Annotated in this window: 51 protein-coding genes and 1 pseudogene (1 of these 52 cut by a window edge); 28 read left to right on the top strand and 24 right to left on the bottom strand. The window is 31.0% G+C overall.

What is annotated here, in order from left to right:
- Window positions 1-711, bottom strand: partial view of a serine hydroxymethyltransferase gene (gene glyA, locus ACYU7A_RS09845; protein WP_460576157.1) — the 5' portion only. It extends 564 nt beyond the left edge of the window; only the first 711 of its 1,275 coding nucleotides appear in the window; the start codon lies at window positions 709-711; the stop codon falls past the left edge of the window.
- 113 nt (window positions 712-824) lie between these two features.
- On the opposite strand from glyA, the gene fahA reads away from it, so the two are divergent.
- Both fahA and ACYU7A_RS09835 read left to right on the top strand, forming a co-directional pair.
- Window positions 825-2,108, top strand: a complete 1,284-nt coding sequence (fahA, locus tag ACYU7A_RS09840; RefSeq protein WP_298305988.1) for a fumarylacetoacetase — start codon at window positions 825-827, stop codon at window positions 2,106-2,108.
- A gap of 63 nt (window positions 2,109-2,171) precedes the next feature.
- On the top strand, window positions 2,172-3,356 hold the full coding sequence (locus tag ACYU7A_RS09835) for a hypothetical protein (RefSeq protein ID WP_460576154.1): 1,185 nt from the start codon (window positions 2,172-2,174) through the stop codon (window positions 3,354-3,356).
- A gap of 60 nt (window positions 3,357-3,416) precedes the next feature.
- On the opposite strand, the gene ytxJ is transcribed toward ACYU7A_RS09835, so the two are convergent.
- The 3 genes from ytxJ to ACYU7A_RS09820 are packed head-to-tail and all read right to left on the bottom strand — an operon-like array spanning window position 3,417 to window position 5,202.
- Complete coding sequence (gene ytxJ / locus ACYU7A_RS09830; protein WP_460576152.1) at window positions 3,417-3,806, bottom strand: bacillithiol system redox-active protein YtxJ; 390 nt, start codon at window positions 3,804-3,806, stop codon at window positions 3,417-3,419.
- Between the two features lie 13 nt (window positions 3,807-3,819).
- Entirely contained in the window at window positions 3,820-4,308 is a 489-nt protein-coding gene (locus ACYU7A_RS09825) for a phosphoribosylaminoimidazolesuccinocarboxamide synthase (RefSeq protein ID WP_460576150.1), read from the bottom strand.
- Between the two features lie 39 nt (window positions 4,309-4,347).
- On the bottom strand, window positions 4,348-5,202 hold the full coding sequence (locus ACYU7A_RS09820; protein ID WP_460576148.1) for an archaemetzincin: 855 nt from the start codon (window positions 5,200-5,202) through the stop codon (window positions 4,348-4,350).
- Window positions 5,203-5,414: 212 nt separating this feature from the next.
- Here ACYU7A_RS09820 and clpB point away from each other — a divergent pair, with 212 nt between their 5' ends.
- The 11 genes from clpB (at window position 5,415) to ACYU7A_RS09765 (ending at window position 17,015) form a co-directional block, all read left to right on the top strand.
- Entirely contained in the window at window positions 5,415-8,018 is a 2,604-nt protein-coding gene (gene clpB / locus ACYU7A_RS09815) for an ATP-dependent chaperone ClpB (protein ID WP_460576146.1), read from the top strand.
- 482 nt (window positions 8,019-8,500) lie between these two features.
- A complete protein-coding gene (locus ACYU7A_RS09810; RefSeq protein WP_460576144.1) occupies window positions 8,501-8,950 on the top strand; it encodes a GNAT family N-acetyltransferase in 450 nt (149 codons plus the stop codon).
- Between the two features lie 318 nt (window positions 8,951-9,268).
- On the top strand, window positions 9,269-10,078 hold the full coding sequence (locus tag ACYU7A_RS09805) for a hypothetical protein (RefSeq protein WP_460576143.1): 810 nt from the start codon (window positions 9,269-9,271) through the stop codon (window positions 10,076-10,078).
- Window positions 10,079-10,270: 192 nt separating this feature from the next.
- A complete protein-coding gene (locus ACYU7A_RS09800; RefSeq protein ID WP_460576141.1) occupies window positions 10,271-11,056 on the top strand; it encodes a TonB family protein in 786 nt (261 codons plus the stop codon).
- Between the two features lie 93 nt (window positions 11,057-11,149).
- The gene (locus tag ACYU7A_RS09795; protein ID WP_460576139.1) at window positions 11,150-12,367 is read left to right on the top strand and encodes a hypothetical protein; all 1,218 of its coding nucleotides are present in this window, start codon (window positions 11,150-11,152) and stop codon (window positions 12,365-12,367) included.
- A gap of 1 nt (window position 12,368) precedes the next feature.
- On the top strand, window positions 12,369-13,796 hold the full coding sequence (locus ACYU7A_RS09790) for a WG repeat-containing protein (protein ID WP_460576137.1): 1,428 nt from the start codon (window positions 12,369-12,371) through the stop codon (window positions 13,794-13,796).
- A gap of 62 nt (window positions 13,797-13,858) precedes the next feature.
- Window positions 13,859-14,854 (top strand): virulence RhuM family protein, encoded by a 996-nt coding sequence (locus ACYU7A_RS09785; RefSeq protein ID WP_460576135.1) that lies wholly within the window; start codon window positions 13,859-13,861, stop codon window positions 14,852-14,854.
- A 6-nt stretch (window positions 14,855-14,860) separates the two neighbouring features.
- On the top strand, window positions 14,861-15,217 hold the full coding sequence (locus ACYU7A_RS09780; RefSeq protein ID WP_460576133.1) for a bleomycin resistance protein: 357 nt from the start codon (window positions 14,861-14,863) through the stop codon (window positions 15,215-15,217).
- A 10-nt stretch (window positions 15,218-15,227) separates the two neighbouring features.
- Window positions 15,228-15,623: a DUF1801 domain-containing protein gene (locus tag ACYU7A_RS09775; RefSeq protein WP_460576131.1), complete on the top strand. Its 396-nt coding sequence runs from the start codon at window positions 15,228-15,230 to the stop codon at window positions 15,621-15,623.
- A 7-nt stretch (window positions 15,624-15,630) separates the two neighbouring features.
- The gene (locus ACYU7A_RS09770; RefSeq protein ID WP_460576129.1) at window positions 15,631-16,437 is read left to right on the top strand and encodes an energy transducer TonB; all 807 of its coding nucleotides are present in this window, start codon (window positions 15,631-15,633) and stop codon (window positions 16,435-16,437) included.
- 59 nt (window positions 16,438-16,496) lie between these two features.
- Entirely contained in the window at window positions 16,497-17,015 is a 519-nt protein-coding gene (locus tag ACYU7A_RS09765; RefSeq protein WP_460576127.1) for a DUF4199 domain-containing protein, read from the top strand.
- Window positions 17,016-17,074: 59 nt separating this feature from the next.
- Here ACYU7A_RS09765 and ACYU7A_RS09760 read toward each other — a convergent pair whose 3' ends face one another.
- Window positions 17,075-19,327 carry a M1 family metallopeptidase gene (locus ACYU7A_RS09760; protein WP_460576125.1) on the bottom strand — a complete coding sequence of 751 codons (2,253 nt, stop codon included), beginning with the start codon at window positions 19,325-19,327 and terminating at the stop codon, window positions 17,075-17,077.
- Window positions 19,328-19,419: 92 nt separating this feature from the next.
- Between ACYU7A_RS09760 and ACYU7A_RS09755 the strand changes: the two genes are divergently transcribed.
- From ACYU7A_RS09755 to ACYU7A_RS09745, 3 genes are read left to right on the top strand one after another with little or no spacing between them, the layout of a single operon-like run.
- On the top strand, window positions 19,420-19,980 hold the full coding sequence (locus ACYU7A_RS09755; RefSeq protein ID WP_460576123.1) for a GNAT family N-acetyltransferase: 561 nt from the start codon (window positions 19,420-19,422) through the stop codon (window positions 19,978-19,980).
- A gap of 16 nt (window positions 19,981-19,996) precedes the next feature.
- Window positions 19,997-21,160, top strand: a complete 1,164-nt coding sequence (locus ACYU7A_RS09750) for an ABC transporter ATP-binding protein (RefSeq protein ID WP_460576121.1) — start codon at window positions 19,997-19,999, stop codon at window positions 21,158-21,160.
- Between the two features lie 11 nt (window positions 21,161-21,171).
- Window positions 21,172-22,716: a hypothetical protein gene (locus tag ACYU7A_RS09745; RefSeq protein WP_460576119.1), complete on the top strand. Its 1,545-nt coding sequence runs from the start codon at window positions 21,172-21,174 to the stop codon at window positions 22,714-22,716.
- Window positions 22,717-22,743: 27 nt separating this feature from the next.
- On the opposite strand, the gene ACYU7A_RS09740 is transcribed toward ACYU7A_RS09745, so the two are convergent.
- From ACYU7A_RS09740 to ACYU7A_RS09730, 3 genes are all read right to left on the bottom strand, one after another.
- Window positions 22,744-22,971, bottom strand: a complete 228-nt coding sequence (locus ACYU7A_RS09740) for a VF530 family protein (RefSeq protein ID WP_344814890.1) — start codon at window positions 22,969-22,971, stop codon at window positions 22,744-22,746.
- A gap of 83 nt (window positions 22,972-23,054) precedes the next feature.
- On the bottom strand, window positions 23,055-24,569 hold the full coding sequence (locus tag ACYU7A_RS09735) for a S8 family peptidase (protein ID WP_460576117.1): 1,515 nt from the start codon (window positions 24,567-24,569) through the stop codon (window positions 23,055-23,057).
- 143 nt (window positions 24,570-24,712) lie between these two features.
- Window positions 24,713-25,324, bottom strand: a complete 612-nt coding sequence (locus tag ACYU7A_RS09730; RefSeq protein WP_460576115.1) for an outer membrane beta-barrel protein — start codon at window positions 25,322-25,324, stop codon at window positions 24,713-24,715.
- Window positions 25,325-25,468: 144 nt separating this feature from the next.
- Between ACYU7A_RS09730 and smpB the strand changes: the two genes are divergently transcribed.
- Together smpB and ACYU7A_RS09720 are read left to right on the top strand one after the other, a co-directional pair.
- The gene (smpB, locus tag ACYU7A_RS09725) at window positions 25,469-25,924 is read left to right on the top strand and encodes an SsrA-binding protein SmpB (RefSeq protein WP_298306055.1); all 456 of its coding nucleotides are present in this window, start codon (window positions 25,469-25,471) and stop codon (window positions 25,922-25,924) included.
- Between the two features lie 84 nt (window positions 25,925-26,008).
- Window positions 26,009-27,058 carry a Fic family protein gene (locus ACYU7A_RS09720; protein ID WP_460576113.1) on the top strand — a complete coding sequence of 350 codons (1,050 nt, stop codon included), beginning with the start codon at window positions 26,009-26,011 and terminating at the stop codon, window positions 27,056-27,058.
- 35 nt (window positions 27,059-27,093) lie between these two features.
- Here the strand turns inward: ACYU7A_RS09720 and ACYU7A_RS09715 are convergent, their stop codons facing one another.
- Window positions 27,094-30,840 carry a transglutaminase domain-containing protein gene (locus ACYU7A_RS09715; RefSeq protein WP_460576111.1) on the bottom strand — a complete coding sequence of 1,249 codons (3,747 nt, stop codon included), beginning with the start codon at window positions 30,838-30,840 and terminating at the stop codon, window positions 27,094-27,096.
- A 56-nt stretch (window positions 30,841-30,896) separates the two neighbouring features.
- Window positions 30,897-31,538 (bottom strand): protein-L-isoaspartate(D-aspartate) O-methyltransferase, encoded by a 642-nt coding sequence (locus ACYU7A_RS09710; RefSeq protein WP_298306062.1) that lies wholly within the window; start codon window positions 31,536-31,538, stop codon window positions 30,897-30,899.
- A gap of 97 nt (window positions 31,539-31,635) precedes the next feature.
- Between ACYU7A_RS09710 and ACYU7A_RS09705 the strand changes: the two genes are divergently transcribed.
- The 8 genes from ACYU7A_RS09705 to ACYU7A_RS09670 all read left to right on the top strand — a co-directional run bounded on the left by ACYU7A_RS09705 (window position 31,636) and on the right by ACYU7A_RS09670 (window position 39,288).
- A complete protein-coding gene (locus ACYU7A_RS09705) occupies window positions 31,636-32,604 on the top strand; it encodes a Gfo/Idh/MocA family protein (RefSeq protein ID WP_460576108.1) in 969 nt (322 codons plus the stop codon).
- A gap of 81 nt (window positions 32,605-32,685) precedes the next feature.
- Window positions 32,686-33,573: a 3-hydroxyacyl-CoA dehydrogenase family protein gene (locus ACYU7A_RS09700; protein ID WP_460576106.1), complete on the top strand. Its 888-nt coding sequence runs from the start codon at window positions 32,686-32,688 to the stop codon at window positions 33,571-33,573.
- Between the two features lie 96 nt (window positions 33,574-33,669).
- Window positions 33,670-34,902: a DUF1015 domain-containing protein gene (locus tag ACYU7A_RS09695; protein WP_460576104.1), complete on the top strand. Its 1,233-nt coding sequence runs from the start codon at window positions 33,670-33,672 to the stop codon at window positions 34,900-34,902.
- 38 nt (window positions 34,903-34,940) lie between these two features.
- Window positions 34,941-35,489, top strand: a complete 549-nt coding sequence (locus ACYU7A_RS09690; RefSeq protein ID WP_460576102.1) for a hypothetical protein — start codon at window positions 34,941-34,943, stop codon at window positions 35,487-35,489.
- Window positions 35,480-36,154, top strand: a complete 675-nt coding sequence (locus ACYU7A_RS09685) for a YggS family pyridoxal phosphate-dependent enzyme (RefSeq protein ID WP_460576100.1) — start codon at window positions 35,480-35,482, stop codon at window positions 36,152-36,154. The genes ACYU7A_RS09690 and ACYU7A_RS09685 overlap by 10 nt, the downstream gene beginning before the upstream one ends.
- Before the next feature lie 59 nt (window positions 36,155-36,213).
- Entirely contained in the window at window positions 36,214-37,575 is a 1,362-nt protein-coding gene (locus ACYU7A_RS09680; RefSeq protein WP_460576098.1) for an exonuclease domain-containing protein, read from the top strand.
- A 25-nt stretch (window positions 37,576-37,600) separates the two neighbouring features.
- On the top strand, window positions 37,601-38,524 hold the full coding sequence (gene miaA / locus ACYU7A_RS09675; protein WP_460576096.1) for a tRNA (adenosine(37)-N6)-dimethylallyltransferase MiaA: 924 nt from the start codon (window positions 37,601-37,603) through the stop codon (window positions 38,522-38,524).
- 35 nt (window positions 38,525-38,559) lie between these two features.
- Window positions 38,560-39,288, top strand: a complete 729-nt coding sequence (locus ACYU7A_RS09670) for an acyl-[acyl-carrier-protein] thioesterase (protein ID WP_460576094.1) — start codon at window positions 38,560-38,562, stop codon at window positions 39,286-39,288.
- Window positions 39,289-39,317: 29 nt separating this feature from the next.
- On the opposite strand, the gene ACYU7A_RS09665 is transcribed toward ACYU7A_RS09670, so the two are convergent.
- The 13 genes and pseudogenes from ACYU7A_RS09665 to ACYU7A_RS09605 form a co-directional block, all read right to left on the bottom strand.
- Window positions 39,318-40,022, bottom strand: coding sequence for a response regulator transcription factor (locus ACYU7A_RS09665; RefSeq protein WP_298306159.1), 705 nt, complete (start codon window positions 40,020-40,022; stop codon window positions 39,318-39,320).
- Window positions 40,023-40,029: 7 nt separating this feature from the next.
- Window positions 40,030-41,613, bottom strand: coding sequence for a sensor histidine kinase (locus ACYU7A_RS09660; RefSeq protein ID WP_460576091.1), 1,584 nt, complete (start codon window positions 41,611-41,613; stop codon window positions 40,030-40,032).
- Window positions 41,614-41,684: 71 nt separating this feature from the next.
- On the bottom strand, window positions 41,685-42,359 hold the full coding sequence (gene coaE / locus ACYU7A_RS09655) for a dephospho-CoA kinase (protein WP_460576697.1): 675 nt from the start codon (window positions 42,357-42,359) through the stop codon (window positions 41,685-41,687).
- 48 nt (window positions 42,360-42,407) lie between these two features.
- Window positions 42,408-43,403: pseudogene (locus tag ACYU7A_RS09650) on the bottom strand (glycosyltransferase family 2 protein); the annotation flags it as partial.
- Window positions 43,404-43,491: 88 nt separating this feature from the next.
- Window positions 43,492-47,493 (bottom strand): GEVED domain-containing protein, encoded by a 4,002-nt coding sequence (locus ACYU7A_RS09645; protein ID WP_460576089.1) that lies wholly within the window; start codon window positions 47,491-47,493, stop codon window positions 43,492-43,494.
- A gap of 94 nt (window positions 47,494-47,587) precedes the next feature.
- Window positions 47,588-48,778, bottom strand: coding sequence for an enoyl-ACP reductase FabV (fabV, locus tag ACYU7A_RS09640; RefSeq protein WP_460576087.1), 1,191 nt, complete (start codon window positions 48,776-48,778; stop codon window positions 47,588-47,590).
- A 61-nt stretch (window positions 48,779-48,839) separates the two neighbouring features.
- On the bottom strand, window positions 48,840-50,492 hold the full coding sequence (gene recN, locus ACYU7A_RS09635; RefSeq protein WP_460576085.1) for a DNA repair protein RecN: 1,653 nt from the start codon (window positions 50,490-50,492) through the stop codon (window positions 48,840-48,842).
- A 21-nt stretch (window positions 50,493-50,513) separates the two neighbouring features.
- Window positions 50,514-51,401 carry a type IX secretion system protein PorD gene (porD, locus tag ACYU7A_RS09630; RefSeq protein ID WP_460576083.1) on the bottom strand — a complete coding sequence of 296 codons (888 nt, stop codon included), beginning with the start codon at window positions 51,399-51,401 and terminating at the stop codon, window positions 50,514-50,516.
- Window positions 51,394-52,605: a bifunctional phosphopantothenoylcysteine decarboxylase/phosphopantothenate--cysteine ligase CoaBC gene (coaBC, locus tag ACYU7A_RS09625; RefSeq protein ID WP_460576081.1), complete on the bottom strand. Its 1,212-nt coding sequence runs from the start codon at window positions 52,603-52,605 to the stop codon at window positions 51,394-51,396. Before coaBC ends, porD begins: the two co-directional genes overlap by 8 nt.
- Before the next feature lie 9 nt (window positions 52,606-52,614).
- Window positions 52,615-52,932 carry a DNA-directed RNA polymerase subunit omega gene (locus ACYU7A_RS09620; RefSeq protein WP_298306181.1) on the bottom strand — a complete coding sequence of 106 codons (318 nt, stop codon included), beginning with the start codon at window positions 52,930-52,932 and terminating at the stop codon, window positions 52,615-52,617.
- 7 nt (window positions 52,933-52,939) lie between these two features.
- A complete protein-coding gene (locus ACYU7A_RS09615) occupies window positions 52,940-53,734 on the bottom strand; it encodes an outer membrane protein assembly factor BamD (protein WP_460576079.1) in 795 nt (264 codons plus the stop codon).
- 120 nt (window positions 53,735-53,854) lie between these two features.
- The gene (gene dapA / locus ACYU7A_RS09610; RefSeq protein WP_460576077.1) at window positions 53,855-54,730 is read right to left on the bottom strand and encodes a 4-hydroxy-tetrahydrodipicolinate synthase; all 876 of its coding nucleotides are present in this window, start codon (window positions 54,728-54,730) and stop codon (window positions 53,855-53,857) included.
- Between the two features lies 1 nt (window position 54,731).
- On the bottom strand, window positions 54,732-55,250 hold the full coding sequence (locus ACYU7A_RS09605; RefSeq protein ID WP_460576075.1) for a DUF6913 domain-containing protein: 519 nt from the start codon (window positions 55,248-55,250) through the stop codon (window positions 54,732-54,734).
- 78 nt (window positions 55,251-55,328) lie between these two features.
- Between ACYU7A_RS09605 and ACYU7A_RS09600 the strand changes: the two genes are divergently transcribed.
- Together ACYU7A_RS09600 and ACYU7A_RS09595 are read left to right on the top strand one after the other, a co-directional pair.
- Window positions 55,329-56,078: a 5'-nucleotidase C-terminal domain-containing protein gene (locus ACYU7A_RS09600; protein ID WP_460576073.1), complete on the top strand. Its 750-nt coding sequence runs from the start codon at window positions 55,329-55,331 to the stop codon at window positions 56,076-56,078.
- 26 nt (window positions 56,079-56,104) lie between these two features.
- A complete protein-coding gene (locus ACYU7A_RS09595) occupies window positions 56,105-57,019 on the top strand; it encodes a bifunctional metallophosphatase/5'-nucleotidase (RefSeq protein WP_344814915.1) in 915 nt (304 codons plus the stop codon).
- Here ACYU7A_RS09595 and ACYU7A_RS09590 read toward each other — a convergent pair.
- Window positions 56,995-57,671, bottom strand: a 677-nt coding sequence (locus ACYU7A_RS09590) for a hypothetical protein (protein WP_460576072.1), incomplete at its 5' end; no start/stop codon positions are given. The genes ACYU7A_RS09595 and ACYU7A_RS09590 overlap by 25 nt on opposite strands.

The raw sequence follows: 57,671 nt of genomic DNA, 5'->3' as shown, positions 1-57,671 counted from the left end.
ATCTTTACCCATCATAATCATTCCACCACGAGGTCCGCGTAATGTTTTGTGAGTTGTAGTTGTTACAATGTGACAATGCGGAATTGGATCGTTCATCAATCCTTTAGCAATTAATCCAGCTGGATGCGAAATATCAGCTAAAAGCAAAGCTCCAACGCTATCTGCAATAACTCTAAAACGCTCAAAATCCATATCACGACAGTAAGCAGATGCTCCTGCAATAATCATTTTTGGTTGCTCTTTAGTTGCTATCGCCTGAATTTTATCATAATCAAATTGTCCAGTTTCTGGCTCAACTCCATAAAAGGAAGGTGTATACAATTTACCAGAAAAATTCACAGGAGAACCATGAGTTAAATGTCCACCATGAGACAAATCAAAACCTAATATTTTATCGCCTGGTTGAAGACAAGCTGCAAAAACTGCAGTATTTGCTTGAGAACCAGAGTGTGGTTGCACATTTACATATTCTGCTCCAAACAATTGTTTAGCTCTATCAATGGCTATTTGCTCAACAATGTCAACAACTTCACAACCTCCATAATATCTTTTTCCTGGATATCCTTCAGCATATTTATTGGTTAGACATGAACCTGCAGCTTCCATTACTTGGTCACTAACAAAGTTTTCAGAGGCAATAAGCTCTATTCCATGTATTTGTCTGTCTTGTTCGTCAAGAATTAAATCGAAAATTTGTTCGTCGCGTTGCATTTATTTTGGATTTTTGTTAAAAACTCCTCAAAATTACGAAATATGTTTGTCAAATAAATCTTAAATGATATATTTGATTACAAATTTTTCAACAACAAATCAACAAATATATTATGCCGCATTTTGCTAATAATCCTGCTAAAAAATCTTGGTTAGAAGTTTCTAAAGATTCTGATTTTCCAATTCAAAATATACCTTTTGGAGTTTTTATAACTAAAGACGATGTGATCACTATTGGAACAAGAATTGGTGATAGCGCTATTGATATGGGAGCTTTACAACAATTAGGCTACTTTGAAGGTATCGAACTAACAGACGATATGTTCATGCAAGATACACTTAATGATTTTATATCTGATGGTAAAAAAACTTGGCGATTAGTTAGAAATAGGCTTTCTGATTTATTTGATGAAAACAATCCTAAACTTAGAGATAATAAAGAACATCGTGATATAGTTATCTTCAAAATTAATGAAATCGAGATGCTTTTACCTGTTCAAATTGGTGATTATACCGATTTTTACTCTAGCAAAGAACATGCAACCAATGTTGGTAAAATGTTTCGTGATCCTGAAAATGCTTTGTTACCTAATTGGCTTCACATTCCGGTAGGATATCATGGTAGAAGTTCTACGATTGTTCCATCTGGAATTCCAGTGCACAGACCAATGGGACAAACATTACCAAATGGTCAATCAACACCAGTATTTGGTCCATCACAAGCTATAGATTTTGAATTAGAAACGGCTTTTATCACTACCGATGCCAATATTATGGGAGAAAATATTCCAGTAAACGAAACCGAAGATTATATTTTCGGAATGGTTTTATTGAACGATTGGAGCGCAAGAGATATGCAAAAATGGGAATATGTGCCACTTGGGCCTTTCTTAGCTAAAAACTTTGCTTCTTCAATTTCACCTTGGATTGTAACAATGGATGCTTTAGAACCATTCAGAACTAAAGGTCCAAAACAAGAACCAACACCACTTCCCTATTTGCAACAAAAAGGAAAGCATGCTTACGACATTAACTTAGAAGTATACATAAAACCCGAAAATGTTGAAGAAACATTAGTTTCAAAATCAAATTTCAAATACATGTATTGGTCTATGAGTCAACAATTGGCGCATCATACTTCTAATGGTTGTAGAGTAAATTCTGGTGATATGATGGGCTCTGGAACTATATCTGGACCAACAGAAGATAGTTATGGTTCCATGTTAGAATTGACTTGGAGTGGAAAAAACCCAATCAAAATGAAAGATGGTAGCGAGCGTAAGTTTATCAACGATAATGATACTGTTATTATGAAAGGACATTGTCAAAATAGTTCAGTACGTATTGGTTTTGGAGAAGTTTCTAGCAAATTATTACCACCATTCGTCAGAAAATAATAAACTTTTATTTTTGGCTTACTTTTTGGATTGTTCCAATTAGTAACTCTAAAATTATATACCATGAAGAAAATTACATTGCTCCTAACCTTTTTTGTTCTTATCACTTCATGTGGTGTAAGACAAACTAGAGAATCATTAACTTCTGGCGATTATGATAGTGCTATCCAAAATGCTGTAGAAGGATTAAGAAACCGAAAAGAAGCAAAAGGCAAACAAGATTACATTTATCTACTTGAAGAAGCTTTTGCAAAAGCTAAAGAACGTGATTTGCAAAACATCAACCTATGGTTTAAAGATGCAAGTCCAAGTAATACCGAGAAAATTTATACTACCTATCTTCAATTGAACAACCGTCAAGAGTTGATAAAACCTCTTTTGCCATTGCGATTGATGAAAGAAGGTCGCAATGCCATTTTTCCATTTGAAGATTATTCTGATCAGATTGTAAATAGTAAAAACGCACTTGCCAAACACCTTTACGATAATTCTAAAGCACTTTTAGCGACAAAAGACAAAATGAGTTTCCGTCGTGCTTATGACGATTTGATTTACTTAAATACGCTTTCACCAAATTTTAAAGATGTAAATGCGCTAATAAACGAAGCTCAAATTAAAGGAACCGATTACGTTAGCGTTTTTACCAAAAACGAAACCAATATGGTTATTCCTGTTCGTTTACAAAATGATTTGTTAGACTTCAGTACTTTTGGTTTAAACGACAAATGGACGGTTTATCATAGCAATAAAGTAAAAGGAATCACTTATGATTATGGTTTAATTGTAAACTTTCGTCAAATAAATATCTCGCCAGAACAAGTTAAAGAAAAAGAATTCCAAAAGGAACGACAAGTAAAAGATGGTACAAAACCACTTTTAGATGCCAACGGAAATCCAGTAAAAGACGAAAAAGGCAACCCAATTCGTGTAGATAATTTTAAAACAGTAAGAGCAACTGTTTATGAATTTAGACAATTCAAATCTACTCAAGTTGTTGCTAAAGTTGATTATATAGATTTTAGAAACAATCAATTAATTGAAACGTTTCCATTGTCAAGCGAGTTTGTTTTCGAACATATTTACGCAAGATACAATGGAGATAGAAACGCTTGCGACGAAAGCTATATCAGCTACTTTGACCAAAGAGCCGTGCCTTTTCCAAGTAATGAACAAATGGTTTATGATTCTGGAGAAGACTTGAAAGCCAAACTGAAAGATATTATCGTTAGAAATAAATTTAGAAGATAATTTTCAGATTGCAGATATAAAAAAACGCATTTGGATTTAATTTCAAATGCGTTTTTCTATTTATGTTGTGAATCGTTCTAAAAATTTAGCATCGATATCATCATGAGAAGTTGAAAAAATAGCCTTTCCATTTCTAATTAACAAGATTTGTGGCGATTGGTGAAACACATCAAATCGATTGGCAATTTCATTAGAAACATCACGATGATTTAATAAATCTAAGAAATAAGGTGTGATTTTTTCTTCCAAATCAAATTCGTTTTCAAATTGCTTTAAAGCAAAACGACTAATACTACAACGTGTACTGTGTTTGAAAATCAAAACTGCTTTTTCATTGGACAAATCAACAATTTCATTTAACTGACCTAAATCGGTTAATTGTCTCCACTCTATTTTTGAGGATTGGTTTCCTTCCTCTGAAGAGCCAAATATATTTTTAAATAAACTCATAATATCTAACTAATTATAACACTATTAATTTTTCATTTTTCATAATTTCTAGTGCCTTTTTAGTTGCACTATCACCATTACTTAATGAACCTGGAAGCAATATGAATCGCTTTTTAATTTTTCCTTTCTCATCTTCAAAAAATACTTCAAATCTAGAACGTGTTACTCCTTTAGTTCCGTTAATAAATTTGACTTCTTTTATTTTACTTCGTTCAATTATTGGCGTAGCAGAATTATTTATACTTCTAAAAATTCCTGAAATTAAAAATACTGCTAATCCTAAATAAAATACAGCTGGAACAAATTCATCCTTTTGAAATTTTGAATAAGAGGAATAAAGTAAATAAATTGAAATCAAAGAATATAAAATTAGAATTCTAGAAATTCCATTTCCATTAACAGCTTTTGATAAATTTCCAATCACACCATCTCTTGTCAAAACAATTTTATCAGGCAAAACATGGCAATAGCCTGATTTTGTTTTAAATTTATTTTCACTCATTATTTACTTCTCTTTATGCTTTATATATAAAAAAATCAACTAATCTAAAGCATCCAATTGCTTTTGCAAAAGTAAGGCATCTTTCTCCAAATGATTAGAATTTAAAAAATAAATCAATTCAGTAAAGCGTTTTTTATCATCATATTTCAAATTCCAAGATAATTTTTTCAAACATTCTGAGCATAATGCATTTGGTTTTGTATCAGATTCTGGCAAATGATTTACACCATTCATTAAACAAACGGCATGCTTACAATGATTTATTGTAAACATGTGCCCAATTTCATGAACCGCAGTTTTAGCAATTCTATTTAAACAAAGTGTATAATCATTATCCGTTAAAAACCTGTTGAATGAAGAAACTCCAGTTCGTTTTTGATAACTTGCTAAACCAAAAACATAATTCCAATCTTCACTCGGATACAAATCTTTTGCAGTGATTGCCATAACTACAATACCATCATCAGGCATTTTCTTTGGTAAAACCTTATGCGTTATATAGCTTGCATCAAATTGCTCAACACCACTATTTAGTCTCTTTTTATCACTTGGAATAGCATCCTCAGGAATTAAAGGCAACATTGTAGTTTTCAGTTGAAAAAACTTACCCACATATTCAACTGTTTTGTCAACTATAATCTTTTCTTCTGAAGTAAAATTTCCAATAGGCTGAATATAAATTACTTTTCGTTTTTCTGAAATTGTTACAGGATCAATTTGAGTATATTTTTCAAAACTTTGCCCAGATTCACTATGCTCTGCAAGCCATTCGCCTGGATTTGGAACACTTAATTTGACATCTAAATCAGCTAAATTATCTAATGGACTCTTTGGCGTTTCTTTTTTACAAGAAATTAAAAAAACTAAAATTAATACTAAAGAAAGTCGTTTCATGGCTACGTTTTTCTTAATAACTAAATAATTCAAAAATTAGTATCAAAAAAACAGAAGAATTGTCATTTACTAAGACAAATTGTCGTAACTTTAATAGTGTTTGACGCTCAAAATCAGTCATTTTGTCCTAAAATTAGGATTGGAACACATATTGACGAAATCCTAACAAATAAGTAATTCAACAACAAAAAATAAACAAGAACAACAAAAATATGAACATCAATAAATTCACAATCAAATCGCAAGAAGCTTTGCAACAAGCACAGCAAATTGCACAAAGTTTTGGGCAACAACAACTCGAAAACGAACACATTTTCAAAGGCATTTTAGAAGTCGATGAAAATGTAACGCCTTTTATTTTGAAAAAACTCAACGTTAATGTGGAGCTTTTCAAAAAAGTATTAGACAGCACGATTCAAAGTTTTCCGAAAGTTTCTGGTGGCGACATTATGTTTTCTCGTGATGCTTCCACAACTGTAAACGAAGCCGAAATCATTGCCAAAAAAATGAACGACGAATTCGTTTCTATCGAACATTTAATTTTAGCTATTTTCAAATCAAAAAGTAAAGTCGCACAGATTTTAAAAGATCAAGGTGTTACTGAAAAAGGTTTGCAAGCCGCAATTGATGAAATGCGTAAAGGCGAACGAGTAACTTCTGCATCTGCCGAAGAAACTTACAATTCTTTGAACAAATATGCCAAAAACCTCAACGAATTAGCTAAAAGCGGTAAACTCGATCCTGTAATTGGTCGTGATGAAGAAATTCGAAGAGTTTTACAAATCTTAACGCGTCGTACCAAAAACAATCCGATGTTGGTTGGTGAACCTGGTGTTGGTAAAACAGCCATTGCAGAAGGTTTAGCACACCGAATTGTAGATGGTGATGTTCCAGAAAATCTAAAAGATAAAATCGTTTATTCGTTAGATATGGGCGCATTGATTGCTGGTGCAAAATACAAAGGAGAATTTGAAGAACGATTAAAAGCGGTTGTAAAAGAAGTTACTTCTGCCGAAGGTGATATAGTGCTTTTCATTGACGAAATCCATACTTTGGTTGGTGCTGGCGGTGGCGAAGGTGCGATGGATGCAGCTAACATCTTAAAACCTGCTTTAGCTCGTGGAGAATTGCGTGCAATTGGAGCAACAACATTAGACGAATACCAAAAATATTTCGAGAAAGACAAAGCATTAGAACGTCGTTTCCAAAAAGTAATGGTCGATGAACCTGATACCGAAAGTGCGATTTCGATTTTGCGTGGTATCAAAGAAAAATATGAAACCCACCACAAGGTGCGAATCAAAGACGATGCAATTATTGCAGCTGTGGAATTATCGCAACGTTATATTACCAATCGTTTTCTTCCAGATAAAGCCATTGACTTGATGGACGAAGCAGCTTCTAAATTGCGTATGGAAATCAATTCAAAACCTGAAGAATTGGATGTTTTGGATAGAAAAATCATGCAATTGGAAATCGAAATGGAAGCGATTAAACGTGAAAATGACGAAACCAAATTGAAAGGTTTGGGAATGGATTTAGCAAACTTAAAAGAAGAGCGCAACGAAATCTTCACCAAATGGAAATCAGAGAAAGATGTGGTGGATAATATTCAAGCAGTAAAACTTGAGATTGAAGATTTCAAAACAGAAGCTGAACAAGCCGAACGTAATGGCGATTACGGAAAAGTAGCCGAAATCCGTTATGGAAAAATTAAAGACGCTCAAGAACGTTTGGATGCTTTGCAAACACAATTAGCCGAAAACCAAGCAGGAACTTCGTTAATCAAAGAAGAAGTAACTCGCGAAGATATTGCAGAAGTCGTAGCAAAATGGACTGGAATTCCAGTAATGAAAATGTTGCAAGGTGAAAGAGAAAAACTCCTGAAACTAGAAGACGAATTGCACCACAGAGTTGTAGGTCAAGAAGAAGCAATTGAAGCTGTGAGTGATGCTGTGAGAAGAAGTCGTGCCGGATTACAAGACATGAAAAAACCAATTGGTTCGTTCTTATTCTTAGGAACAACAGGTGTAGGAAAAACCGAATTAGCCAAAGCGTTAGCCGAATATCTATTTGACGATGAAAACGCAATGACTCGTATTGATATGAGCGAATACCAAGAACGTCATTCGGTGAGTAGATTAGTTGGTGCACCTCCAGGATATGTAGGTTATGATGAAGGTGGTCAATTGACCGAAGCAGTTAGAAGAAAACCGTATTCTGTAATCCTTTTGGACGAAATTGAAAAAGCGCATCCTGATACGTTCAATATCTTATTACAAGTTTTGGACGAAGGACGATTGACTGACAACAAAGGTCGTGTGGCGGATTTCAAAAACACAATTATCATTATGACTTCCAATATGGGAAGTGCCATTATACAAGATAAATTTGATAACTTAAAAGGAAATATCGAAGCCGTAACCGAAGCTGCCAAAGTAGAAGTTTTAGGTTTATTAAAACAAACGGTAAGACCAGAATTTATCAACAGAATAGACGAAATTGTAATGTTTACGCCATTAACAAGTGCAAACATCAAACAAATTGTTGGATTGCAATTGAAAAGCGTTACCAAAATGTTAGCACACCAAAATATCACGATGGATGCAACTCCAGAAGCGATTGATTATTTAGCACAAAAAGGTTACGATCCACAATATGGAGCACGACCTGTGAAAAGAGTCATTCAAAGAGAAGTTTTAAATCAATTGAGTAAAGAGATTTTGGCAGGAAAAGTTACTACAGATAGTATCATTTTGCTAGATGCTTTTGACGGACAATTGGTATTTAGAAATCAAAGCGAGTTGGTGAGTTAACCGCAAATTCGCAAATTAAAATAAAGTTTTCTTTATAAGTATTTGGTTGGTTTTAGTTGGATTAGACCTAATGGGATTTAAAACCTGTTAGGTCTTTTCTGTTATGCTCCATTAAAACACAAAAGTCACAAAAGAAAAAACATTGAGTAACTCTGTGCCAAACTTAGTGTAACTCTGTGCTACAAAACAAAAAATCCGCGTAAATCTGCGTTTGCATCGCATCCGTTTCATCCGCGTTCTAATTTAAACACAAAAGTCATAAAAGAAAAAACATTGAGTAACTCTGTGCCAAACTTCGTGTAACTCTGTGTTAAAAAAACCGCCACAGATTCACAGATTACTCTATGAAAACTATTTAGAGCAAAGCGACTTTATGTTCAAAACAAATCTATGTTTCTATGTGGTTTAAAAAACTTCACATTTAATTGCCTTTCAAAGCTTTCTATTTTTTTTATTATCTTTGGGAAACCAACCTTCTCAATATGACCATACAACCAGCCAACGCAACCGACCACGAACACTTAACCCAAATCACTAAAAAGTCGAAAGCCTTTTGGGGTTACTCCGAAGATTTACTTTTGGTTTGGGATGATGCGCTTACTATTACGCAAGAGTACATCAATACACATCCTGTTTATACTTTTGCTGTTGACGATAAAATTGTGGGCTATTACTCTTATATTTTGGAAGACGAACACAACATCAAACTCGATAATTTGTTTCTTCTACCACAATACATTGGCAAAGGTATGGGCAGTTATCTAATGACAGATTTCTTAAAGCGCATCCAAAACCAAAATTATAAAAGAGTGTACCTAGACTCTGAACCCTACGCAGAAGGATTTTATAAAAAACACGGATTTCAAACGATTGGTAAACTAGAAACTGCGGTGAAAGATAGGTTTATGCCAGTAATGGAATTGGGATTGTGAGGTTAACACAAATTCAAAATCAATTACCTAAAACTTAAAAAACTTTAAAACTTGTAATTTTATTTAGAAATGATTAGAACTTTTGAATTTGCAAATCGGAAGAAAAAATCAATTTCAGCTTTGAACGAGATTTTTTTATACATATAAATCTTCAAAAGTACCTCTTTCACATTAAAAATACATTATTCAAACATTTATAAAACAACAAATATAACGCCTCTAACCTATTGATTATTAACGAATAGATAATTTAAAAATTGATTTAAAACATCAAAGTCATTCTAACTTTGACAAAGTATTAATCAAAACCTTTTCATCATGAAAAAAATTATCTTTTATGCGTTAACGCTAACCGTTTTCGTCTTCGGACAAACCTTTGCTCAATCGTTAGCAGAACAGAATTTGAACTCCGCAATACAATCGGCAGAAAACGTGCAACAAGAAGTTGTTGTTGCTAGAAAAGCGGTAAATCAGTTAGTAAAACAATTAACGGTTTTAAACAATCCAAATGCGCCTTTATTTGAAACTAAAATGAATTATCATGTGAATTCCGTTTTAAATAATTCAGATGATATTCAATACTTTGTTGGGCTGGCTCAAAGCAATTCTACAATTCCTTTCTCTTCAACTTCTATTGTAAATAATGCTAATGAATTGGTAAACCAAAATGATATCATTATGGGTTTGACTTCTCAAATAACAACAGCAATCAATGCAAATAATTATACTTTGGCATTGACTTATGTTCAACCAATCCGTAGTGCATTGACAAGACAGTACAATAAATCTGGGGCAATTATTACAAACATTGAGTCTATAAAAATTAGCATCAAAACTTATAATGTTTGCCTTTATCTAGTAGATTCGCAAGGAAATCAAGCTATTGATGGTGGTTTTGGAGCGCAAAACACAGCAACTGGAGAATATTTTTATCCTGGAGATCCAAATGCTCAAGATTATGGTTATGGAAACTGTTTTGTGAATCTACCAGCTGGAACTTATAATTTCTTCTCGTTTCCATCACAAGGAAGTGTTTGCGGTACAGGAAGCCAAACAGTAACTCTTACAACAAGTTTAGTAAATTCAAATAATGTTGTAGAAATTACATTGACGACTTGGTGTGAATAATTGAAAGTAGTAGTAGTTTATAGTTAGTTGATTGAAACAGAGATTGCATTTTGTGGTCTCTGTTTTTTCATTTAAAAATCATCAATTACTAAATCCGATAGCGCAGATTTATAATCCGTGCACAAAATCTAAATAAAAAACTACAACCTAAAAACTTGTAGTTTTTTTATACTTTTACTTCAAATATTTACAATGAAAAAACATAATTTACTCTTGTTGCTGTTGTTTTTCGCAATAGAAATTTCAGCTCAATCGGATGTTGTAGCAATAAATAGAGACTCCATTTTTTACAGAAATGAAAATGGCTTTATTATTAAATGCCACAGATCTAAAGCTGAGGCATTTGCTATTGCAGAAGCAATGAATCCAAATCTTTATGTTCATAAGATTTATTATTTGCATGCAGAAAATTTGATGGCTGCCTATGAAGTATATGATAAAAAAAGTGCTAATAAGAATGTAAGCGCAACCTTACCAATTAAAAACGGAAAGTATGAAGAATGGTACTTAAGTGGTGAGAAAAAAGTTACGTGTTTTTATACTGAAAATAACCTCAATGGTGAATTCAAAGTTTTCTACAGAAACGGCAATTTGAAAAGATTGGAACTATGGAAAAATGGTGAATGGCAAAATGGTGAATGTTATGACGAACAAGGAAATAAAACAGAATATTGCTCTTATCAAGAAATGGCAGAATATATAGGAGGCGTAACCGAATTATACAAATTTATAGGTCAAACATTAGTTTATCCAAAAGATGCCATGAGAGATGAAATTCAAGGTGTCGTTTATGTGAGTTTTATAATTGATACCGATGGTTCTGTAACAAATGCAAAAATCATTAAAAGTATCCAAAAGCAATTGGATGATGAAGCCTTAAGAATTGTTAACCAAATGCCGAAATGGAAACCTGGTAAGTTTGAAGGTAAACTTGTCAAAACAGAATTTGCATTGCCAGTAAATTTTAAATTAGAGTGATAGAACCAGATAGTACATTCTATGATAAAAAACCAAAAACTGCAACCTAAAAACTTGCAGTTTTTTTTATACTTTTACTTTTTTGTAAAACTCATGAAACCTATCATCTTATTCTACTTTCTGCTTTTTTCTGTGTTTAGTTTTGGGCAATTTCAATCGCCTGAAGCCAAAATTGATTTGCCAAAAATAAAATTTCCAGAATACATTTTAGATTACCCAAAGTCGCTCAATAAAAAACTTAAAAAATCCATAATTGACAACACAACTAAAGAATATGATGAAAATGGGAATATTATTAAAGAAACTGTAATTGAAGATAATACTAACAAGATTACCACTTTTGATTATAAAAAAAATGTGCTAATAAAAAAAGAAACTACAACAACATCTGATGAAGAAAAGATAAAACGCGCCAACGAAAGAGCTATGCAAGAAAGTGAAAGGTTAAATTATAGTGAAGTAGCTGTTCAAGATGTAATCAATTCTAAAAACATTTATTTAGCAAAACTTGATAGAAAAAAACGTGTTGATTATTTTAGTACTATTTCTGAAAATAAAAAAAGTAATGGCACTTATACAAGAAATGTTATTGATTCAGAGGTGCTTTATGAAAAAAATCAAATTGTAGAAATAAAATCTAAAAATCAAATAGAGAAGTTTTTTTATGATAAAAATCTGTTGCTTAAAAAAGAAACAACACGTACTCAAGGTGAATCGAAAGAGGTAAAAAGTGAAGAATGTGTCTATGATACAAACAAAAATTTGATTGCTATCTATTTAAAAACAATCAATATCTTCAAAGATAAAATCACTTATGATAATTATTCTGTAAAAGATTCTGCTGTTTACAACGAGAACAATAAATTGATATGGCAAGGCAATAAAAAACGATTTACCACTTATAAATATGATAAAAACAATAATGTAACAGAACAGTTTCAGTATTACTATGGCAAAGAATATTTGAAAGAAGAATTGGAGTATGAAAACAATCAAATTGTAAAATACACTCGTACAATTTACATTGAAAAGAAAGATAAAGAGATAGAAAAAAGTGTTTCGATTACCACTTACAAATATGATGAAACTAGACTCATAGAACATTTTATAACAAATTTAAAAACCGACTATGAAAAGCAAAGTATATATGAATATGATGATCAAAAGCGATTGAAAAAAATTATAGATTCAATTCGGTATTCAAAAAAAAGTAATCGCATAGAACATTCCGAAACCATCTTTAATTATACACCAAACGCTTTGCAAGTGACCGAAAAATATGGAAATGTAAAGAAATATGAATTCTATTAACATGAAAAAATCATTTCTATTTTTAGCAATTCTTTTGATAACGTTTTTCAGTTTTTCACAACAAATAAACGAATATCGACCTATTTCTGAAATGAATAGTGACGAAAAAGAAATGTATGACATTTTACAAAAGTCCGTTATGGCTTTGCTCAACAACAAACCAACAGCCAAACTTTTTCCTGTTTTCAAAATAAAAGATGAAAAAAAAGTATTTGTTTTTAGTTCTTTAATTTATGACGAACCCAACTTTGAAACTCATGATGAAGGTTCGAGTTCTGCAACCTACACTGTGTCTTTGCATTTTACAAAAAGGAAAGAACCAAACGAAAATGAAGTTACAGAAGCAAGCGGAAATAGTTATGGAACAGGAAGTTATAATGGTGAGAGAACTAAAAAAACTCCCATTGAATATTATTTATCTGTAGAATATTCTAAATCAAGTAATTCTTTTCAAGATAGAACTCTTTTAAGTGTAAAAAAAGACAAACCTTATTTCGACAACAAATTTACGAGAGTCAAATTATGGAAGTCAAATGGTGGTAATTTTGTCAATCCGTTGATTTACAAGATTGATAAATCAGATTATGTTAGTTACGTTGATAGCGAAATTGCTATTTACAAAAAAGATAGTTTGTTTGGAATCATAAATAACAAAAACAAAATTGTGTTTCCTTTTAAATACAAAAGTTTGAGAATGTATAAAATGGGAATTTTAGTTCAAGAGGATAAAACCTGTTATTTTATTGATAAAAAAGGAAAAAAGATAAGTCCTAATTATGACAAAGTTGAAGTCAATTTCAATCAATATTTTGACTCTGTTTTAGATTATTTCAAAGTGAAAATTGGAGAAAAATACACCTTGGTCAATGATAATTTCGAAGAAAAACTTCCTTTGATTTATGATAAAATCTCCTTCTTTCCTTACAAAAATATTCTCGATAGATTGATGTTAGAAAGAGATGGGAAAAAAGTGATTTTTGACATTGCAAAATGGGAAGAAACCACTATGATTTTCGAGGAAATTCAGGTTCTAGATGATAAAGAAATGATCGTTAAAGAAAATGGTAAATCGGGAGTTGTAGATTATGCCGGAACTGTAATTTTACCATTAGAATATGACGTCATCAATTATACCGAAAATTATACAAAAGAAGATGGTTTTGTATTGATACTAACTAAAAATAATAAATCAGCACTTTATCAAAATCTGAAGTTTTACACTGAATTTATTTACGATTCGATGACAAATTTTCATAGTTCCATAAAAATTGAAAAAGATAAAAAATATGGTTTAATGAATGCTAAAGGAAAAATAATACTTCCTATAGAATATGATAGTATAGAATATAATAGGAAAATAAAAAAGATTGAAGCAACAAAGAATTCGGTAATAGAAAATTTTGATTTCAAAGAACTATATAAAAAGTAACAAAATCAGACTAAAAAGATACTTAAAGATTTTTTGTATATTTACGATTCAATTTATTTTACATGCACGAAAATCAATCTACCATCCTAATTTATCAGACCGAAGATGGTGTTACTAAAATAGAAACACGTCTTTTGGATGAAACCGTTTGGCTTACCCAAGCACAACTCTGCGATTTATTTCAAAAATCGAAATCAACCATAAGTGAGCATCTAAAAAACATTTTTTTAGAAAATGAATTGGATGAAAATTCAGTTGTTCGGAAATTCCGAACAACTGCTTCTGATAGCAAAAATTATGAAACTTCATTCTACAATCTAGATGTAATAATTTCAGTTGGTTACAGAGTAAAATCACATCGTGGAACACAATTTAGAATTTGGGCAACGCAACGTCTGAAAGAATATTTGGTGAAAGGTTTTGCCATGAACGATGACTTGCTAAAACAAGTTGGTGGAGGAAATTATTTTGACGAATTATTGGCAAGAATTCGAGACATACGTTCGTCTGAAAAAGTATTTTGGAGAAAAGTTTTGGACATCTATTCTACAAGTATTGACTACAATCCATCATTAGAAACTTCACAAAATTTCTTCAAAACAATTCAAAATAAAATGCATTGGGCAACTCATGGAAATACAGCTGCAGAAATTATTTACAATCGAATTGATGCTACAAAACCAAATCTTGGACTAACCAATTTTAAAGGAGAAAAGCCAACATTGCAAGAAACAGAAGTTGCTAAAAACTATTTAAACGAAAAAGAATTAAATCTTTTAAATCGAATTGTTACAGCATATTTAGAGTTTGCAGAACTTCAAGCATTGAATCAAAAACCAATGTACATGAAAGATTGGATAGAACGATTAGATGATTTTCTAAAAATGTCAGGTCAAGAAATTTTAGATCATTTTGGTACAATAAGTCATGAGCAAGCACTTGAAAAAGCTAAATTAGAATATGATAAATTCAAAGAATCTACTAAAAATGAACTCTCAAAAGTAGAAAAATATTTTATAAATCAAATAGAAAACACTTCTAAAAAACTAAAGAAATAAAATAGAATGCTCACCAACATCAACCCAAAACTTCCTATGCGTAACAAGAAAATTACGATGGATTTTTACCTCAACAAATTAGAATTTCAATTGTTTGGAAGTGCCGATTTTGATGGCTATTTGATGGTACAAAAAGACGAAATTCAAATACATTTCTTTGAGTTTAAAGATTTAAATCCAGATGAGAATTATGGACAAGTTTACATTAGAACCAATGCTATTGACAATTTGTATCAAACGTTTTTAGATGCAAAAGTGTGGATTCATCCCAACGGACAATTGGAAAACAAACCTTGGCAACAAAGAGAATTTTCGATACTCGACCCTGATAAAAATTTACTAACGTTTGGCGAAAGCTTGTAAAAATAAATCTATGATTCACGAAGACACTTTAAGCTATAACAATTCAAAATCAACTGAAGACAAAGCTATTTGTGACAAATTGTTGGAAATCATTCAAAAACATCTTTCCGATTTTGAAAATAAAGTTTGGCATGCGCATCCTGTTTGGTTTGATAATGGCAACCCTATTGTAGGTTATGACAAACTAAAGAATGGTGTACGATTGATGTTTTGGAGTGGCGCAAGTTTTGAAGAATCGGAACTTAAATTAGGTTCAGGAAAATTTAAAGATGCTTCTAAAACTTACACTTCTGTTGATGAAATAAACGTTACTGATATAGAACGTTGGCTTCAAAAATCAAGAGAAATCCAATGGGATTATAAAAATATTGTGAAACGAAAAGGTGTTTTAGAACGCTTAAAATAAAATGAAAATGAAAAAAATAATTATACTCCTGATTTTGTTAGGCACAAAAAACCTAAGTGCACAGACTAACAATGATAAACTGATTTTGGAAAAATGTAAAAAACCATTAATAGAAGTTTACAAAACACATAGCATTCTATTCGACAAAATCGAAAACTACTTGGTAGAAAATTCAAAAATTGAGCAACCAAAATTTAACAACGTAAGAGATTACAAAATTGATTCAATTAATAGAATACATAACTTGAATTTATGCGATTTTTATTTGCAATTGAGAAAAAACAACCAACAATTTTATCCTTTAATCAAATCGAAAGAAGAAGCTATCTTAATTTCTAATTTTGTTACGGAACGATTTGTGAAAATTGATTCGCTGTATCGATCTTTTGTAGAAGAAAAAAAGGTAGAAAAAGTTTCAGAAAATACAACCAACATCAAAGTAAGCGACACTTTAAAACCTATTTATGAGATTGGACCAACGATTGATGCTTGTAAAGATTCTCCATTGGGAATTGAACAATGTAGTTATCAAATCATTTATAAAGCTATAATGAACAATTATGCAGTTCCTGAAATACGCATCATTGAAAAAAGTATATTAAAGATATTCGTGAATTTTAGAATAAATAAGGAAGGAATTGTAGAAGCCATTAGAATTAACAAAACTTCAGGATATTTTGAATTTGATATGGAAGCTATAAACGTCATTAATAGAATCGGAAAAAATAAAAAATTCAATCCAGCTACAGTCAATAATAAAGCTGTTTCTGTTTATTATACAATACCAATTAACGTGATGAGTCAACAAGATTAGTAGTTGTGATTATACAAAAAAAAAAGTAACTTTGATTAACTAACCAAAAAAACTCTTTTATGAAAAACATTATTTTAAAAAACGGATTGATTGGAGGATTGATTGTAGCCGTATTTTCTGGAATGAGCGTCTATTTTCATTCTAAAAATCTTGAGGATGCCACTTTAAGCTATATTTTAGGTTTTACTGGAATGTTTATAGGTTTTGCCTTTACATTCGTAGGAATGAAGCAATATCGTGATACCGTAAACAGTGGAACAATAACATTTGGAAAGGCCTTTACCATTGGTTTTTTAATTGCTTTAATTATTTCTACTATTTATGTTTTAGTATGGCTTGTAGAATTATATAATTTCTATCCTGATTTTATGGAAAAGTATTCCGCAATGGAAATTAAAAATTTAGAATCAAGTGGTTTAAATGCTGCAGATTTACAAGCAAAGATTGATGAATTAAATCAGATGAAAGAATCCTATAAAAATCCTTTTTTTGTAATTGGTATGACCTATTTTGAGATTTTACCTATTGGAATCGTTTTTTCTTTGATAAGTGCTTTAATCACCAAGAAAAGCAAATAAAAGAAACAAAAAAAGGTACGTAATTTAAAACGTACCTTTTTTTATATTTCAATATTAAATTATTTTTTATCCTTAGTAAATTCAAAGGTTTGTCCGCTTATTGAAAGTGTAAAACCATCTTTAGTATTGTTGAATTGAACAGTCAAACCTGCTTGCTCTAAAGTAAACTTACCATTTCCTTTATCGTCAAGTGGTGTTGAAGGTTGTCCTGGTGAGTTGATTACCAAACTATCATCTTCTTCAGTAAAACTAATTTTTAAAGGAATTTTAGTACTTGAGTATTCACCAACGTAAGCATCAAGACCTTTGCTCTTCTCTACTCCATTCTTAGCATCTGTCCAAACGTTGTTTTCTTCATTTACATCTGGAAATGATTTATCTGGATCTAAAGTTATTGATTCTAATTCTTCGGTAGTATCCACATTAAAAGTCCATGAGTTGTTGCGTTGCCAAATTTCTACAGGTAATGTTTTTCTTGATGTTTTTCCAGTTTTAGTTTTCATTTCTACTACAACTGGCATAGGCATTTTCTCAAGGTTTTGAATGGTTATTGTAGCACCATTTTTAGCATTACCTTTAACATACTTAACTTTAGTAATAGCTTGGTCTAAAGGCCAATTATTCATAATCCAACCTCTCCAAAACCATCCTAAATCTTCTCCAGTTACATTTTCAAAAGTTCTAAAGAAATCATCTGGTTGTGGATGTTTGTATGCCCAACGCTCAATATAAACTCTAAAAGCTTTGTCAAAACGCTCTGGTCCTACTACAGAATTTCTCAACATTTCTAATCCAGAACCTGGTTTGTAGTAAGCCAAGATTCCTAAGTTGGCTTCTTTCAAATTATCTGGTGCTGCAATTACAGGTTCCATTTCTGGATTACTCAATACAAATGCCGCTTGGTGCATGTCTGTAACTGGTTGCTTGTATTCACCGTTATTAAAATCTTGAGAACTTAAACCATTAATAAACGTATTAAATCCTTCGTCCATCCATGCAAACAAACGCTCATTAGAACCAACAATCATTGGAAACCAAATATGACCAAATTCATGATCAGTAACTCCCCATAAATCAGCACCTCTTGATTCCCAGCTACAGAAAACAATTCCAGGATACTCCATTCCACCTTCGTTTCCAGCTACATTAGTTGCTGCTGGATAAGGATATTCAAACCATCTTTTAGAATAATTTTCAATCGATGCTTTTGTATATTCTGTTGAACGTTCCCAACCGTTATTTCCATTACTTTCTACTGGATAAGCAGAAATAGCCAATGATTTTTTCCCACTTGGAAGATTGATTTTAGCAGCATCAACCACAAAAGCTGGTGAAGAAGCCCAAGAAAAATCACGTGAATTTTTAATTTTAAATTTCCAAGTCAGAGTAGTTTTTCCAGCAGGTCTTGATGACGCATTAGTTACCTCATCTACAGTTCTAATCATAACTGTTTTATCGCTTGCTTTTGCTGCAGTCCAACGTTTCTGTTGCTCAGCAGTATAAACTTCATTTTGGTTTAATAATTCACCTGAACCAACAACAATGTGTGATGCAGGAGCCGTAATCGATACATCAAAATCACCATATTCTAAATAAAACTCACCTGCTCCTAAATAAGGTCTTGTATTCCAACCGCGAACATCATCATAGACACACATTCTTGGATACCATTGCGCCATGGTAAAGATTTTTCCATTTTTAGTTTCTAAAACTCCCATTCTATCCGAACCGTATTCTGGCGATACAAATGCAAAGTCAATTTTTAGTTTTACAGAAGCTCCATTAGCATTCAAGCTCTGAGGTAAATCTACCTGCATTCTTGTGTCTGTAATAGTGAATTTTGCGTCTTTTTCAGTTGATTTTCCAGCTACTGTTGTAACTACTTTTATTGAATTAATTCTGAATCCTCCATCAAAATCTTGTCCTTTCGCTCCATTTCTACTTCCTTTTAGTGGAATAATAGCGTTTCCTCTTGAATCTTTTTTGAATAAGTTTTGATCTAAATTCAGCCATAAAAAGCTCAATTTATCTGGACTATTATTAGTGTAAGTCAAAACTTCTGAACCTTTAATTTCATTTGTTTTCTCATCTAAAGAAGCTGTAATTGAATAATCGGCTCTGTTTTGCCAATATTTTGGACCAGGTTGCCCACTTGCCGAACGCGTTTCAGTAGCATTTTTGGTATAAAAATTGTTACCAAATGCTTCATTGTAGTTGTAGTTTGAACTAGCAGGCGTCTGCTGTGCTGTTGCAGTAGAGAAACTTAAAACTAGAGTTCCAAGAGCCAATGCTTTGATAAAAAAGTGTTTCATAAATTGAGTATTTATTTATTAGAGCAAATAAATAAAAAAATGTTACACTAATTTTAGTTTTATGTTTAATTTCACAAAATAATAATTTGTTTATGATTGAAATCAACTTTCATCCCTTTAAAAATCTTGAAACAGAACGTTTATTATTAAGACGAGTTTCAAAAGATGACCTAAATGAAATACTAGAACTAAGAGGTAATCCTGAAACGATGAAGTTCATTCCGCGTCCATTGGTTAAAACCGAAGAAGATGCTTTAAATCATTTTAAGATGATTGATGAAAAGATTGAAAAAAATGAAGGCATTAATTGGGCTATAACTGTAAAAGGAAATCCAAAACTTATAGGAATTATTGGTCATTATAGAATTCAACCCGAAAATCATCGTTGTGAAATAGGTTATATGATTTTACCACAATATAACGGTCAAGGAATCGTTACAGAAGCTATAAAAGCTGTTTTAGAATATGGCTTCGAGGATATGAATATGCATTCTATTGAAGCTGTTATTGATCCTGACAATATTGCTTCGGAACGTGTTCTCCAAAAAAATGGCTTAATAAAAGAAGCTCACATATTAGAAAATGAATATTATGATGGTAAATTTTGGGACACTGTTATCTATTCAATATTGAAAAGAAATTTTAAAAAATAATCAACCAACACATTACATGAACGAATTTGAAAAACAATACCAAGAGTTATTAAACTTTCTCAAGTTTGATGACTTCACAATTCTTACCAAAAGAATTATTGATTTAACCTTAGATACTGAGGATTTAAATCATTATAAAAAAACTAATGATTTTTTAATATGGCTAGACCAGAATGAAAATAATGTTGAAGGCAAAAAAGAAAAGTATCAAGCTGTTCTTTCAGATTTACAGGCTACACTTATAAATAAACCAATTGCAGAAAAGCAGGTTTTAGTTTCTACAAGTAGTTTAGAAAAAAGTTATGGTAGTTCGAGTTTTGGATTAGGTCCAATAGAAATGGAATTGCGTCAAGGAGAAATTCTTGGTTTGGTTGGTGAAAATGGAAATGGTAAGACTACACTTTTGCGTTGTTTGTGTGGTGAACTTTATGCAACTGGAGGTACAATAAACTATCATTTTAAGTATGATGACCAGTTTGATTTGAGAACAAGATTAGTTTACATACCTCAAAGGACAGATACTTGGTATGGCTCTATGTTTGAGAACTTACAATTCACAGCTTCTAGTTATGGTTACAAACCTGAAGAAAATGAATTGATTATAGAATTAATCATCGCTCGATTAGGATTGCGAAAATTCAGAAATCATAGTTGGAAGAGTTTATCTTCTGGATACAAAATGCGTTTTGAATTGGCGCGAATGCTTTTAAGAAAACCAAAAATATTGTTGATAGATGAGCCATTGGCAAATTTAGATATCTTAGCACAACAAACTGTTCTTGAGGATTTTAAAGCAATCGCTAAATCGCCTTTTAGACCTATTGGAATCGTATTAAGTTCACAACAATTGTATGAGGTTGAAAAAACTTCTGATCAAGTGATTTTCTTAAAGCATGGAAAACAGAAAAATCTTCACGAAAAATCTGTTTCAGAAAATGAAATTCCTATTGAAAATTATTTGGTTATTGAGTTTGAAAGCGAATGGTCACAAAGCCAATTGGGAGAAACTTTTGGAAAATTAGACTTGGTTTCACTACAATTTAATGGTGGTACTTATATTGTTAGTTTCAAAGAAAGTGTTACCGTATACGACTTTATGAATCTGCTTGTTTCAGAAAAAATTCCGGTGCAGTATTTTAGAAATATTTCCAACTCAACACGTCGCTTTTTTGTATCCTAAATCTATAAATTATGTTTAAAAATATTCAAAAATACCTCCTAATAAATCATCCCTTACTTTGGAATTTAAAAATTGTTCCTGTAAGCGCGTTTCTTATTTTATTCAATATCATTTTCATCCTTTTGGGTTATTTAAATGGTGCAATAGATTTTACCGAAACCGACAATGATTATTCTAGAAATGATAATGATGATATTATTATTTTCTTTAGTGTGATGATTTCAATTTTAACAGCAATAGTTTGGCTGGTTTATTATTTGAAAAACAATGCTTTAAAATCGTATTATCCTAAGAATAACTTTTCTTTATTTAAGGAATGGTTACTTATTCTTGTCGTTTGTTTTCTTAATAGTTCACTAATAATGGCCTACTTATATGGTAAAGATTTAAAAGTGAGAAGCTATTACACTGAAAGTGAAGCTAAAAAAAGATGTGAAATTTTAAGTCAAGGTTCCTTTTTTGTATCGGGTTCTTATAGTTATCACTACAACAACGATAATTATGAAGGTGATGCTATGGTTGAAGCAGCAAGTTATGCTGATACAGCACCAGCAGTTGTTGATTCAGCCACAATTAAAGATCATTTTTTCTATAGAGGAAGAAAATATTCAAATTTTTCATTGTTAGATAAAAACATTAATTCCTATAGTTTCTTTGGATATAATGAAGATTCTTTGCGAAAAATGAAGATAAAAGATTGGTTGTTTTACAATAAAAAAGATTCTGTAAAATCGTTATTTAAAAATTACTTGGCTATTGTTAAAGAACATAAATTAAAAGCGAATATTGATGAAGATAAATGGACCGAATTGGTTTATGATTATCCAAAATTTGAGAAGTATAAAAACATTGGAGCAGAAGAATTTGAAGTATCCTATGATTATGAAAATGAAATAAGAAGAAATCAAATAGATACCTCAGAACAATACGTAAAGAAAGTTAAAGACACCTATTACTTATATAATAAATATTATGTGCCTGAAAATTCTTTAAAACATTCTTATGAGACAATTTCTAATAGTTGGACAAAACCGAGTGTGAGTATTGATACAATTTTATTGTTATTATACATAGCTATAGGTTTTTCACTAGTATTATTTTCATTTAGAGTAACCTCTGGAAGAAATTTTTTAATTGCTATTGTGGCTCTTGGAGTTGTAAATATTTTAATAGGAATCTTGACTGCGATTATATCCTCTGAATATTTTTATTTGGCAGCGTTATTATTACTTACCATTATTCTTTTTGTTTATTTAATTCTAGTAATACATAGAAAAAAAGGAAAAGGAATTTCTGGAATTACCTTAAATGCAACACTTTGGTTGTTACCATCATTTGGTCCTATAGTTTATGCAATAGTTTTAGAATTGGCTAAAAGTACTACAAACTACTATGAAATTATTGATATAGGTTTGCGAAATGAGAAGTTTCCATTCATTTCATTTTTAAAAGATTATGCCTATGAATTATTATGGTTTAATGTTTTATTCATTTTCATAATGATGTTATTCTTTTCAAGAAAAATAAAACAATGGCGCGGAATTGCTGAAAACTAATAACTTAAAAACCCTTTAAATTAATTTTTAAAGGGTTTTAAATTTGGGTAAAGTTCTTATATAAAGCTCTTCTACTTTTTTTCTTGCCCAGTCTGTTTTTCTTAGAAAGGTAAGACTAGATTTTACACTTGGATTATCTGAAAAACATTTAATTCTAATCAATTCTGACAAGGTATCGAATCCATAAAAATCTACTAATTGCTCTACTATTTTTTGTAAAGTTATACCGTGTAGTGGGTCTTTTGATTTTTCCATATCGCAAAAGTACTATTAAAATTGATTGCATAAAAAAACCATCAAAATTTCTCTTGATGGTTTTATAATTTTAATGATACTATTTATTGAACCGCTAAAGCTGCATTTACGTTACCATAACCATAATCTGCATTTCTATTAGGGAAATAAGTAGCTGATTGACGCATTTTGTTTAGCACTTGGTCTCTTGTCCAAGAAGGATTCTTTGACCAAACTAACGCAGCTATTCCAGCTGTTGTTGCAGTTGCTACTGAAGAACCTCCTACATAATCATTTTGATTATCATAATAACTTGTAACTGGAACTGTATTACCTGAAGCTGCTCTTTGCATTTGAATCGTAAATTCAATTTTTCCACCTGAGTGGCAAACATCACATTTTTGGTTAGATGTTCCTTCAATAACTCCAGTAACGGCAACTGTTTCTGCCATCCAAGCTGGGAAAATAACACCCACAAAATTAGTAAAGCTTGTTGAAGTTCCACCGGCACAGAAGATTAATTTTCCTTTACTGTAAGCATATTTCACACCATCCTCAATTTTTCCAGAAGAGAAGATATGTCCCATTGACATAGAAATGATTTTCACACTAGTATTATTTGCTAAAGCAGTGAAAGCATTTTTTACACCATTTTGTTCGTGATATCCATCTAAAACAACATTAGAAGCAGCTCTGTAAACAACTAGATTAGAATTGTAAGCAACACCAACAGGCAAACCATTATCGTTTCTTGGTGCTGCAGCTACAGATGACATACTTGTTCCATGACCACATTGATCATTTGGTCCGTCTGTACTTGTGCTCCAAGGCCAAATTGAATCTACATAAGTACCATATTTTTGAATTGTTCTTCCAGTTGAAAGACCATCATTAAAATTAGTACCCAACAAAGTTTGATTTGGAGAAACTCCTGTGTCAATGATTCCAATTGTGATGCCTCGACCTGTGGCAGTATTCCAAGCAGTTGGAATATTATGTTGGTAAAACGACCATGGCACTTTAGCACCTGGAGTAACCGTAGTAAAATCGGAAGTACTTAATGTTGACGATTCAAATCCACATCCTGAAGAACCTGAAGAACTAGATTCTGCTAAAGATACTTTTTGTTGTGCTGTCTCAAAATATTTGTAATCACCTGGTTCAACGTAACGTATTTTAGCAGTTTTTCTTAAAGCTATAATTGTTTCTTGCTTTTCAATATAAACATCAACCAAATTCAAATAGGCATCACTTGAAAGCAAAACATCTTCTTTAGACTTTCCTTCATAATGCGCAACTAGATTCAGAATACTAGCTTGTGTTTTAGCATTATCTGCTGATTTACTTCTATCAAAATCTGTAGCTGAATTACCAAAACCAATAGTTATGATATGATTTCCTCTAAATGAAGCACTCCAAAGTAAATGATTTGAAGCATTTTTCCAACTGAAGCTTCCTTTTGTAGCAATAGCTTCATCAATTTGAGCATTTACTTGTTGTGCTGTTAATGGATCCTTTTGAGAAGCATCGACTGAAATTTCATCAAATGAATCTTCTTTAGAACATGAAGCAAAGACAAACACTGATAAAATGATAATTTTTAGAAAATTTTTTGTCATACTAGTATTTTTTTAAGGTTGGTTTTACGAATGTAATAATTTTTTAAATATAATAGCAAAAAAAAGTCATCATTAAAAAATGATGACCTTTCCGTCCGAACTAAATCGGGACTAACCAATAACTCTAAATATAATCTAATTTCTTAGAATAAAAATTTAACACCAACTTGTAGGTTACCAATTTGTCTGTCAGCAACAGAGTTCATTGGATTTGCATTAAATTGGAATGTAGTTGTTTTATCACCTGTAGCAGGAGTTTCAGTTACTGAACCAACATTAAAGATAGTGAATGAAGTTTCAACTGTTAACCATTTATTAACTACATAATCAAAACCTGGAGCTAATTCTAAAGCGAATGAAGAAGTTTTTCCATCAGAAATTTTGTCTTTTCCAAACGTAACAGGTAAAGCAGCTTGACCATAGAAGAATAATCCACCAGAAACATTCCAATATTTTCTTACTAAAGGTTTTACAACAAATGTACTTGCATCACCAGTTGTAGTTCCTGCACCATTAACTGTTTTCGAGCTAATATTTCCGATACCTAAACCTACAGTTACTGATGGAGAAATGAAATTTCCAACGATTGGTAAAATCATGTTAGAATCTGATTTTGCATCACCTGTTTTAGTAGATGAAAACGATACTTGACCAGCAGCCCACCATGTTCCTTGTAATCCTTTACTTTCTTTCTCTTGTGCATTTGCAGTTAAACCAAATAATGCTATTGCTGCAACTAATAAAATTTTTTTCATTTTGTTTTTAGTTTTAAAATTATAGGACAAATTTATTGTCAAGTTTTCTTAAAAAAACTGATATAAATCATAGTTTGAAATTTTTTTTGATACTAAATAATTTTACTTTTACTTTCACTATTTAGTTAGTACATTTGCCTCAGAATGATTAAAACAGCCAACATACTTAATAAAAGAGCCAAATTTGATTATGAGATAATCGAAACTTATTCGGCTGGAATCGTTTTGACTGGAACTGAAATAAAATCTATTAGATTAGGAAAAGCCAACATCACTGAAAGTTTTTGTGAGTTTAATGACCATAACGAACTTTTTGCTATTAATACTTCTATAGAGGAATACTCTTTTGGTAATCAGTTTAATCATAAAGCTCGCAGCGAAAGAAAACTACTACTTAATAAAAGAGAGCTTAAATCATTAGAAAAAAGTATTGATACTAAAGGATTAACCATAATTCCGTTACGTTTATTTACTAACGAAAAAGGATTAGCTAAATTAGAAATTGGACTTTGTAGAGGTAAGAAAACCTACGATAAACGCGAATCTTTAAAAGAACAAGATACCAAGCGAGATATCGAACGAATTAAAAAATCATTTTAAAATTTTTAAAAAATTTTGTTATTGTTTTTTTGTCTTGAAAAAATGACTAAATTTGTCAAGACAAAATAAAACATTTTAATTAGAATGAAAACTTTATTAAAAAATGCAAGAGAAGAAAAAGGAATAAAAACTAGAGAGTTAGCACAACTTTTAGGTATTGATCAAGCATTGATAAGTAAGTTTGAAAGCGGATCAAGAAAACCAACTAAAGAACAAGTTGCCAAATTAGCGCAGGTTTTAGATTTAGATTATGAAACCTTAATGGTTGCTTGGTTAAAAGAGCGTATTCTTTATGAAATTGGTTCAGATGAATTAGCTTTGAAGGCAATGATACTTGCTGAAGAACAAATAAAATATAACGTAAGTTTCGTTAGAAAATCGATTTCAAAAAATTTACAAAATATTTTAAATGATATTGATGCACTAAAAAATAAACTAAACCAATTTCGTCAATTTGATAGTTTTAGAATTGCACAAGCATTAGAATTAGAATACACTTTTGAAAGTAACAGAATAGAAGGAAACACTCTTACATTACGTGAAACCGATTTGGTTATCAATGAAGGATTGACTATTTCTGGAAAAAGTATGCGTGAACATTTAGAGGCAATTAATCACGTTGAAGCTATAGCCTACATTAAACAATTAATGGAACGCAATTTTCCTTTAAACGAAAGTGAACTACTTTCTGTTCACAATTTAATTTTAAGAGGAATTATTCCTGAAGATGCTGGTCGATATCGTCAAGTACAAGTTATGATAAAAGGAAGCAGTCACATGCCTCCACAACCTTTTATAGTTGCAAAAGAAATGGAAGACTATTTCATTTGGTATGAAGAAAACAAAAGTAAGATGCACCCAGTTGTTTTAGCAGCAGAAATGCATGAAAGACTAGTTACTATTCATCCTTTCATAGATGGAAATGGTAGAACTTCTCGTTTAATAATGAATCTAATTCTTTTACAAAACGGATACGTGATTGCCAATATAAAAGGAGATTACGAAACTAGAATGAACTATTACAAAACGCTTGAAACAGCACAAACTTCAAATAATAAAGAAGACTTTTTGCTATTTATTGCACAAGTAGAAAAAGAGTGTTTAGAGCGTTATATAAACATAATTAGTAAATAAAAACCCATTCTGTTTAGGAATGGGTTTCTTTATTTTTATTTAAATCCAACTATCTGTTCTTCTGCGGCAATTACATCTTCAACATATTTTTTGTATTCTAAATAATCTGTTGTAGAAATTTTATCCCAATTTAAAGTAACTGTTCTAACAACCTTTAATGTATTTGGCTTTACTAATTCAAAGGCTATTTGGTATTTATGTCCTTTAAAAGTAAACGTTTTTCCTTCTGGAACTTCTGTAAACTTTTTGTCTTGTGGAATATTTAAAATTACTTCAGAATTATATTCATTACTTGTTTCATAAGAAAAATAATCAATATCGTATTTTCTACTTTCTAAAGAAATAATATCTCTTGTGTAAACTTTATCTAGAAATGGAATATCAGTAATTTTTAGATTTCCAACCGTTTGAATTCTTTCTGAAATTGAAAACTGTGTTTCAAACGTAATGTCTTTATCGTAAGTTTCGTTTTTAACAACTTTAGAAGATTGCAATGAAACAACTTTCTTTAATTTAGAATTATAATCCTCTTCTATTCTTTTCTTACGAACATCTTCTGTAGTTGCATCAGAAAACAATTCATTATAATATGATTTATTGGCTCCGCTTATTGTAAAAGTATTTGTAAAACTTTTTGATTTATCATCAATAGTCATAGTTGTTACTGCATTTGTAACATTTTTCAAAGCATTATCAAATGGGATTCCAATAATTTTAGATTTCTCGTTTTCAGCTTTATCAAATGAGATTACAAGTGCATTGGCATTATACAAACTACTTGGCAATGCTTTAAATGGAAGATACTTATCTGTTAATTCTAAAAAATAATCTTTACCATCAATTGCAACTTTTACGATACAATGATTGAAGTCATTTGATGGCAATAACATAGAAGTAAATCCATTATCGTTTGTAGTCACCAAAACCAAATTAGCTTTCATTCCTGCCAATTGCGATAAAGCGACGAATAAAGTAGAAACATCTTTACAATCACCAAGTTTTGTTGTAATAGTTTTAGATGGTTTTTGAGGAACATAACCACTTTGTCTAAAATCTAAAGAACTGTATTTAATATTATTTCCAATATAAGAGTATATTTTTTTAGCTATTTCTTCTTGAGAAATTCCAGTTACACCATTTGGAAAAATTTCGGCAAAAGTTTTCTTTGTAATTTTATCTAATTTCAAATTTTTCTTTACCAAATCAGAATACCAATTTGAAATTTCTTTCCACGACTTTATAGTACTAATTCTAATAGTATTAGTCAAGTCACTAAAATTTGGTGCATAAGATTCAGAAAGAGCCATTGCAGGAACATTAGTTCTCTTCCAAATCATATAAGTTTTATTATTTACTTTTTTAGTTGTTGATGGAACTGTTCCGTTGATAAAATCTGAAATGTATTCTGTTCCTGGAGGATAGATAAATCCAAAAACTGTTTCTACTGCAGGATAATAGCTATTGAAATAACAAGACAAATCAAAATCTTTATAGAATCTTCCATAAGAATTCTCATATCTTTCATATTGAATGTAGATTACATCACCTACTTTCAAATCGGTAAATACTAATGTTCCATCACCTTCTTCTGCAGGAACTATAGAACCATCTTGCTTAACAATTTCAGATTTTAAAACACTATTACTGTAAGATTGCAAGCTGTACTCTTTAAGCTCTTCAATTCCTTTTTCTGAAGTAATTTCATAAAGAAAAGTAACTTTAGATTTTCTTCCGCCTTCTGGCAAAATATTTACAATGTATTCATCTAAAAGAGTCGTTACTCCAAAATCACCTTTCAAAGTTGAATTTCTTCTTTGTTTAATAACTTTATAGATATCTTTGGTTGCTACCTCTTCTATCTCATCTGGAGTTTTTGTAATATCATAAAGTTTCTTACGCAATGAGCTATTACTAGAATTGTGAGATAATGATTGTCTGATGAATTTTTCAGCATCTTTAACGTTATTAAGACTATTGTAAATAGTTCCTTTTTTCTCCATCAAAGAAAATGAATACGGAAAATTAGCTAAAGCTCTGTCAACCTCAACCAATGCTTCTGTATATCTTTTTTCATCAACCAAATGATTAATATAATCTACTCTTAAATCATTTGAGTAAGGATATCTGGTACTAACATCGTGAATCATTTTCTCAACATCATCTTTTTTATCTGCGTCTTCGTAATACCCTCTTAATTGATTTAAAGCGATAAGATTCTCTTTTGAAGCAACTAAATCCTCAAGCATTTTTATGGTTTTAGCCTTATCATTTTTTAACTTTTCATAAATCCCAGAAAATGTGGTAACATAAAATTCATTATTGTCTGATTTAGCAAATAAATCCTCCAACTTTTGAATCATTAAATTGATATCAGATTTTCTTGAAGCCAAAATAAAATCAAACAAAGTTGTTACCATTTCTGATTTTACAGAGGTGGTTTTTTCACGAAATTTTTCAAGCTCTACAATGTTTGCTGAACGCATCCAATCTTGATCTTGAATTTTCTTGATGATATTATAGTAATAAAACTCATCATTAATCTCCATATTTTTGGCAATCTCTTCAACTTTTTGAGTTTCCTTCTTATTAGAATAATTAGTCATTTGAAGCACTTGGATAAAAGAAGATTTTGGATATTCTTTTATTAATTCTTCAATGATATCATTTGCCAAATCATTTTTACTATTATTAGAATAGGCTTCAAATAATAAAATCTTGTATAAAACATTACTTGGATTTTTAGCAATCAAATCTTTAAAATAATCTTCGAATGTTGGATTCAATTCAACTACATTCAATTGCTCAAGAGTTGATTTATTGTAAGCTTTAAATTTATTTGAAATCGTTAAATCTGAAATCTTATTGTTAGTTTCATCTGTTAACGACACAAAGAAATTATCATTACTAGAATTAGTTGAGAATTTTACTAATAATCTATTTGTTCCTTTCAACAACTTGAATTTCAATCTAAAGGCATTCAAATCGGTGTGTTCTGCCATGTTATTAGCATAAATTTCAGCATCATTTACAAAGATTTTGATAGAAGAACTAGTACCAAAATTTAAATACACTTCTTTATCAGAAGGTGAATCAATGAATACTTGAGAATACATAATTCCGTCACCATATTCTGACTCATTGCTATAAAAGTGATAACCTTCTTCTTGCTTGTCAACAGGAATATACCAACCAATTTTTCCGTTGCTATTTGCATCAAACAATTTATCGTTATTAGCATAAACTTCTGGTTCGTATTCTGTTTCTAATCCACTGTCATTTAAATTTTCAAAAGCTCCACAATATTGCCAATCTTCAATAGCATTCAATTTTTTAATATTATCGCTAAAACCTTGTGGATTTTTTCTTTTTCTATCGCAAACCGCCTTGAAATAAATTACCAAAGGATCTTTTCCAAAAACTTCTGAAGCAGCTAAAAGATCTATTTTCTTGTAGGTATAATCATTGTAACCATTGGTATTTGCATTATCCATCATGTAAGGTTTGTACCAAACTGGATACAGATAATTTTTCTCCTTACAAGTAACTAAAAATTGCTTTAAAATTTGATCATCAAATGCTAGTGTGCCCATTTCATATTGTAACATAGCGTCCAATATCAAATAATCTACATTAGTGTTCATTTTGGCTTTTAATTCTTTATCGAAAAGTTTTCTGGCATCTTCACGTTTGTTAGACAATAACAAATCCCATACTTTTTTTTCAGCTGTTTGTGCAAATGTTACATTTACAAACAGAATACAAATGGCAATGATTTTTTTCATTAATTTGGTTGGTTTAATTTTGGTACAATATAGTAATTCTTGTGAAACGTTGTAAATTAATTCTTATTTTCTAAAAGAGGCACAAATTTAAAATCACCAAATTCATGTTTTTCAAATTGGGTTTCGTTTTTACGAATTAACATAGTCATAATTTGCTCTTTTTCTCCAACAGGAATAACTAATTTACCTCCAATCTTTAATTGTGCCATAAGTGGCTTTGGAATAATTGGAGCACCAGCAGTGACAATAATACTATCAAATGGAGCGTGATTAGGTAATCCTTTATAACCATCTCCAAACGATAAATGTTTTGGACGAATTCCAAGTTTTGGTAATAAAAGTGATGTAGTTTTAAATAATTCATTTTGTCTTTCAACTGAATATACTTTGGCTCCAAGCAAACACAAAACTGCTGTTTGATATCCACTACCAGTCCCAATTTCTAAAATTTTATCATCTTTTTTAACGTCTAAAAGTTGACTTTGAAATGCTACAGTATAAGGTTGTGAAATAGTTTGTCCAGCACCTATTGGAAATGCTTTGTCTTGGTAGGCAAAATCTTCAAAACTTGAATTCAAAAACAAGTGCCTTGGAATTTTTTTTATAGCTTCCAAAACGTTTTTATCGGTAATTCCTTTTTCTTCAAGCTGTTTAGCTAATTGATTTCTAAGTCCTTGATGTTTGTTTGTATCTTTCAATTTGGGCAAGTATTTATTTTGTAAAAATAGAAAACAAATTATCAATTATCAATTACGAATTATCAATTAATTACTATTTTTGATAAAATTTTATTTTATGCTTAAAGTTGGCGTTTTAGGTGCCGGTCACCTCGGAAAAATACACTTACGATTGTTGAATCAATCTGAAAAATATGAATTAGTTGGTTTTTATGATGAAAATGCTGAATATGCAGATAAAATAGCTGCTGAATTTGGGTATAAACGTTTCGATACCATTGCCAAATTAATTCACGCTGTTGATGTAATAGATATTGTTACTCCTACTCTTTCACATTACAAATGTGCTAAAGTTTCTATTAAAAGTGGTAAACATGTTTTTATAGAAAAACCAATTGCAACAACTGTTGCAGAAGCAGAAGAAATCATTGCTTTAGCCAAAGAATACAATGTAAAAGGTCAAGTTGGACATGTGGAGAGATTCAATCCTGCGTTTATAGCTGTAAAAGATATGATTGAAAGCCCAATGTTTATTGAAACGCATCGTTTGGCAGAATTTAATCCTCGTGGTACTGATGTTCCTGTGGTTTTAGATTTGATGATTCATGATATCGACGCTATTTTGAGTGTTGTAAAATCAAAAGTTAAAGCCGTTCACGCCAGTGGAGTTTCAGTTTTGAGTCAGTCGCCAGATATTGCCAACGCCCGAATTGAGTTTGAAAACGGTTGCGTTGCCAACATAACTTCGAGCAGAATTTCGATGAAGAACATGCGTAAATCTCGTTTCTTTCAAAAAGACGCCTACATCTCTGTCGATTATTTAGATAAAATTTGTGAAGTTGTAAAAATGAAAGACGCACCAGAAGTTCCAGGTGATTTTGATATGATTTTACAAAATGCAGAAGGCGAAAAGAAACAAATCTATTTTGCCAATCCAGAAGTTGCTCCAAACAACGCCATTTTAGACGAATTAGAAACTTTTGCTGATGCCATTGTAAATAATACAACTCCAATAGTAACTTTAGAAGATGGAACCGAAGCTTTGAGAGTAGCTTATATGATTATTGATTCGATGAACGAAAAATAATATTGACCGCAAATTCGCAAATTAAAATATAAAATTTATGAATTTGCGGTGGAAAAAATTAAAACAAACTAAACAAACATAATGAAAACAATAGCTGTAATAGGCGCAGGAACGATGGGCAACGGAATTGCTCACACTTTTGCACAAAGCGGATTTACCGTAAAATTAATCGATATTTCAGAGAAATCTTTAGAAAAAGGAATGGCTACCATTGCTTCCAACCTTGACCGAATGGTTTCTAAAGGAACTATCACCGAAGATGACAAACACAAAACTATCGGAAACATAATTACTTACACCGACATAAAAGATGGTGTTGTTGGAACCGATTTAGTAGTAGAAGCTGCTACAGAAAATGTAACTTTAAAGCTAAATATTTTCAAACAATTAAGTGAAGTTTGCGATCATAACGTGATTTTGGCAACGAATACATCTTCAATTTCAATTACTCAAATAGCTGCGCAAGTAGTTCATCCAGAACGTGTAATCGGAATGCACTTTATGAATCCGGTTCCGATTATGAAATTGGTTGAAATTATTCGTGGTTACAACACTTCTGATGAAGTAACTAAAATCATAATGGATTTATCTGTAAAATTAGGAAAAACTCCAACAGAAGTAAACGATTATCCTGGATTTGTAGCTAACAGAATCCTTATGCCAATGATTAACGAATCAATTGAAACTTTATATAACGGAGTTGCTGGCGTTGAAGAAATTGATACGGTAATGAAACTAGGAATGGCACATCCAATGGGACCATTGCAATTAGCAGATTTTATTGGACTTGACGTTTGCCTTTCGATTCTAAATGTAATGTACGACGGTTTCAAAAATCCAAAATATGCTCCTTGCCCACTTTTAGTAAATATGGTAATGGCAGGAAAACTCGGAGTAAAATCTGGTGAAGGTTTCTACGATTATTCTGAAAGTAAAAAAGCAGAGAAAGTTTCTAAACAATTTAAATAAAATTTAACCACAAAGAGCACGAAGAAAGCACAAAGCTCACAAAAAAAATCTTCGTGTACTTTGTGCAAAACTTTGTGACCTTCGTGGTTAAGCAACATGAGCAAAATAATCCCTTTCAAAGCCGTTCGTCCAACTCCTGATAAAGTAGCGTTGGTAACTTGTCGTAATTATGATGACTATTCGCCTGCGGAATTGGCTTCGTGGTTGGATTTCAATCCTTATTCGTTTTTGCACGTGATTAATCCTGCCTATGTTCATTCGCAGAAAATTACTTTGGACAAGCGTTTCAAAGGTGTTGCTCATAAATATCAAGATTTCAAAAATGATGGAATTTTTCTTGAAGATGAAAAAGCGGCTTTCTTTTTGTATGAAATTCAGACGAAAAGTCAATCTTTTACAGGAATTGTAGCAGGAACTTCAATTGATGATTATAAAAATAATATCATCAAAAAACACGAAGATACTTTGCAATATCGTGTAGAATTATTCAAAGATTATTTGCATCAAACAGGTTTCAATACAGAACCAGTTTTGATAACTTATCCAGATAAATCAGAAATCAACAATTGGATTTCAGAAAAGAAAAAAGAACAGCCAATTTATCATTTTGCCACAACCAACAAAGAAAAACATACACTTTGGAAAGTTGATTCTGACTCAGAAATAGCTTGGTTAGAAAAACAATTTGAAAACATTCCAGAATTATATATTGCTGATGGTCACCACCGTTCGGCTTCGGCAGAATTATTATTTGATGAAGACAATCATTTAGGAAATCAGAATCTGAATTATTTTATGAGTTTTCTAATTGCTGAAAGTAATGTCAAAATTTATGAGTTCAACCGAATCATTCGTGATTTGAATGGTCATTCGAAAGAAGAATTTATTCTAAAGCTATCAGAACATTTCATCATCAAAACCAAAGAACAAGAATTGTGGAAACCACAAGGAAAATTTGAATTCGGAATGTATTTAGATGGTGCTTTTTATGCGCTGTTTTACAAAGTCAATGACAATGACAATATCAAAAAGCAAAATTCAATATTATCAAATTTAGATGCACAAGTTTTATACGATAAAGTATTGCAACCCATTTTAGGAATAGAAGATTTGAGAAACGACGAACGAATTGAATACATTCCTGGTAAACAATCTATTTTAACCATAAAAGAGTTGGTAGACGAAGGTGAATTTGAAGTCGGATTCATGTTGTTCCCAAGTGATATTTCAGAAATTAAAGCTTTGGCAGACAACAATTTAATTATGCCTCCAAAATCAACTTATATTGAACCTAAATTTCGTAGTGGATTGATGGTGTATGAACTATAAGTACGAAATACTGAAAAATAGTTATAACAAAATTTAAAATGAGAAAATTACTTCTATTCTTCTTAATTTCGGCTACTTCTTTTTCTCAAAACAAATCACTTACTATTAAGCAGATTGATAGTATTTGTTTAAAATCAAAAAAAAACATTGAACAGAAATTTGAAATTGAAAGGAGTGTGAGTGTTAGTCGTAAAAAGACTTTAAAAATTAAAACTGATGCCTTATTAAAAATATATAAAAAATCATATTTAGATACAATAAAAGTTGATTCAATGGCAATAGTCGGTCCAGACTATCCTATTCCACAACCTGAAATAATTAAAGCCACTTATGAATATGAAACAATATATAACAAAAAAAGTGTTGAATATGTATTTGTAGAATTATATTATGAAAATAATAAAATTAAAAACATAAAAGTTTTAAACACATATTACAATGGTACTTATAGTATTTTTACAAACTTTTCAAGTTTAGAAAAAGATAATGATATCACATATTTCAGTTTCTGTGAAAGCTTTAATAATTGGATTTATGGTATATCTAAAAAAATAGACAATATTTTTTACGAAAGAAAATGGAAATAATAAAACAAAACCTCCTCAATATACAATCACAACTTCCTAAAAACGTTACATTAGTTGCCGTTTCTAAAACCAAACCTGTAGCTGATTTGATGGAAGCTTATAATGCTGGTCAACGTGTTTTTGGAGAAAATTATGTCCAAGAATTAGTTGAAAAACATGAAGCACTTCCTAAAGATATTCAATGGCATTTTATTGGTCATTTACAATCACGAAAAGTAAAACTTATTGCTCCATTTGTAAATTTGATTCACGGAGTTGATAGTTTAAAATTATTACACGAAATCAACAAAGAAGCTCAAAAAAATAATCGCGTTATTGATTGTTTGCTTCAAATTTTTATTGCCGAAGAAGAAAGTAAATTTGGATTGGATGAAAAGGAATTAACAGAGATTATATCTTCTGAAGAATTCAAAAACCTGAAAAACATAAGAATTATTGGTTTGATGGGAATGGCAACCTTCACAGAAAATCACAACCAAATTAAAAAAGAATTCCAAAACTTGAAAACAGTTTTCGACAAAGTAAGTGAACTGAAAACTGAAAACTGCCAACTGAACACTATCTCAATGGGAATGTCTGGCGATTATCAATTAGCAATTGAATGTGGAAGTACAATGGTTCGAATAGGAAGTAGTATCTTTGGAAACAGAAATTATAATAATTAAAGTTGAGATTCCTTCTGAATGACAGACTGAAAACTGAAAACTGAACACTGAATACTATTTTGTACTGCATACTCGACATAGAAACCACTGGAGGTCAATTCAACGAAGAAGGAATTACCGAAATCGCCATCTACAAATATGATGGTCACGAAGTCGTGGATCAATTTATCAGTTTGGTCAATCCTGAAAAGGAAATTCAGCCATTTGTAGTTAAGTTAACTGGAATCAATAATGCTATGTTGCGCTCGGCTCCAAAGTTTTATGAAGTTGCCAAAAGAATTATTGAAATTACACAAGATTGTATTGTTGTAGCTCACAATTCTTCATTTGATTATCGAATTTTAAGAACCGAATTTACTCGATTGGGTTACGATTTTATTCGTCCAACGCTTTGTACGGTTGAATTATCTAAAAAACTTATTCCTGGAATGGAATCGTATAGTTTGGGAAAATTGGTTCGGGCTTTGGGAATTCCAGTAACCGATAGACATAGAGCTAGTGGTGATGCGTTAGCGACCGTCAAATTGTTCAAATTATTATTATCAAAAGATACTGAAAAAGAGATTTTAATTAGTTCTATAAAAGCAGAAATTAAAAGCGGTTTGACTCCAAAATTGCTTGATATTGTTGAAAGTTTACCCTACAAAACTGGTATTTATTACATTCACAATGAAAAAGGTGATTTGGTTTATATTGGCAAAAGCAAGAACATTAAAAAACGTGTCAATCAACATTTTACAGGTAAAACGAATAAATGTAAAAAAATTCAATTAGAAGTTTTTGCAGTAACTTATGAAGAAACTGGAAGTGAATTGATTGCGCTTTTGAAAGAAAGTGAAGAAATCAAAATTAACAAACCAATTTACAATCGTGCGCAGCGTAAAAGTATTTTTCAATATGCTTTGTATGAAGTTTTAGACGACAATGGTTACTTGAATTTACGTCTTCAAAAAGCAGATGGTAGAAAGAAAGAAATTACAGCATTTACAACACTTCAAGAAGGAAAAAATGCGTTGTTTAGAATCACCGAGAAATATAATTTATGTCAGAAATTGAACGGATTGTATGAAACGCAAAACGGATGTTTTCAACACAAAATAAAAGAATGCAACGGCGCTTGTTTAGGAAAAGAATCACCTGCGGAATATAACCAACGTGTTGAAGATTTTATCAATGAAATGATGTTTGAAAATAACAATATGATTATCATTGATAGAGGTAGAAAAGTTGATGAACGAAGTGCTATTTTAATTGAAAACGGCATTTACAAAGGCTATTGTTTCTATGATTTGAATTATCAAATTACTAATGTTGAAGTCTTGAAAAACATTATTATTCCGATGCAAAATAATCGAGATACACGAACTATTATTCAGAGTTATTTGAGAAAAAATAAGGTATTGAAGATTATGAAGTTTTAAAAAGAAAATAGAGAAAATAGACCTTTTGAATTATTTAATTACCATCATCGGACCAACTGCTATAGGAAAGACTTCCTTGAGTATTGCTTTGGCTCAGCATTTTGATTGCGATATTATTTCGTGTGATAGTCGCCAATTTTTTAAGGAAATGAAAATTGGTACTGCTGTTCCAAATGAGAAAGAATTAGCAAGTGCAACGCATCATTTTATTCAAAATAAATCCATTTTTGAAAATTACACTGTTGGAGATTTCGAAAAGGAAGCTATTGCCAAATTAGACGAATTATTTCAGAAAAACAACATCCAAATCATGGTTGGCGGTTCTGGTTTGTATGTTGATGCTATTTTGAAAGGATTTGATAGCTTTCCTCATATTGACTCTAATGTTCGTGATGAAGTTCGCATGAATTATGAAGAAAAAGGAATCGAATATCTTCAAAATCAGTTGCAAGTATTAGATAATTACTATTTCAATTTTATAACAGAAACTAATCCTCAAACATTGCAAAATCCGCAACGAATGATGCGCTTTGTTGAAGTTTGCATTGGAACAAGAAAACCGTATTCCTCATTTTTGAATAAAGAAAAAAACAAAAGAAACTTCACTCCAATCATAATCGGATTGGAAGCCGAAAGGTCAATAATGTATGAAAGAATCAACCAAAGAGTTGATATTATGATAAATGAAGGATTGCTTGCAGAAGCTGAAAAGTTGTTTCCAAATAAAGATTTGAATGCCTTACAAACAGTTGGCTACAGAGAATTATTCGATTATTTTGAAGAAAAAACTTCATTAGATTTTGCAATCGAAGAAATCAAAAAAAACACAAGACGCTTTTCAAAACGTCAATTGACTTGGTTTAAAAGAACCGAAAATGCGGTTTGGTTTGATTATTTGACTGATAGAAAAGAAATAATTAATCATATTAATCAACACTTTAAGTCTTAATACTTAATAATCAAATCTTAATACTTAATACTTCCATGCCAATTTCACCTAGCTTCACTTCTATTCTAACCAAAGATTGGGAAATCAATTTTCTACAATGTTATCCTAATGGCTATTTGAAATATACTGAATTGTGTAATCTTTTTCAGTTGACAGCAGCAACACATTCGGAAGTTGGTGGTGTTAGTTTTAGCGATATGCAAGAATTTCACCAAGCTTGGGTTTTAAGTAAAATGCGAGTTGAAATTAAGCAATTACCCAAATGGAAAGATAAAGTAACGGTTAAAACTTGGATAAAATCGTTAGAAAATTCGCGTTCTACACGTTGTTTAGAATTGTATCTTGGTGATGAAAAGATTGTGGGTTGCGAAACTTTTTGGGCCGTTTTTAATACCAAAACACGTCGTCCGGAAGCTTTGGCTTTGCCTCATGAACATTTTGAAAAATATCCAAATGTTAGTGCAACTGAAAAAAGTTATGCAAAAATAGATCTTCAGCAGGAATTTGAAGAAGTTGCAGAACGAACTGTTTTACTATCTGATTTGGATATTGTCAATCATGCCAATAGTGTAAAATATTTAGAATGGTGTTTGGATTGTGTGGATTCAAAAAAGCTTTTAAAACAAGAATTAACTGCTTTTGAAATGAATTACTTAAAAGAAGTTTCGTTGAATGAAGTAATTACAATTGGTAAGAATAAGAACGTTTATACAGTAAGTAAAGATGGAAAAGTTTACTTTGGATTGGAACTTGAATTGAAATAAAAAAGCCCCAATTTCTTGGAGCTTTATGTTTATTTTTTTACGACTAATCTAAATCCTTCACCGTGAATGTTCAAAATTTCTACATTTGGATCTTCTTTTAGATATTTTCTTAGTTTAGCAATGTAAACGTCCATACTTCTTGATGTGAAGTAATTATCGTCTCTCCAAATTTTTGTTAATGCTAATTCTCTTGGCATTAAATCTTCCACATAAAGTGCTAACATTTTTAACAATTCGTTTTCTTTTGGTGACAATTTTATTGGTTCGTTACCTGGAAAATTCAAGAAACGTAGTTTAGAATTCAAATGAAACTTACCAATTTGGAATTCAAACTGAACATTTTCAGCTTTAGTTTCAGATGATTTTCTTTGCATGATGGCTTTGATTTTCATCAACAAAACTTCAGAATCGAACGGTTTGTTAAGATAATCGTCTGCTCCTACTTTGTATCCTTTCAATACGTCTTCTTTCATGGTTTTAGCCGTTAGGAACACGATAGGCACTTCTTTATTTTTCTCACGGATTTCTTTAGCTAAAGTATATCCATCTTTGTAAGGCATCATTACGTCAAGAATGCACAAATCGTAAGTGTCTTTTTTAAACTTTTCAAAACCTTCCATCCCATTTTTTGCCAATACAACATCAAAATCATTTAACATTAAATAATCTTTCAGAATGGCTCCAAAGTTTTGATCGTCTTCAACTAATAATATTTTTTTATTTTCTTTTTCCATAATTTTTTTAATTTATCAATGGGACTTTTATAATAAATGTACTTCCTTTTCCTTTTTCGCTTTCAACAAAAACTTGACCATTGTGGTCTTCCACAATTCGTTTTACGTAAGCTAGACCTAATCCGTGTCCTTTTACGTTGTGAATATCGCCTGTGTGTTCGCGATAAAACTTTTCAAAAATTCTTTTTTGAGCCACTTTGCTCATTCCTGCGCCTTGATCTTTTACTTTAATTAGTATAAAATCTTTGATGTTCTCTGTGTATATATCTATAACGGGCACATCTGGCGAATATTTTATAGCATTGTCTAAAATATTAACAATTACATTGGTAAAATGTACATCATTTAGTAATGCTGTGGTTCTATTTGCCTCAAAATGAGTTGTAATAGCACCTTGTCTATCTTCAATAATTAAATGCACATGATCTATTGCTTCTTCAATAATATCTTGAACGTCTAATGGTTCTTTGGTAATCTCTAATTCTTTTTTCTCTAGTTTTGAAATCCTAAGAACATTTTCTACTTGAGCATGCATTCGTTTATTTTCGTCTCTAATCATTTGGAGATATCTATAAACTTTTTCTTTATCATCAATTACTTTAGGATTTTTAATAGCATCTAAAGCTAAATTGATAGTTGCAATTGGCGTTTTAAACTCATGCGTCATGTTATTAATAAAATCTGTTTTGATTTCAGATATTTGACGTTGTTTGATTAATTGATGTAACGCATTGGCATAAGCTATAATTATTATTAAAGTAAAAACTACCGATAACAGCGTTATAGCAAGAATTTCTGAAAACAAGAACTTCTTTTTCTGTGGAAATGTAACTAGCAACATATACTTGTTATTTCCGTCATTGTCTATAAAAACAGGAATCGAATAAGTAGCATATTTATCAAAATTGAAATGCTCTGATTTTATTTTTGTTGCTAATCCATTGCTGTAAATATTGAACTCATAAGGAGTTTTGATTCCATATTCCTTAAGTTCTTTATCTAATAATTCATTTAATTGTTCTTTAGAAACACGTTCGTTTATTGGATAATTAGCTACAACATCTTTGTAGGCAATTTCAAATTGTGCATCTTCAAGAATCTTTAAATCTCCAGCTTTTTCAATAGTCAAATCAGGAACAATTGTGTTTTGAATTCCTGAATTATCAAATGAATTATTGTTAAATACTTTAGTTTTTCTTTTAGCTGTGTAATTTTTTACTTTAAGACTATCAAGTCTTTTATCAAAGAACGTAGAAAACATATCATAATCCTCTGAAATAATGCTGTTGGAATAAATTATTGTTTTATTCGTTTTAGCATTTCTTTCGTAGTAACCGTATTCTAATAAATCTTCACTTTTTGGAGATTTTTTAGCATTATCTTTAAATCTTCCGTTTTTTTTATAAAAAGCATAACGCTCTTTATTTTCGAGTTTGTTAGCAACGCTACCTAAAACCTGTTTTACATGAAACTTAAATTGTTCTTCGTTGTTTTCTAATGAAGTATTAAACCAATATACTTGGACTAAAATTATCCCAAGTAAGGATAAACTCATTAATAATACCAACAGCCGAAAAACAAACTTATTCATCACAACAAATTTAGTATTTTAACATTTATTCTGTTAATGTATTAACCAAACATTAACACAGAGGTAAAAAATTATCTATTTTTCAATAAATTGACTATTTCGTCGACTTGTTTTTTAGTATCCTCAAAATTTTCATTTTTAATTACAAAATTACTTCTTGCAATTCTTTCTTCATCAGACAATTGATTGTTAATTCTTTGTAATACTTTTTCTCTAGTAGTCGAATCACGCTTCAATACACGCGCTATTCTTAACTCTAATGGTGCTGATACTGTAATAATTTTATCACAATCTTTATAACTACCACTTTCAAACAATATAGCCGCTTCTTTTACTAAAATTGGATGGTTTTGATTTGTAGCAATCCAATTATCAAAGTGTTTTTTTACTGCCGGATGAACAATAGCATTAAGTTGTTTCAGCTTTTCTGGAGCATTGAAAACAATTGCTGCAAGTTTCTCTCTATCTAAAGTTTGGTTATCTGTAATTAATTCATTTCCAAAAGTTTGTACAATTTGAGAAATGATCTCAGGAAACTCCATTACTTTTTTGGCTTCTACATCGGAAATATAAACTGGAATGCCTTTAGAAATAAGATATTTTGCAACCGTAGTTTTACCACTACCTATTCCACCTGTTAGACCGATTATTTTTGATTTTGTTACAACTGGTTCAACAATTTTATTAATAGGAGTAACAATTTTATCAATAACTTTTTCTACAGATTTTTGAATTGGAGTTTCCATTTGTTTTTCAAAAATCAACTCTTTTTCAGCTTCCATTGGATTGGAATTTATTTTAAAGAACAATTCAGGAAAAGCATCTTGAGGTTTTTTTCTAAGAATATTAATCTTGAAAAATGATTTTAAAAACCCAAAACCATATCCAAAAAATTGCTTCCAAACAGCTACTATAGATAATAAACCTATTATTGGATTTCTGTTTTGAATACTAGATACAATAAAGATTATTACGAAATATAAAAAATATAGTTTTAATCCCCAATCAAATAGAATTATTAAAAGCCCAACAGAGATTATAAATCCAATAACAAATAAAGAGGGTAACCAATAGGTAAGTTTACTATATTCTGGATACCAGTGATTTAAAATTGGTCTTGCTTTTCCAAATTTTGATACTTGAAGTGTAAATTTATCCCAGTCAATTCTTCTTTTATGATAAACAAAAGCAGAAGAAAAAAGTCTAGTTTGATAACCTAATTTCCATAATCTGATGGATAAATCTGGATCTTCACCTGGATGAATATTTCCGAAACCTTTAGATTCTTCAAATGCTTTTTTAGAAATTCCCATATTGAAACTTCTTGGTTGAAATTTGTCAATTTTCTCAGAACCACCTCTTATTCCTCCTGTTGTTAGAAAAGAAGTCATTGAAAAGTTGATAGCTTTTTGAATATTAGAAAATGATTTTAATGCTTTATCAGGTCCACCAAAACAATCTACGTAATTGGATTTTAATTCTTTATCAACTTCAGAAAGATAGTTGTTTGGAATAATACAATCGGAATCAAAGATGATAAAATAATCACCTTTGGCTTTCTGCATTCCAAAATTTCTAGAATCTCCTGGACCAGAATTTGCTTTATAGTAGTATGAAATAGATAATTTATCTGTGAATTTCTTTATTACCTCTTCACAGGATATTGAAGAACCGTCTTCTACAATTACAATTTCATAATTGCTTTTGTAAGTAGATAATAGTAAACTTTCTAGCAGTTCGTTTATTTCGTCAGGTCTATTATAGACTGGAATAATAATTGAAAAATACATTCGAAAAAATTTTAACAAAGATACTCTTTCTATAAAACAAAAGTCCCGCCGAAGCAGGACTTTTTATTTATTTAAGAATAAGTTATAATTATTCTTTCACAACTTTAATCGTTTTCACTTGATTTTCAGAAGTTAATCTTACTAAATAAGTTCCAGATGGAAGATTCGACATATCAATTGCTGCTTGAGTAGCGTTGATTGATTTAGCAGAAACTTCTTGACCTAAAATATTCATAATTTGAACAGTATCAATATTTTTTGAATAAGATAAATTCAATACATCTTTAACCGGATTAGGATAGAATGTAAAGTTTGAACTATCAAAACTATTCGTTCCTAATGAAGCGTCATAAGCTGAAATTGAGAATGAACCTGGCAAATCGTTGTTGTACTCATAAACTCTCAATAATATTGTGCTACCTGGAGTTTGACCTGTTAATGTAAGCAATGTAAATCCTATTGCAGATTCAGTTGCTCCATCATCATCACAACCAATTTGATTTAATACAGCACAATCTCCAGAGTAAGCTGTAACTACTGTATCAATTCCAGTTCCTCCTGCTAAAGGAGCACTAGTTTCAATTGTAAGATTACCACTTGCCGGAACAACTACACTAAACCAAACATCACCACCACTATATCCATTGCAAGTTGTTGGGTTTGCTTGAGAAGATGCTGTTGCACCGAAAGTAGTTCCGTCAACATCATTATCAGTATAAACACCACCTGCAGTTAATGCAATTGGAGCTGAACAATTATCATTTAAAGGAGCTGGTGGAGGTGTACCACATAAAATCGCTCTTGTTCTAGGAGTTGTATTTGCAGCACAAGTATTGTCAACATGTGTATAAAATCTAATTACACCAGTTAAACTTGATGTCCAAACTACACTACCAGTTCCAAAAGTGTAAGCAACTGTTCCATTCTCATCACTAATTGTAATAATATCTGTAGCAATTGAACTTGTAAAAGTATATTGAACACCTGTAGTTACATTTACTTTAGAATATTCGCCTGCATAACCCGCAGTAGTTATTGTTTGAGATGTTCCTAAACAAGCCGGAGTAAATGTTGCTCCAGGCCATTGACCATTTGGAGATGATAAACATCCAGCAAATGGACAGTTTTCAGTTACAGTTACAGCTAAACGTGTTAAACTTTCACAACTATTTTCTATTTGAGAAGCATAATAAGTTGTACCTGATACTAATGCAGTTGATGAAGGCAAAATAGTACCTAAAGTTGCAGCATTATACCAAACTAAACTAGTTCCAGTAATTACTACTGTTAAATCATCTAAAGTACTAGCTCCACAATATGTTTGAGCAGCGTCACCAGTTGGTGCTAAAGTTGATGTTATATTTAATGTTAGTTCAGCAATACTATAACAACCATTAGTATTTTCAACTCTTACGAAAATAATTTGACCATTAGTACCTACAAATGCTGTAGGATTTGCTATAGCATTAGAAGCGTTTTCAGCATCAAATAAATCTACATAGTATGAATAAACCACACCAGATTCTGAACTAATAGCTGTATTAGCTGAAGTTAAATCAAAAATTGCTGTACTTGTTCCACTATCACAAACTGAAAGCGTTGTTGAATTTACAACTGGAAAAGAAGATACAATAACGTTAACTGCTAATCTACTAAAACTTTCACAGTTTACGGTTTGCGTAGCATAATACATTCCAGAAACAAGATTATCTGTTGCTAATAATGGAGTTCCGCCTGTTGCAGAAGAATACCATTGTATAGTTGTTCCGTCCGCATATAAATCACCTACAGTACCTGCGCTACAAAATGTTTGCGTTGCATCACCAGTTGGAGCTGGAGTTGTAGAAGGACAATCGTAAGCAGAAACTAAAAATTGTCCAAAGTTATCATTTGAATAATCCCACACATTTACATATAAAACTTCACCAGGAGTTCTTCCTGTTAATGTAATTAATGAGAAATTTCCATTAGTACTATCGTCATCATCACACTCTACAAAAGTAAGTGCACCACAAGTTCCTGAATAAACTGCCATACCAGTATCAGTAATAACACTTGCAGCTACTGGATTAGTTTCAATAGTTACTGAACCAGAAGCTGGAACAGTTACAGAATACCAAACATCACCTCCTAAGAAATCTGCACAACCTGGTGCAGGAGGATTTGAATTAGTTGCAGCAACATTTGTTCCTGTTACATCATTATCTGCAAAAACATTTCCTACAGTTAAAGCAACTGACCCAGCACAATTATCGTTTGCTGGAGAAGTAACAAAGTAAAATGGACCTGTCCAAAGACTTACTCCATTTGTATTACAATCTGCACTTACATAAAAATCGTAAGCTGTTCCTGGTGTTAAACCATTTACAACAAAAGGATTAACAACACTTGAGTAGGTTGGAGTTGTTGGAGCCGCTCCACCAGCTGTAGTTACATAAACATTCCATGCTGTTTCAACACAACCAGCTGTCCATCCCAAAACTGCAGAAGTACCAGTTACATTAGTAACTAATAAATTTGAAGGCTGAGGACAAGCAACAGCAGCTGAAACTGTTACATCATAATCTTCTGTTTCACCCCATCCATAATTAAGACATGGATCAATATTAATACCTGATGTATTCCAAACATCTCTTACTCTCATTCTGTGAGTTCCAAGTGGTGGATTACAAGCTAAACTGATTGAAAAAGTTGCAGATCCGTTACCAGCAATTGAAGCTGTGGTATATCCAACTCTTTCAGATGTTGCAAAAACTCCATCATCGTTATAATCAATCCAAACGGCAACGTTTTGACCTCCAAAAGTTCCAACAGAAACATTTACTACATAAGAAGAACCTGCTTGTAATGTTCCTGTGTAATTTGGTTGTCCAGTAAAGTATGTATAAGCTGGATTAGTTGGATTTGTACCTGAATTATTTGCTAAAGTAGTTCCAGCAATTGATATATTAGAGATTAAATCTCCGGCTGTTTTACCTGTAGTGTAGGTAGGAATACAATAACAATTTGTTGGTGTATTCAATCCAACCATCAAAGCTGTACTTGTAGTACTTAATCCTGATGCTGTACAAGTTACAATACATTGATAATAAGTTACTGCTGTTTGATTTGCAGTATATGTAGGATCTGTTGATGCTCCACTTGCATTTGAGTAAGCTATACCATCAGAAGATGTTTGCCATTGGTAAGTTACTCCAGAACCTGAAGTACTATTTTGTAATGAAAGATTAAAACTAACACCACTACAAGCTAAAGCTGTTGATGAAACTGTATTACCTGGCGCTGGAGTTCCAGAGCAAGATGGTGGTGGAGTATAAGCAAAAACTAAACCAGCAGGTGGAAAAATAACATTTGATAAAAACATAGTATCCGTTGCAGTTGCGCTTGCAGTTGTACCAAACCAATCTACGGCAGTAGTTCTTCCAACAAAATTTGTTGCTACATTATTTGGATTAGCTCTTAAACCAGTTTGTGCAACTGTTGTAGTACCATTATCTGTCATTGTTCCGTAAACAATTTCAACTTTATTGGTTGTTTCGTACAATTTAATTTGAAAATTATATGAATCTCCAACAGCTAAATATTTAGCATAATTTGTCCATTGAACAACTAAAACCTGATTGGGAGCTGTTCCTGTTAATTCATATCTAATTTCACCTCCATTTTGAGACATTAAATCTCTTGTAAATGCAGAAATTCTTGCTACTAATGGGTTTGATACCGTAGTACTTGTTGAAGAAATTGGCTCGTAAGAAGATGTTGAATTCATATCAACTGAGGGAGTCAATAATGATGAACCTAAAGAAATCCATCCGTTTGCATTTACCCCAAAACGATTATAAGTATAACCATTAAATGTGAAATTGAAACCAATTGGCAAACCAACTCCTGTAAAATTTGCCGCTCCAAGTGGAACTGCAGGATCTAAAAATCTTTGGTCATCTGAAGTTGTTGACCCAAGTATTGTTCCTCCTGTTATAGCCGTATAAGTCGAGTTACTTTGTGAAAAAGTATACTGTGATAAACTCTGACTAAAACCTAGTTGGAACAAACAAAAAAATAATGCTACTAAAAAGTAATTTTTCTTCATGTTGTTTTTATAAGTTAAATTTAAAGCTATAAAAATAAACAAAAAAAGCTCACAAATAATTGTGAGCCTTTAAATCTATAAAATTTTAACAATTTTATTTTATACTTGGTACAGAAACTAATTCATTTGCATCTGCATCATAATCAACACCGTTAAAACCAAATCCAAATAAGTTTAGAAAATCTTGTTTATATCCTGCTAAATCTCCTATTTCTACTAGCGATTCTGTTGTTGCTTTATCCCATAAATTTGAAACTTGCGCTTGAACATCTTCTCTCATTTCCCAATCATCAATTCTTATTCTACCGTTTTCATCAGTTGGAACTTCTTTACCAGTATATAATCTTTCGCTGTAAAGTCTTTGAATTTGCTCGATACATCCTTCATGAATTCCTTGAGCTTTCATAATTTTATACAACAATGAAATATAAAGTGGAATTACAGGAATTGCAGAACTAGCTTGAGTAACTAATGCTTTATTCACAGAAACATAGGCCTTTCCGCCTAATTCTTTTAAATCATCAGTAATTGTAAAAGCCGTAGCTTCTAAATGATCTTTAGCTCTTCCAATTGTTCCTTTTCTATAAACTGCTTCAGTAACTGATGGTCCTATATAAGAATAGGCTATGGTAGTTGCTCCTGGAGCCAATAAGCCTGCATCTTTCAAGTCATTCATCCACATTGACCAATCTTCTCCACCCATAACAACAACCGTATTATCAATATCATCTTGGTTAGCAGGCTCAATAGATACTTGAGTTACATTTCCTGTGTGAAAATCGACAGTTTTGTTAGTAAAAGTTGTTCCTATCGGCTTTAATGTTGAACGATGTAAAACACCTGTTTCAGGGTGCATTCTTACTGGTGAAGCCAAACTATAAATAACTAAATCAACTTGACCTAAATCATTTTTAATCAAATCAATTGCTTGCTGTTTTACTTCTTTTGAAAAAGCATCACCATTAATACTCTTTGCATATAAACCTGCTTTATGTGCTTCGTTTTCGAATGCTGCAGAATTATACCAACCTGGAGAAGCAGTTTTTCCTTCTGAAGCTGGTTTTTCAAAGAAAACTCCAATTGTTGCTGCATCACATCCGAAAGCACTAGAAATTCTAGAAGCCAATCCGAATCCGGTTGACGCTCCAATAACTAAAACGCGTTTAGCTCCATCTATCTTACCTTTTGACTTAACGTAATCTATTTGATTTTTAACATTTTGCTCGCAACCCTTTGGATGAGCTGTCAAACAAATAAATCCGCGCATTCTTGGTTCTATAATCATATCTTTAACTTTATTCGTTTATTTAGTTTGTCTTTGAAAAAACAAATATAATTCTATATTTTTAGTTAAGCAATTCCTTTGCATGAATTAAGGCAGAATCTGAAATAACAGAACCTGACAACATTTGAGCAATTTCAATAATTCGCTCATCATCAGACAACAACTTCAATTCAGAGTGTGTTTGATTGTCCTTAATAACTTTAAAAACTTTAAAATGATCTTTTCCTTTACTAGCAATTTGTGGTAAGTGAGTTATGGCGAAAACTTGCATATTACTGCTCATGTTTTTCATTATTTCTGCCATTTTATGAGCGATTTCTCCAGAAACTCCGGTGTCAATTTCATCAAATATTATTGTAGGAAGATTTGAAAATTGAGATAAAATTGCTTTAACTGCCAACATGATCCTAGACATTTCTCCACCAGAAGCAACTTTTTTTAACAATCCAAAATCTGATCCTTTATTTGCTGAAAACAAAAATATAATTTCATCTTTTCCATTAATATAAAACTCCTCTTTCAAATCTAGTTGGATATTAAATCTTGCATTAGGCATTCCTAAATTTGATAAAAATGAAGCTAATTTATCGGTTAAAACTGGTATTGCTTTTTCTCGATTATCATGAATTTGATTAGCCAAAATATTTAATTGATTTTCAAATTGAATAATTTGATTTTCAATTTCAACGATTTCAGATTCTAATGTCGTCACAGAAACCACTTTATTATCTAAATCACTTTGAATAATTAATAGCTCATCAATTGTATTTACTTGATGTTTTTTAAATAAAGTGTAAATCAATTGCAACTTCTGATTTGTTAAATCTAAAGCTTCAGGATCCGAAAAAATTGTTTCTGAAAGTTGATTTAGTTCTTTTTCGATATCATCAAATTCTATTAAAGTACTATTTACTCTTTCAAAAAGTAAATTATATTCAGTTGAAAGTCCGGCTATTTTTTGCAAAGAGGCTTTTACTTCTTTTAAATTTTGAATCACACCAAATTGCTCATCATTAGCTATTGCCAAAGATTTCACTAAAGTTTCTTTGATAAATTCAACATTATTAAGTTTTTCAAAACTTGATTCAAGCTCTTCTAATTCACCAGATTTTAATTGTGCAGAAAGTAATTCTTCCAAAAGAAAAGTATTATAATCTTGTTCTTTTAAAACAGAGGAAAGCGATTCTTTTTTAGATTTTAAATCTGATTTCAGTCTTTTATATTCCTTAAGTTGGATTGAATATTGAGTAATAAAATCAAAATTAGATGCTACAGAATCGATTATTTGAAATTGAACCGCGTCGTCAGACAATTCCTGAGTTTGATGTTGTGAATGAATATCAATTAAATAATTACTTAATTCTTGTAATTCATTTAAATTGACAGGTGTATCATTAATAAAAGCTCTTGATTTTCCGGAAGGTAATATTTCTCTTCTAATGATTGTTTCGTCTTCGTAGTCAAGGTCATTTGAAACAAAAAAAGATTTCAAATTGTAATTTTTAATTTGAAAATGTGCTTCAATAATACATTTCTCTTCTTTATTCTTCAGAGAAGTTAAATCGGCTCTTTTTCCTAAGACTAAGCCTAATGCTCCTAGAAGAATTGATTTTCCTGCACCAGTTTCACCAGTAATAACAGAAAATCCATCTGTGAATTTAACAGATAGCTTTTCAATTAAAGCAAAATTTTCAATAGATAATGATGTAATCATTGGTAAAGATTTAACTCCTAATTAAAACTTTATATTCAACCATTTAGAAGAATTCGTAGGTGAAATTTTAGATAATTTATCTACCAAACCATCAATAGTAACACTTGGACCACCAGAAAAAATAGATACAATTTCATCTGACTTTGCATCGAAAAATATCCTTGTTAAATAGGCATTTGGTCTAACACCATGAACCGTTGACAAAGTATTTATAGCTGCAACTATTTCTTCTTTAGATGTTTTTAAATCTTTGTGCATATTATCTAATCCATTAAAATGATATTGAAACAAAGCTTCTCTCAATGGTCTGAAAGTTGTTGACATAACATCATTTACTAGATAATATCGATTTTGAGTTTTCTCGGTTTGTGACCATCCTTTTCCTCCTGAAGGAGCAGCAATACTTACAATTTCTTGTGCAGACTGAAAATATGGAGTACCACTATCCAAAGCAAAACTTTCTGCATCAAAGCCTAATATCATATAATTATAAAAAGCAATTACAGAAACTAAGTTAGAATCATAACTATTTGGATTGTAGAACAAATTTTGAAATTCTACATATTGAAAACTAAAATCTTTATCGTTTATATTTAGTAAAGGACTTGAAAAGTTTGAATTATATATTGGACGTGAAGATTGTACTTGAATACTTGCTTCAAAATTATTATTTTCAAATGAATTGACAGTAATAAAATAGGTACAGCTTATTTTTTCATTTTCTTTAAAAGTTTTTTCTGTCCAAACAGTTTTATTTACAAAATCGTTTAGAGAAGTTTCTAGACTTTTAAAGATTTGAGTATTTACGTTAGTAATTTTATCATAATTCACAATTACTTTACAATTAAGCTCTTGCGATTGAACGTTTGCAAATAGAAACAAAAAAACTAAAATTAAAATACTACGCATGATAATGATTTATTATTTTATTTATTATATCAACAGCTACATCTTCTTTAGATTTCAATTCCATTGGCTCAATGGCAAAATCTTTGTCAATGAAAGTAACTTTATTCGTTGGTTTTCCAAAACCAGCTCCTTCATCTTGAAGCGAATTTAAAACTATCAAATCTAAGTTTTTTTTCTGAATTTTCAACTTAGCATTTTCAATTTCATTTTCAGTTTCTAAAGCGAAACCTATTAAAAATTGATTTTTCTTTATTTCTCCCAAAGAAGCTAAAATATCTTTAGTTTTTTCCAATTCAATTGTAAAAGAAGCTTCACTCTTTTTAATCTTTTGTTCCGCAACATTCTTTGGTCTATAATCAGCAACCGCAGCTGCTGCAATAGCAACATCAACATCATTATAAAACTCATGACAAGCTTCATACATTTGTTGAGCTGAAACTACTTTAACCAAATTGATTTGGCTATTCTTTACTTTAAAATGTGTAGGCCCTGAAATCAAAACTACTTCTGCACCAAGATTTGCTGCTTCATTTGCAATATCAAAACCCATTTTTCCAGACGAATGATTTCCTATAAAACGTACAGGATCTATTGCTTCGTATGTTGGACCAGCAGTAATTAGTATTTTTTTTCCTTTTAAAGGTAATTTGCTTGATAAATCGGCTTCTAAGAAAGCAACAATATTTTCAGGTTCTGCCATTCTACCTTCACCAGAAAGTCCGCTTGCTAGTTCGCCTGATTCGGCTGGTATTATAGTATTCCCAAATTGTTGTAATGTTCTAAAAGAACTTACTGTTGAAGGATGTTTGTACATATCCAAATCCATTGCTGGCGCAAAATAAACTGGACATTTTGCTGATAAATAGGTTGCAATTAATAAGTTATCACAATTTCCATTTACCATTTTGGATAGTGTATTGGCTGTTGCAGGTGCAATAACCATTAAATCTGCCCATAAACCTAATTCAACGTGATTGTTCCATTGAGCATTCTCATCTTCTTCATTGTAAAATGTAGAATGAACTGGGTTTTTAGACAATGTGGATAATGTTAATGGTGTTACAAAATCCTTAGAAGCAGGTGTCATTATCACTTGGATATGTGCACCTGCTTTTATAAATAGACGAACTAATGTTGCTGTTTTGTATGCGGCAATTCCACCAGAAACACCTAGTATTATTTTTTTACCGCTTAAAACTGACATTGTCTTATATTATTTGTTTGTATCTTTATGATAAATCTTTCCATCCAACCATTCTTGAACTGCAAGAGCGTGTGGTTTTGGAAGTTTTTCATAAAATTTAGAAACTTCAATTTGTTCTTTGTTTTCAAAGACTTCTTCTAAGCTATCATTGTAAGTTGCAAACTCATCTAACTTTTCAATCAATTCTTTTTTGATTTCTGTGTTAATTTGGTTTGCTCTTTTAGCCATAATAGTTATTGCTTCATAAACATTCCCGGTAGGTTCTTCAATAACATTTTTGTTGTAAGTTATTGTGTTTACTGGTGCATTGGTCTTTTTTAAATCCATGACTTTTTTATTTAGAAAATTGTTTTAAATCGTTATCAATCTTAGCCAACATTTCATCGGCTTGTGCTTTATATTTTGTGCTTGCGTTAAATTTAATCAAGCTATTATATGCAGATTTCGCCACATTTAATCGTTCTTCCATTTTTTGTTCTACACTATTTATTGCCAACTTATAAGCAGAATCTAATTTGTAAAACAAAGCATCCTCTTTAAATGGAGTTCCTGGATAATCACTAATGAAATTATCTAAAGCGATTTGAGCTGCTTTAAAATCTGATATTGTATTGTATTGTTTAGCGTTTTCAAAAGCTTTTTTCTCTAACTTATTTCTTAAATCAATCGCTACTTTATTTGCTTCAGGCAAGTAAGTTGAATTAGGATATTCGTCAATAAAACTTTGCAATTTATCTATCGCTTTGTCAGTATCAACCTGATCTAAACTATAAACAGGAGATAATTTTGAATAACATAATGCTCCTAAATATTTAGCTTCTTCTTGCTTTTCACTTTTTGGATAACTTGAAGCAAAACTTTCAAATTGATATCCAGCTAAATAATATTGTTTCGTTTTATAATACGATTGTGAAAACATGTAAAACATTTTCTCTGCTTGTGGTTTCCCTTTATAAGCTGGGGCAATTTGCTCGAACAAACGTATTGCTTTAGAGTATTTTCCTTTCTCGTACATCTTTAGACCAACATCATACTTATCAGCAACATCTTCATTCTTCAATGCTTTTTGATATTCGCTACAAGACGAAAAAAGAACAACCAATACGATAAGAGAAACTATTTTCTTCATTTTTATTTTTATGGATACAGGTTTTTAGAGGATTTTACTTCTCAAAAAACGAACTGCAAAATTAGTTAATAATTAGATACTATGAAAGATTTTTTTTAATTGTATTTTTTTATAAAAAAACTAAAGACTTTTTACAAATTTATTCAATCGATCTGCTAAATCTTGATTGACATTTACTAATGGTAAACGCACTGTATTCTCTGACAAACCTAGTGTTTTAAAGACTTCTTTAATGCCTGCTGGATTTCCTTGTTCGAAAATCATATCAATTGCTTCTGCTAAAAGATAATGCAATTTATAGGCTTCATCAACTTTTCTTTCTAATCCTAAACGTACCATATCTGAAAATTGTCTTGGAAATCCTTCACCAATTACAGAAATAACTCCACTTCCGCCTGCTAAAACCATTGGCAAAGTGACCATATCATCTCCAGAAATAACTAAAAATCCTTCTGGCTTTCCTTGAATCAATTTCATTGCTTGAACAATATCACCAGCTGCTTCTTTAATTGCAACAACATTTTTAAAATCATTAGCCAATCTTATAACCGTTGATGGCAACATATTGCTTGCTGTCCTACCTGGAACATTGTATAAAATGACAGGTATTGGAGAAGCTTCTGCAACAGCTTTGAAATGTTGATAAATTCCTTCTTGAGTAGGTTTATTATAGTAAGGAGACACAGAAAGAACAGCAACAAAATTTGAAAAATCTCTTGTTTTAAGTTCTTCAACCACTTTATAAGTATTGTTACCTCCTACTCCTAAAACTAATGGCAATCTACCATTGTTAGCATTAATCACAGTAGTAATAACCAATTCTTTTTCTTCTTGACTTAACGTAGCGTTTTCTGCAGTGGTTCCCAGTACAACAAGGTAATCTATTCCGTTATCAATTTGAAAATTTACTATTCTTGTTAGTGCCTCAGTATCTAAAGAAAAGTCTTTTTTGAATGGTGTTACAAGTGCAACTCCAGTACCAATTAGTGATTGCATATTATAGTTTGTTTAGTATTTTTAAATATTTAAATAATTCGTCTATAAAAACGGTATAATTCTCAGCATTTGTATCAATCATAAAATGATTTAATCTTTTATCAATTGAGGTAAATCCCACTTTAAAATTTGCTTTTGAAAGATTGGTTACCAATAATAATGGTGCTTTTTCTGTATCGTAATAGCTAATAAGTAAATCAAAATCATCATCAATAAAATCATTTACCTCTTTACTATCAAATGTGGCATTCCAATTAATATTTTTATAAGTAAAAACATTGTAGTCGAAAGTTTCATTCTTTTTTACCTTGTTTTTAAACACCAAAAACTTAATGTTTTCAGAATAAATCCCATTTTTCACAAGTTGTTCTATTAATTTTTCCTTTTCATAAAAATAACTCTCATCGAAAATTATCCCAACTTTTTTAATAGAACTATCTGAATTTATATGCTTTACATTTGATAACCGTTTCTTAACTATTCTTTTTGTCCAAAAATCCTTTATTTTATTTAAAAACATAGTACTTTTACTTGGTTACAAATTTAATTAAATTTAGTCGTATTTGAGATGGTAAATCTAAAAAACTATAACGTTGTTTTGAAACATTTTGTTTTATTATTAACATTTATTTCTTTGATCGCTTGTTCGAGTCAAAAGTATCAAGTTACAAAAATTGAAGGCAAGAAAATAGGTCTTACAGAAACACAAGAAAGTAAGACTGAAATTGAGAACTATATTAAACCCTATAGAGAACATATTGATAAAGACTTAAGTGAAGTTTTAGCTTACAATCCTGAAACATTAGACAAATCTAAAGGAGAATGGCAAACTAATATTGGTTGTTTTTTGGCTGATATTACCATAGAAAAAAGCAATCCTATTTTTCAGAAACGTGAAAATAAAACAATCGATATTTGCCTACTAAATCATGGTGGAATTAGAACTTTAATTCCAAAAGGCAATGTAACCGCAAGAAATGCTTATGAAGTAATGCCATTTGAAAACAGTGCAATCATTGTTGCTCTTAAAGGAGAACAAATTATCGAATTAGCCAATCACATTATTGCTGAAAAAAAACCACATCCATTGTCTGGATTAAATTTTACAGTTTCTAAAGATTTAAAAGCAACAAAATTATTAGTCCAAGGAAAACCATTAGAAAATGATAAAATATATTATGTAGTAACGTCTGATTATTTATCAAATGGTGGTGATAACATGACTTTCTTTAAAAAAGGAATTGAAAAATTTGATATTGATTACAAACTTAGAAACATTATGATTGATTATTTTAAAGATGTTGACACTTTAAGAATCAATAACGATGTTAGAATTATAAAAGAATAATACTGAACTAAATTAAGCCAAAAGAAATGAAAAGAAGAGATTTTATTCAAAAAACAGTAGCAAGTTCAGCTTTATTAAGTTTGACAGGACTTTCATTAAGCAGTTTTAAAAGTAACGATTTAAAACACATTACAATTTTACACACAAATGATGTCCACAGTTATATCGATCCATTTCCTGCAGATCATCCAAGAAACCCAAATATGGGCGGTGTTGCTAGAAGAGCTTCACTTATCGAAACTATTCGTAAAGAAAACCCAAATGTATTATTACTAGATGCAGGAGATATTTTTCAAGGGACTCCTTACTTTAATTATTATGGTGGTGAATTAGAGTTCAAATTAATGAGCATGATGGGTTATGATGTTGCAACATTAGGAAACCACGACTTTGATAATGGAATTGATGGTTTCTATGCTCAATTACATAATGCTAAATTTGATTTTGTATCTGCTAATTATGATTTCAAAAACACTATCCTTGATGGTCATGTAAAGCCTTATAAAATCAAAACGATTGATGGTATAAAAATTGGGATTTTCGGACTTGGTGTTGAACTTGAAGGATTGGTAGACAAAAAGAATTACAAAGAAACGGTATATAATAATCCGATAGAAGTGGCTACAGATATGGCTAGAATTCTAAAACAAGAGGAGAAATGCGATTTAGTAATTTGCCTTTCTCATATAGGATTTAAATACAAAGAAGATCCTAATAAAGTTTGCGATATTTTATTAGCCAAACAAACTAAAGATATTGACTTAATCATTGGTGGACACACTCACACTTTTCTTGACAAACCAATTATTGAGAAAAATAGTGAAGGAAAGCAAGTATTGATTAATCAAGTTGGTTGTTATGGCTTGAATTTAGGTAGAATAGATTTCTATTTATCTAATGATAAAGAACTTCAATCTCAAGGTAAATCAATAGTAGTCTGATTTTTTTCAGAAATAACTACAAATTGATAAAACATATAAAAAGCAAGGATATTTAAGGTCATTGCTAATGGTCGAAGTATGTAAGAATGTGAATCGACCAAATAATACTTTTCAATATAAATTACCAATTGTAAACCTAAAAACAACAATACACTTATTAATAAATAAGAGTTTTGTTTACTGTCATTCATGACATAAGAAGAGATTGCAACACCACCTAAAACTGCTGCAATAAGATTGTGGAAAAAGATTAAATAATAAGAATTTTCAGGAACGTCTGAGGCAGCAAAAAGATAGAAAAATATAAATCCTAGTGGTAAAGTAGCCAAGAAAAAAGGAATGTAATCTTTAATTTTTATAATTCTAAAAATTAATATCAGTAAAAATATTCTATGAATTGTATAGGTAATAACTCCATAAAAAAGTGAGTCTGCAGTATTAGGAACAAATAGAAGATTGGTTAGCAAAGAAAAAAACATTATCACATAAAACAATTTGCAATTGCTCTTTGAAGTATAAAAATACAAAACCATTAATAGTATAGGTATTAATGGTTTTGTAATAAAAATTATTGGTTCGTAAGAAAAAGTTTCAGCTATAACTTCAACAATAGCATTGAAGAAATAAAAGAATGAAATAATTTTAATTATAT

The organism is Flavobacterium koreense, from assembly GCF_054776075.1.
Note: the sequence above shows the minus strand (reverse complement) of the source record. Positions and strands in the feature narration are given on the sequence as shown.

Excerpts from the sequence above, each read along its gene's own strand:
- dapA (WP_460576077.1), bottom strand. The coding sequence starts at position 54,730 with ATGCAATCACTAATTGGTACTGGAGTTGCACTTGTAACACCATTCAAA.
- ACYU7A_RS09595 (WP_344814915.1), top strand. The coding sequence starts at position 56,105 with ATGAAAAGAAGAGATTTTATTCAAAAAACAGTAGCAAGTTCAGCTTTA.
- ACYU7A_RS09685 (WP_460576100.1), top strand. The coding sequence starts at position 35,480 with ATGGAAATAATAAAACAAAACCTCCTCAATATACAATCACAACTTCCT.
- ACYU7A_RS09835 (WP_460576154.1), top strand. The coding sequence starts at position 2,172 with ATGAAGAAAATTACATTGCTCCTAACCTTTTTTGTTCTTATCACTTCA.
- ACYU7A_RS09660 (WP_460576091.1), bottom strand. The coding sequence starts at position 41,613 with ATGAATAAGTTTGTTTTTCGGCTGTTGGTATTATTAATGAGTTTATCC.
- ACYU7A_RS09770 (WP_460576129.1), top strand. The coding sequence starts at position 15,631 with ATGAAAAAAATAATTATACTCCTGATTTTGTTAGGCACAAAAAACCTA.
- ACYU7A_RS09695 (WP_460576104.1), top strand. The coding sequence starts at position 33,670 with ATGAGCAAAATAATCCCTTTCAAAGCCGTTCGTCCAACTCCTGATAAA.
- ACYU7A_RS09705 (WP_460576108.1), top strand. The coding sequence starts at position 31,636 with ATGCTTAAAGTTGGCGTTTTAGGTGCCGGTCACCTCGGAAAAATACAC.
- ACYU7A_RS09615 (WP_460576079.1), bottom strand. The coding sequence starts at position 53,734 with ATGAAGAAAATAGTTTCTCTTATCGTATTGGTTGTTCTTTTTTCGTCT.
- ACYU7A_RS09745 (WP_460576119.1), top strand. The coding sequence starts at position 21,172 with ATGTTTAAAAATATTCAAAAATACCTCCTAATAAATCATCCCTTACTT.
- fahA (WP_298305988.1), top strand. The coding sequence starts at position 825 with ATGCCGCATTTTGCTAATAATCCTGCTAAAAAATCTTGGTTAGAAGTT.
- ACYU7A_RS09785 (WP_460576135.1), top strand. The coding sequence starts at position 13,859 with ATGCACGAAAATCAATCTACCATCCTAATTTATCAGACCGAAGATGGT.
- ACYU7A_RS09800 (WP_460576141.1), top strand. The coding sequence starts at position 10,271 with ATGAAAAAACATAATTTACTCTTGTTGCTGTTGTTTTTCGCAATAGAA.
- ACYU7A_RS09805 (WP_460576143.1), top strand. The coding sequence starts at position 9,269 with ATGAAAAAAATTATCTTTTATGCGTTAACGCTAACCGTTTTCGTCTTC.
- ytxJ (WP_460576152.1), bottom strand. The coding sequence starts at position 3,806 with ATGAGTTTATTTAAAAATATATTTGGCTCTTCAGAGGAAGGAAACCAA.
- ACYU7A_RS09775 (WP_460576131.1), top strand. The coding sequence starts at position 15,228 with ATGATTCACGAAGACACTTTAAGCTATAACAATTCAAAATCAACTGAA.
- smpB (WP_298306055.1), top strand. The coding sequence starts at position 25,469 with ATGATTAAAACAGCCAACATACTTAATAAAAGAGCCAAATTTGATTAT.
- ACYU7A_RS09690 (WP_460576102.1), top strand. The coding sequence starts at position 34,941 with ATGAGAAAATTACTTCTATTCTTCTTAATTTCGGCTACTTCTTTTTCT.
- coaBC (WP_460576081.1), bottom strand. The coding sequence starts at position 52,605 with ATGTCAGTTTTAAGCGGTAAAAAAATAATACTAGGTGTTTCTGGTGGA.
- ACYU7A_RS09755 (WP_460576123.1), top strand. The coding sequence starts at position 19,420 with ATGATTGAAATCAACTTTCATCCCTTTAAAAATCTTGAAACAGAACGT.
- ACYU7A_RS09670 (WP_460576094.1), top strand. The coding sequence starts at position 38,560 with ATGCCAATTTCACCTAGCTTCACTTCTATTCTAACCAAAGATTGGGAA.
- porD (WP_460576083.1), bottom strand. The coding sequence starts at position 51,401 with ATGCGTAGTATTTTAATTTTAGTTTTTTTGTTTCTATTTGCAAACGTT.
- ACYU7A_RS09735 (WP_460576117.1), bottom strand. The coding sequence starts at position 24,569 with ATGACAAAAAATTTTCTAAAAATTATCATTTTATCAGTGTTTGTCTTT.
- ACYU7A_RS09790 (WP_460576137.1), top strand. The coding sequence starts at position 12,369 with ATGAAAAAATCATTTCTATTTTTAGCAATTCTTTTGATAACGTTTTTC.
- ACYU7A_RS09825 (WP_460576150.1), bottom strand. The coding sequence starts at position 4,308 with ATGAGTGAAAATAAATTTAAAACAAAATCAGGCTATTGCCATGTTTTG.
- recN (WP_460576085.1), bottom strand. The coding sequence starts at position 50,492 with ATGATTACATCATTATCTATTGAAAATTTTGCTTTAATTGAAAAGCTA.
- ACYU7A_RS09605 (WP_460576075.1), bottom strand. The coding sequence starts at position 55,250 with ATGTTTTTAAATAAAATAAAGGATTTTTGGACAAAAAGAATAGTTAAG.
- ACYU7A_RS09810 (WP_460576144.1), top strand. The coding sequence starts at position 8,501 with ATGACCATACAACCAGCCAACGCAACCGACCACGAACACTTAACCCAA.
- ACYU7A_RS09765 (WP_460576127.1), top strand. The coding sequence starts at position 16,497 with ATGAAAAACATTATTTTAAAAAACGGATTGATTGGAGGATTGATTGTA.
- ACYU7A_RS09645 (WP_460576089.1), bottom strand. The coding sequence starts at position 47,493 with ATGAAGAAAAATTACTTTTTAGTAGCATTATTTTTTTGTTTGTTCCAA.
- ACYU7A_RS09715 (WP_460576111.1), bottom strand. The coding sequence starts at position 30,840 with ATGAAAAAAATCATTGCCATTTGTATTCTGTTTGTAAATGTAACATTT.
- ACYU7A_RS09700 (WP_460576106.1), top strand. The coding sequence starts at position 32,686 with ATGAAAACAATAGCTGTAATAGGCGCAGGAACGATGGGCAACGGAATT.
- ACYU7A_RS09720 (WP_460576113.1), top strand. The coding sequence starts at position 26,009 with ATGAAAACTTTATTAAAAAATGCAAGAGAAGAAAAAGGAATAAAAACT.
- coaE (WP_460576697.1), bottom strand. The coding sequence starts at position 42,359 with ATGGAAACTCCAATTCAAAAATCTGTAGAAAAAGTTATTGATAAAATT.
- ACYU7A_RS09795 (WP_460576139.1), top strand. The coding sequence starts at position 11,150 with ATGAAACCTATCATCTTATTCTACTTTCTGCTTTTTTCTGTGTTTAGT.
- ACYU7A_RS09760 (WP_460576125.1), bottom strand. The coding sequence starts at position 19,327 with ATGAAACACTTTTTTATCAAAGCATTGGCTCTTGGAACTCTAGTTTTA.
- ACYU7A_RS09750 (WP_460576121.1), top strand. The coding sequence starts at position 19,997 with ATGAACGAATTTGAAAAACAATACCAAGAGTTATTAAACTTTCTCAAG.
- ACYU7A_RS09620 (WP_298306181.1), bottom strand. The coding sequence starts at position 52,932 with ATGGATTTAAAAAAGACCAATGCACCAGTAAACACAATAACTTACAAC.
- clpB (WP_460576146.1), top strand. The coding sequence starts at position 5,415 with ATGAACATCAATAAATTCACAATCAAATCGCAAGAAGCTTTGCAACAA.
- ACYU7A_RS09780 (WP_460576133.1), top strand. The coding sequence starts at position 14,861 with ATGCTCACCAACATCAACCCAAAACTTCCTATGCGTAACAAGAAAATT.
- ACYU7A_RS09665 (WP_298306159.1), bottom strand. The coding sequence starts at position 40,022 with ATGGAAAAAGAAAATAAAAAAATATTATTAGTTGAAGACGATCAAAAC.
- ACYU7A_RS09730 (WP_460576115.1), bottom strand. The coding sequence starts at position 25,324 with ATGAAAAAAATTTTATTAGTTGCAGCAATAGCATTATTTGGTTTAACT.
- ACYU7A_RS09820 (WP_460576148.1), bottom strand. The coding sequence starts at position 5,202 with ATGAAACGACTTTCTTTAGTATTAATTTTAGTTTTTTTAATTTCTTGT.
- fabV (WP_460576087.1), bottom strand. The coding sequence starts at position 48,778 with ATGATTATAGAACCAAGAATGCGCGGATTTATTTGTTTGACAGCTCAT.
- ACYU7A_RS09740 (WP_344814890.1), bottom strand. The coding sequence starts at position 22,971 with ATGGAAAAATCAAAAGACCCACTACACGGTATAACTTTACAAAAAATA.